At 36.2% G+C, this 57,671-nt stretch carries 55 protein-coding genes, 1 tRNA gene, 1 other RNA gene and 1 pseudogene (1 of these 58 running past the window's edge); 37 read left to right on the forward strand and 21 right to left on the reverse strand.

Going from position 1 to position 57,671, the window contains the following annotated elements:
- Positions 1-173: 173 nt before the first annotated feature.
- Both E2R67_RS01935 and E2R67_RS01940 read right to left on the reverse strand, forming a co-directional pair.
- A pseudogene (locus E2R67_RS01935) lies at positions 174-383 on the reverse strand (GNAT family protein); the annotation flags it as partial.
- A 119-nt stretch (positions 384-502) separates the two neighbouring features.
- Complete coding sequence (locus E2R67_RS01940; RefSeq protein WP_134289261.1) at positions 503-1,408, reverse strand: DMT family transporter; 906 nt, start codon at positions 1,406-1,408, stop codon at positions 503-505.
- A 484-nt stretch (positions 1,409-1,892) separates the two neighbouring features.
- Here E2R67_RS01940 and E2R67_RS01945 point away from each other — a divergent pair, with 484 nt between their 5' ends.
- From E2R67_RS01945 to msrQ, 9 genes are all read left to right on the forward strand, one after another.
- Complete coding sequence (locus tag E2R67_RS01945; protein ID WP_208379436.1) at positions 1,893-2,720, forward strand: transporter substrate-binding domain-containing protein; 828 nt, start codon at positions 1,893-1,895, stop codon at positions 2,718-2,720.
- A 434-nt stretch (positions 2,721-3,154) separates the two neighbouring features.
- A complete protein-coding gene (locus tag E2R67_RS01950; RefSeq protein WP_134289262.1) occupies positions 3,155-3,826 on the forward strand; it encodes an amino acid ABC transporter permease in 672 nt (223 codons plus the stop codon).
- Positions 3,826-4,476: an amino acid ABC transporter permease gene (locus E2R67_RS01955; protein WP_243836926.1), complete on the forward strand. Its 651-nt coding sequence runs from the start codon at positions 3,826-3,828 to the stop codon at positions 4,474-4,476. Before E2R67_RS01950 ends, E2R67_RS01955 begins: the two co-directional genes overlap by 1 nt.
- Positions 4,473-5,195: an amino acid ABC transporter ATP-binding protein gene (locus E2R67_RS01960; RefSeq protein WP_134289264.1), complete on the forward strand. Its 723-nt coding sequence runs from the start codon at positions 4,473-4,475 to the stop codon at positions 5,193-5,195. Before E2R67_RS01955 ends, E2R67_RS01960 begins: the two co-directional genes overlap by 4 nt.
- Positions 5,196-5,404: 209 nt before the next feature.
- Complete coding sequence (locus E2R67_RS01965; protein WP_134289265.1) at positions 5,405-6,328, forward strand: ABC transporter ATP-binding protein; 924 nt, start codon at positions 5,405-5,407, stop codon at positions 6,326-6,328.
- The gene (locus tag E2R67_RS01970; protein WP_208379437.1) at positions 6,318-7,091 is read left to right on the forward strand and encodes an ABC transporter permease; all 774 of its coding nucleotides are present in this window, start codon (positions 6,318-6,320) and stop codon (positions 7,089-7,091) included. Before E2R67_RS01965 ends, E2R67_RS01970 begins: the two co-directional genes overlap by 11 nt.
- Positions 7,088-7,777, forward strand: a complete 690-nt coding sequence (gene trmB / locus E2R67_RS01975; RefSeq protein ID WP_134289266.1) for a tRNA (guanine(46)-N(7))-methyltransferase TrmB — start codon at positions 7,088-7,090, stop codon at positions 7,775-7,777. The genes E2R67_RS01970 and trmB overlap by 4 nt, the downstream gene beginning before the upstream one ends.
- Positions 7,778-7,874: 97 nt before the next feature.
- Entirely contained in the window at positions 7,875-8,891 is a 1,017-nt protein-coding gene (gene msrP, locus E2R67_RS01980) for a protein-methionine-sulfoxide reductase catalytic subunit MsrP (protein ID WP_134289267.1), read from the forward strand.
- Positions 8,892-8,948: 57 nt separating this feature from the next.
- Positions 8,949-9,596 (forward strand): protein-methionine-sulfoxide reductase heme-binding subunit MsrQ, encoded by a 648-nt coding sequence (msrQ, locus tag E2R67_RS01985; protein WP_134289268.1) that lies wholly within the window; start codon positions 8,949-8,951, stop codon positions 9,594-9,596.
- A 290-nt stretch (positions 9,597-9,886) separates the two neighbouring features.
- On the opposite strand, the gene E2R67_RS01990 is transcribed toward msrQ, so the two are convergent.
- From E2R67_RS01990 to dksA, 8 genes are all read right to left on the reverse strand, one after another.
- Complete coding sequence (locus E2R67_RS01990) at positions 9,887-11,026, reverse strand: glycerate kinase (RefSeq protein ID WP_134289269.1); 1,140 nt, start codon at positions 11,024-11,026, stop codon at positions 9,887-9,889.
- A gap of 148 nt (positions 11,027-11,174) precedes the next feature.
- A complete protein-coding gene (gene panD / locus E2R67_RS01995) occupies positions 11,175-11,555 on the reverse strand; it encodes an aspartate 1-decarboxylase (RefSeq protein ID WP_134289270.1) in 381 nt (126 codons plus the stop codon).
- 71 nt (positions 11,556-11,626) lie between these two features.
- Positions 11,627-12,481 carry a pantoate--beta-alanine ligase gene (gene panC, locus E2R67_RS02000; RefSeq protein WP_134289271.1) on the reverse strand — a complete coding sequence of 285 codons (855 nt, stop codon included), beginning with the start codon at positions 12,479-12,481 and terminating at the stop codon, positions 11,627-11,629.
- Positions 12,482-12,574: 93 nt separating this feature from the next.
- The gene (gene panB, locus E2R67_RS02005; protein ID WP_134289272.1) at positions 12,575-13,369 is read right to left on the reverse strand and encodes a 3-methyl-2-oxobutanoate hydroxymethyltransferase; all 795 of its coding nucleotides are present in this window, start codon (positions 13,367-13,369) and stop codon (positions 12,575-12,577) included.
- Positions 13,370-13,435: 66 nt separating this feature from the next.
- Complete coding sequence (folK, locus tag E2R67_RS02010) at positions 13,436-13,918, reverse strand: 2-amino-4-hydroxy-6-hydroxymethyldihydropteridine diphosphokinase (protein ID WP_208379438.1); 483 nt, start codon at positions 13,916-13,918, stop codon at positions 13,436-13,438.
- Positions 13,911-15,245, reverse strand: a complete 1,335-nt coding sequence (pcnB, locus tag E2R67_RS02015; protein ID WP_134289273.1) for a polynucleotide adenylyltransferase PcnB — start codon at positions 15,243-15,245, stop codon at positions 13,911-13,913. Before pcnB ends, folK begins: the two co-directional genes overlap by 8 nt.
- A 168-nt stretch (positions 15,246-15,413) precedes the next feature.
- Positions 15,414-16,304, reverse strand: coding sequence for a tRNA glutamyl-Q(34) synthetase GluQRS (gene gluQRS, locus E2R67_RS02020; protein ID WP_134289274.1), 891 nt, complete (start codon positions 16,302-16,304; stop codon positions 15,414-15,416).
- Positions 16,305-16,382: 78 nt separating this feature from the next.
- Complete coding sequence (gene dksA / locus E2R67_RS02025; protein WP_134289275.1) at positions 16,383-16,829, reverse strand: RNA polymerase-binding protein DksA; 447 nt, start codon at positions 16,827-16,829, stop codon at positions 16,383-16,385.
- Positions 16,830-17,091: 262 nt separating this feature from the next.
- Here dksA and hrpB point away from each other — a divergent pair, with 262 nt between their 5' ends.
- From hrpB to E2R67_RS02065, 7 genes are all read left to right on the forward strand, one after another.
- Complete coding sequence (hrpB, locus tag E2R67_RS02030) at positions 17,092-19,578, forward strand: ATP-dependent helicase HrpB (protein WP_243836927.1); 2,487 nt, start codon at positions 17,092-17,094, stop codon at positions 19,576-19,578.
- 121 nt (positions 19,579-19,699) lie between these two features.
- The gene (mrcB, locus tag E2R67_RS02035) at positions 19,700-21,763 is read left to right on the forward strand and encodes a penicillin-binding protein 1B (RefSeq protein WP_134289277.1); all 2,064 of its coding nucleotides are present in this window, start codon (positions 19,700-19,702) and stop codon (positions 21,761-21,763) included.
- A 4-nt stretch (positions 21,764-21,767) separates the two neighbouring features.
- The gene (locus E2R67_RS02040) at positions 21,768-22,181 is read left to right on the forward strand and encodes a SufE family protein (protein ID WP_134289278.1); all 414 of its coding nucleotides are present in this window, start codon (positions 21,768-21,770) and stop codon (positions 22,179-22,181) included.
- 76 nt (positions 22,182-22,257) lie between these two features.
- Positions 22,258-23,238 carry a 23S rRNA (adenine(1618)-N(6))-methyltransferase RlmF gene (gene rlmF, locus E2R67_RS02045; RefSeq protein WP_134289279.1) on the forward strand — a complete coding sequence of 327 codons (981 nt, stop codon included), beginning with the start codon at positions 22,258-22,260 and terminating at the stop codon, positions 23,236-23,238.
- Between the two features lie 148 nt (positions 23,239-23,386).
- Positions 23,387-23,743, forward strand: a complete 357-nt coding sequence (locus E2R67_RS02050; RefSeq protein WP_134289280.1) for a hypothetical protein — start codon at positions 23,387-23,389, stop codon at positions 23,741-23,743.
- A gap of 41 nt (positions 23,744-23,784) precedes the next feature.
- Complete coding sequence (locus tag E2R67_RS02055) at positions 23,785-24,144, forward strand: hypothetical protein (protein ID WP_134289281.1); 360 nt, start codon at positions 23,785-23,787, stop codon at positions 24,142-24,144.
- A 752-nt stretch (positions 24,145-24,896) separates the two neighbouring features.
- Entirely contained in the window at positions 24,897-27,014 is a 2,118-nt protein-coding gene (locus tag E2R67_RS02065; protein ID WP_134289282.1) for a methyl-accepting chemotaxis protein, read from the forward strand.
- 88 nt (positions 27,015-27,102) lie between these two features.
- Here the strand turns inward: E2R67_RS02065 and E2R67_RS02070 are convergent, their stop codons facing one another.
- Entirely contained in the window at positions 27,103-28,050 is a 948-nt protein-coding gene (locus tag E2R67_RS02070; protein WP_134289283.1) for a LysR family transcriptional regulator, read from the reverse strand.
- Positions 28,051-28,174: 124 nt separating this feature from the next.
- On the opposite strand from E2R67_RS02070, the gene E2R67_RS02075 reads away from it, so the two are divergent.
- A complete protein-coding gene (locus E2R67_RS02075) occupies positions 28,175-29,350 on the forward strand; it encodes an efflux RND transporter periplasmic adaptor subunit (RefSeq protein WP_134289284.1) in 1,176 nt (391 codons plus the stop codon).
- Entirely contained in the window at positions 29,350-32,496 is a 3,147-nt protein-coding gene (locus E2R67_RS02080) for an efflux RND transporter permease subunit (protein WP_134289285.1), read from the forward strand. The genes E2R67_RS02075 and E2R67_RS02080 overlap by 1 nt, the downstream gene beginning before the upstream one ends.
- A 254-nt stretch (positions 32,497-32,750) precedes the next feature.
- On the opposite strand, the gene E2R67_RS02085 is transcribed toward E2R67_RS02080, so the two are convergent.
- Positions 32,751-33,191 (reverse strand): MarR family winged helix-turn-helix transcriptional regulator, encoded by a 441-nt coding sequence (locus E2R67_RS02085; RefSeq protein ID WP_134289286.1) that lies wholly within the window; start codon positions 33,189-33,191, stop codon positions 32,751-32,753.
- Positions 33,192-33,314: 123 nt separating this feature from the next.
- Here E2R67_RS02085 and E2R67_RS02090 point away from each other — a divergent pair, with 123 nt between their 5' ends.
- Positions 33,315-33,743: an organic hydroperoxide resistance protein gene (locus E2R67_RS02090; RefSeq protein ID WP_134289287.1), complete on the forward strand. Its 429-nt coding sequence runs from the start codon at positions 33,315-33,317 to the stop codon at positions 33,741-33,743.
- Positions 33,744-33,877: 134 nt separating this feature from the next.
- Here E2R67_RS02090 and E2R67_RS02095 read toward each other — a convergent pair whose 3' ends face one another.
- The gene (locus E2R67_RS02095; RefSeq protein ID WP_134289288.1) at positions 33,878-35,080 is read right to left on the reverse strand and encodes an MFS transporter; all 1,203 of its coding nucleotides are present in this window, start codon (positions 35,078-35,080) and stop codon (positions 33,878-33,880) included.
- A gap of 131 nt (positions 35,081-35,211) precedes the next feature.
- On the opposite strand from E2R67_RS02095, the gene E2R67_RS02100 reads away from it, so the two are divergent.
- The 3 genes from E2R67_RS02100 (at position 35,212) to E2R67_RS02110 (ending at position 37,775) form a co-directional block, all read left to right on the forward strand.
- Positions 35,212-36,090 carry a LysR family transcriptional regulator gene (locus E2R67_RS02100; protein WP_134289289.1) on the forward strand — a complete coding sequence of 293 codons (879 nt, stop codon included), beginning with the start codon at positions 35,212-35,214 and terminating at the stop codon, positions 36,088-36,090.
- Positions 36,091-36,130: 40 nt separating this feature from the next.
- Positions 36,131-36,481: a hypothetical protein gene (locus E2R67_RS02105; protein WP_134289290.1), complete on the forward strand. Its 351-nt coding sequence runs from the start codon at positions 36,131-36,133 to the stop codon at positions 36,479-36,481.
- Positions 36,482-36,590: 109 nt separating this feature from the next.
- Positions 36,591-37,775, forward strand: a complete 1,185-nt coding sequence (locus E2R67_RS02110; protein ID WP_134289291.1) for an amino acid aminotransferase — start codon at positions 36,591-36,593, stop codon at positions 37,773-37,775.
- 73 nt (positions 37,776-37,848) lie between these two features.
- Here E2R67_RS02110 and serA read toward each other — a convergent pair whose 3' ends face one another.
- The 5 genes from serA to E2R67_RS02135 all read right to left on the reverse strand — a co-directional run bounded on the left by serA (position 37,849) and on the right by E2R67_RS02135 (position 41,423).
- Entirely contained in the window at positions 37,849-39,078 is a 1,230-nt protein-coding gene (gene serA, locus E2R67_RS02115) for a phosphoglycerate dehydrogenase (RefSeq protein ID WP_134289292.1), read from the reverse strand.
- A 208-nt stretch (positions 39,079-39,286) separates the two neighbouring features.
- Positions 39,287-39,943 carry a ribose-5-phosphate isomerase RpiA gene (gene rpiA / locus E2R67_RS02120; protein ID WP_134289293.1) on the reverse strand — a complete coding sequence of 219 codons (657 nt, stop codon included), beginning with the start codon at positions 39,941-39,943 and terminating at the stop codon, positions 39,287-39,289.
- 115 nt (positions 39,944-40,058) lie between these two features.
- The gene (locus E2R67_RS02125) at positions 40,059-40,670 is read right to left on the reverse strand and encodes a 5-formyltetrahydrofolate cyclo-ligase (protein WP_134289294.1); all 612 of its coding nucleotides are present in this window, start codon (positions 40,668-40,670) and stop codon (positions 40,059-40,061) included.
- 82 nt (positions 40,671-40,752) lie between these two features.
- Positions 40,753-40,935: non-coding RNA, 6S RNA (ssrS, locus tag E2R67_RS02130), on the reverse strand.
- 152 nt (positions 40,936-41,087) lie between these two features.
- Positions 41,088-41,423: a cell division protein ZapA gene (locus tag E2R67_RS02135; RefSeq protein ID WP_134289295.1), complete on the reverse strand. Its 336-nt coding sequence runs from the start codon at positions 41,421-41,423 to the stop codon at positions 41,088-41,090.
- Between the two features lie 171 nt (positions 41,424-41,594).
- On the opposite strand from E2R67_RS02135, the gene E2R67_RS02140 reads away from it, so the two are divergent.
- The 7 genes from E2R67_RS02140 to E2R67_RS02170 all read left to right on the forward strand — a co-directional run bounded on the left by E2R67_RS02140 (position 41,595) and on the right by E2R67_RS02170 (position 48,530).
- Positions 41,595-42,164 (forward strand): UPF0149 family protein, encoded by a 570-nt coding sequence (locus E2R67_RS02140; RefSeq protein WP_134289296.1) that lies wholly within the window; start codon positions 41,595-41,597, stop codon positions 42,162-42,164.
- Positions 42,165-42,176: 12 nt separating this feature from the next.
- Positions 42,177-43,478 carry a Xaa-Pro aminopeptidase gene (pepP, locus tag E2R67_RS02145; RefSeq protein WP_134289297.1) on the forward strand — a complete coding sequence of 434 codons (1,302 nt, stop codon included), beginning with the start codon at positions 42,177-42,179 and terminating at the stop codon, positions 43,476-43,478.
- Between the two features lie 22 nt (positions 43,479-43,500).
- Complete coding sequence (ubiH, locus tag E2R67_RS02150) at positions 43,501-44,748, forward strand: 2-octaprenyl-6-methoxyphenyl hydroxylase (RefSeq protein WP_134289298.1); 1,248 nt, start codon at positions 43,501-43,503, stop codon at positions 44,746-44,748.
- Complete coding sequence (locus tag E2R67_RS02155) at positions 44,745-45,965, forward strand: FAD-dependent monooxygenase (protein ID WP_134289299.1); 1,221 nt, start codon at positions 44,745-44,747, stop codon at positions 45,963-45,965. The genes ubiH and E2R67_RS02155 overlap by 4 nt, the downstream gene beginning before the upstream one ends.
- A 161-nt stretch (positions 45,966-46,126) precedes the next feature.
- Positions 46,127-47,323: an enoyl-ACP reductase FabV gene (fabV, locus tag E2R67_RS02160; RefSeq protein WP_134289300.1), complete on the forward strand. Its 1,197-nt coding sequence runs from the start codon at positions 46,127-46,129 to the stop codon at positions 47,321-47,323.
- Between the two features lie 135 nt (positions 47,324-47,458).
- Positions 47,459-47,535 (forward strand) — tRNA-Pro (locus E2R67_RS02165).
- A 35-nt stretch (positions 47,536-47,570) separates the two neighbouring features.
- Positions 47,571-48,530, forward strand: a complete 960-nt coding sequence (locus E2R67_RS02170) for a KpsF/GutQ family sugar-phosphate isomerase (RefSeq protein WP_134289301.1) — start codon at positions 47,571-47,573, stop codon at positions 48,528-48,530.
- Positions 48,531-48,626: 96 nt separating this feature from the next.
- Here E2R67_RS02170 and E2R67_RS02175 read toward each other — a convergent pair whose 3' ends face one another.
- On the reverse strand, positions 48,627-48,890 hold the full coding sequence (locus E2R67_RS02175; protein ID WP_134289302.1) for a DUF1145 domain-containing protein: 264 nt from the start codon (positions 48,888-48,890) through the stop codon (positions 48,627-48,629).
- 3 nt (positions 48,891-48,893) lie between these two features.
- A complete protein-coding gene (rsmD, locus tag E2R67_RS02180) occupies positions 48,894-49,499 on the reverse strand; it encodes a 16S rRNA (guanine(966)-N(2))-methyltransferase RsmD (RefSeq protein WP_134289303.1) in 606 nt (201 codons plus the stop codon).
- A 96-nt stretch (positions 49,500-49,595) separates the two neighbouring features.
- On the opposite strand from rsmD, the gene ftsY reads away from it, so the two are divergent.
- The 7 genes from ftsY (at position 49,596) to E2R67_RS02215 (ending at position 56,051) form a co-directional block, all read left to right on the forward strand.
- Positions 49,596-50,879 (forward strand): signal recognition particle-docking protein FtsY, encoded by a 1,284-nt coding sequence (gene ftsY / locus E2R67_RS02185; RefSeq protein WP_134289304.1) that lies wholly within the window; start codon positions 49,596-49,598, stop codon positions 50,877-50,879.
- Positions 50,876-51,559 (forward strand): cell division ATP-binding protein FtsE, encoded by a 684-nt coding sequence (gene ftsE / locus E2R67_RS02190; RefSeq protein WP_134289305.1) that lies wholly within the window; start codon positions 50,876-50,878, stop codon positions 51,557-51,559. The genes ftsY and ftsE overlap by 4 nt, the downstream gene beginning before the upstream one ends.
- A complete protein-coding gene (ftsX, locus tag E2R67_RS02195; protein WP_134289306.1) occupies positions 51,549-52,541 on the forward strand; it encodes a permease-like cell division protein FtsX in 993 nt (330 codons plus the stop codon). Before ftsE ends, ftsX begins: the two co-directional genes overlap by 11 nt.
- Positions 52,542-52,674: 133 nt before the next feature.
- Entirely contained in the window at positions 52,675-52,995 is a 321-nt protein-coding gene (locus E2R67_RS02200; RefSeq protein ID WP_134289307.1) for a hypothetical protein, read from the forward strand.
- 109 nt (positions 52,996-53,104) lie between these two features.
- A complete protein-coding gene (gene rpoH, locus E2R67_RS02205) occupies positions 53,105-53,953 on the forward strand; it encodes an RNA polymerase sigma factor RpoH (protein ID WP_134289308.1) in 849 nt (282 codons plus the stop codon).
- 72 nt (positions 53,954-54,025) lie between these two features.
- Positions 54,026-54,868 carry a prephenate dehydratase gene (locus E2R67_RS02210; RefSeq protein WP_134289309.1) on the forward strand — a complete coding sequence of 281 codons (843 nt, stop codon included), beginning with the start codon at positions 54,026-54,028 and terminating at the stop codon, positions 54,866-54,868.
- 259 nt (positions 54,869-55,127) lie between these two features.
- Positions 55,128-56,051: a dienelactone hydrolase family protein gene (locus E2R67_RS02215; protein WP_243836929.1), complete on the forward strand. Its 924-nt coding sequence runs from the start codon at positions 55,128-55,130 to the stop codon at positions 56,049-56,051.
- A 76-nt stretch (positions 56,052-56,127) separates the two neighbouring features.
- On the opposite strand, the gene trmA is transcribed toward E2R67_RS02215, so the two are convergent.
- Positions 56,128-57,231 carry a tRNA (uridine(54)-C5)-methyltransferase TrmA gene (trmA, locus tag E2R67_RS02220; RefSeq protein ID WP_134289310.1) on the reverse strand — a complete coding sequence of 368 codons (1,104 nt, stop codon included), beginning with the start codon at positions 57,229-57,231 and terminating at the stop codon, positions 56,128-56,130.
- A gap of 177 nt (positions 57,232-57,408) precedes the next feature.
- Between trmA and murI the strand changes: the two genes are divergently transcribed.
- A protein-coding gene (murI, locus tag E2R67_RS02225) for a glutamate racemase (protein ID WP_243836930.1) crosses the window boundary here: on the forward strand, positions 57,409-57,671 show its beginning. It continues 571 nt past the right edge of the window; the window shows 263 of its 834 coding nt (coding positions 1-263); its start codon is at positions 57,409-57,411; the stop codon falls past the right edge of the window.

The following is a 57,671-nucleotide window of genomic DNA, read 5'->3' on the forward strand; positions in this document are numbered from 1 at the left end:
ACGTGAATGTCCATCTTGAAAATGGGCTAAAGCCAGTAAACGCATTTTCATTTGTAATGAAGTTTGCTTACGGGCAAGTACTTTAAAATCTGTCTTTTTTATATGCTCCATCTTTGAGTCACTTTAATCGCAATAGATAACTCAATTAGATCATATTTTTACTTAGATTGGTATAATTCAAAACCTAAGTTACCTACTATTTCATTATTTATAATTGCAACATAATTATAAACATTGTCTGGGATATTACTAAGACGCTTTTCCCAAAGTGTTAGCGATGGGTGAGGAAGTTGAAGTGTGCCACTATGAGCATTTTTGCATTCATATATTTCCTTAATCGCTTTAGCATCTGTTAGTTCTGCTTTTCTTATGATTATGCTCATTCCGCTACATTACCTCAAATTTAATGAAACTTAGCTTAGACAATTAATATCCGTTATTTGCTATCTTATTGTTACTGTTATTCAAAATTAAAATAGCTAATTGATGTTAAAAACTTATTTCACTTATAAGTTTTTACTTCTACATTTGAAGGGTTCATTAACTGTTGAAACATTAATCCAGCCACTATCATTGCTAAACCAATTAACGTAGATGGATGTATGGTTTCGCCAATGATTGTGGCGAGTAACATCAGTGATATAAATGGAGATATAAAAATTAGATTGCTAATGCGTGCTGTATTATTAGTGGCTTTTAATGCAGATAGCCAGAGTACAAAAGTAATGCCCATCTCAAATAAACCGACATAACTCGCAGCAAACCATCCTTGAGTTGTTTTATCCCATGCTGCACCTTCATACAGGCTTAGTATGATTGAAAAAGGTAATGCAATTAAAAATCCTAGCAATACTCCAACAACTGGGTCGGCTTTATTTCTAGTATTCAAAATCCAATATCCAGCCCATAAAATAGTGGAAAGCAATGCTAAAGCAACACCTAACGGGCTATCAAACTCTAAAGAAAGTAGATCGCCTTTGGTAGCGATCACTAAAACACCTAAGTACCCAAGAATACATGCAATCCAATCCTGTTTACGTATTTTTTGCCCTAAAAATACTGAAGCCATTAAGGTCAGTGTAATTGCCCAACTATAATTTAAAGGTTGAGCTTGTGAAGCTGGTAGTAAATCATAAGATTTAAATAAGATAAGGTAGTAGGCTAATGGATTCAACAATCCTAAAGCAAAATAATAAAAAGGTTGAGATAGAAAGGTCGTCTTCACTTGATTAAGTTTGCCTTGACTGTAACAGATAACAATTAAAACAAGTGAAGACACAAAGATCGCGACAGTTAGCATTTGAATTGGAGTGAATTCTTCAAGTGTAAGTTTAAATGCAGTTGCAACAGTTGACCAAAGTAGTACTGCCGAACATCCAAATATTAATGCGTGTTTTTCATTTTTCATTATCGATGAACATTCCTAGAGGATAGTAATGGAGAGTACCTTATAGAGATCAAAAGAATATAGGAAATATAAAGCTTCAGTCAAGATTGATTTTTATTACCTTTCACTGAGGTGATTTTTTTAAGAGGTAAAGCGAAACGCAATACGCAAAGTAATGTAACAAAAACCCTATAGAATAGTGGCTTCTTATTAATTCAAATATACCTGCAATATAAAAAAGGAAATAAAACTAAACAAATTAACTTTCTTTGATCTTTAATAAACTCTTAAATACTCAAACAAGTTACTCTAAAATTTGATACAGTATTGATAATGTTAAAATAATTAACATTAAGTTATGATAATTAACATTTACGACTATTATTTTTCATTACTCATAGAAGGAGGGTTTTTAAAGTGCTATCTGCTGAGATGTTTTGTGCCGCTTGTTATCTGCTAACCCCCTTCAAATAAAATAATTCCAAAATAAAATTCAGGAGAAAGTATGAAGTTAGTAAATAAAATTTCATTAGTCATTGCTTCAATGACAATAATGGGCGCATTCAATGTAGCCAACGCAGACAAGCTTGATGATGTGATAAACCGTGGCACTTTAAATTGTGGTGTTGTACTTGATTTTCCACCAATGGGTTACACTGATAAAGATAATAAGCCTGCAGGCTTTGACGTTGATTATTGTCACGACCTAGCAAAAGTTTTAGGTGTTAAATCAAACGTGATCAACTTAACTTGGGGTGATCGTATTCCATCATTGATTTCAGCTAAAACAGATGTTGTTATCGGCTCAACTTCAGATTCCCTACCTCGTGCAAAATCAGTTGGTTTTTCTTACCCTTACTTCGTTTTTAAATTCCAAGTCGTTTCTAAGAAAGGCGTGAAAATGGCATCATTTGATGACCTTAAAAATGTAAAAGTAGGTGCAGCACTGGGGACTACTTATGAAAGCGAATACTTTAAGTATGCAGATTCAAAAGGTTGGGGAAGAGATAATTACACTGCTTTTAAATCTGAAAATGATGCATTCTTAGGGTTATACCAAGGTAAAGTAGATGCGTTGATTTCTACTAATACGAATATCGCAACAAAATTAGCTTCTGGCCAATTTGATAGCTTTGTAGCAGGTCCTTTTGTACCAAACTACGATGATGTTGTAGGTATTATTGCAGAAAGAAATGAATTAGCTTGGATCAATTATTTAAACCTATTCTTAGTTCACCAAGTGCGAGATGGCCGTTTAAATGAATTACATGTTAAACACTTCGGTACGCCAGTTTCTGCTGCAATGGTTCAATCTTTAAGAGACAATAAATAATTTTTGTCTTAGCTTAATCAAATAAATCAACCTCCAGTGTCGCTGGAGGTTATCAACATTTTAAATAAATGGATTTATCTGTTATCTCTTTTGTTATCTCAACATGATGCTTAAAAATGATTGATGAGAAACGCCAACAAAATACGGCAATATATAAACGCTTTTAACTATTCTGTTATGTATCGTTTTATATGAATTGTCTGTGATCTATTTTTAATATATTAAATGATATTCTGTTTCAACCTATGACAAGCAGAATGATCTCAGTAATAAAATAGTCTGTGAGATACTCAAGGAAATAGAGCATTCGCTAATAAGAGTCGTATTAGGGTAATGTAACTCGCATTTAACGAGTATAAAATTAATTTTCTAACTTTTTAAAAACAAAAAGTAGTTTATTTAAAACTCAGCTAGGATTTTTATAAAGAGGACATATGGACAATTATGAATTTCATTGGAATGTGGTTTTTGATGCATTCCCGCAACTTTTAACAGGCGCGTATACAACTGTGCACGTTTCTGTTTTATCTATGTTGATAGGCATAGTGATTGCGGTATTACTCGCTTTGGGGAAAATGTCGAAAACAAAGGCATTTTATCATATTTCAAACGTTTGGATTGAAATTGCAAGGAATACGCCTGCACTTTTTCTTATTTACATGGCATATTTTGGATTAGGTGCTTATGGCATCCATCTTAGCCCTTACTTTTCTGTTTTATCTGCATTAATTTTTATTAACTCAGGTTATTTAGCGGAAACATTTCGAGGTGGCTTTCAATCAATTCCTCAAACTCAATATAGCGCAGCAAAATCATTAGGGATGAATAACCTAAAGGTCTATAGATACATTATTTTGCCGCAAATGTTTAGACGCATTTACCATCCAATGACCAATCAATTTGTATGGTCAATTCTAATGAGTTCTCTTGGTATTCTTGTTGGGATGGAAGAGTTATCGGGTGAAACACAAAGATTGCAATCAACTTCATTTAGAACGCTAGAGTTCTTTATCGTTGCTGCTGCTATGTACTTTGTGATCACTAAATTGGTGTTGTTTGCTTCTAGTTTAATTGCTAAGAAAGTATTTAAAGGGGAGTTATCATAATGAATTTATTTACTCCTTTATCTTGGAATGACACTGGTTTTATTTTAACGGGTATCTTAAATACTGTTTATATCTCTGTGGTGGCGATAGTGATTGGTAGTTTGTTAGGTTTATTGGTTGGCTTTTTAAGAGCTGAATCTAATAAAACGGTTAATGTAATACTAGGTACATTCTTAGATGTTTTAAGATCGGTACCACTTATTATTCAGCTAATCTTGTTTAGTACCTTTATTGGTGTAATGGGCTTTCCACTACCACCGTTTTTTGCTGGGGCGATTGTACTCTCGCTTTATACTATGGCATTCATGAGTGAAGTCTTTAGAAGTGGTTTTAATAGTGTGCCAGTATCTATGATTAAAGCGGCTAGATCGCTGGGAATGAATTATTTACAAACGGTTAGGTACATTAGGATCCCAATAGGTATGCGCTCTGTTTTTCCATCTTGGCTGGGGGTGGCTCAGAGTGTAATAAAAGATTCCGCATTGGTTTCTGTTATTGGCTATATGGAATTATTAAGAACTGCAGAACAATTAATATCAAGAACGCAACAACCTCTTATGATCTTACTAGGAGTCGGGCTGTTTTATTTTATGATCTCTTACCCGTTGTCGCGTTATGGTAAATATGTAGAAAGGAAAATGGAAATATGATTGAAATAAAAGGTGTTCATAAATCATTTGGTGATTTAGAAGTATTAAAAGGTATCGATTTAACAGTAAACCGCGGTGAAGTGGTTAGCATTATTGGCGCAAGTGGTAGTGGCAAATCGACGCTTTTATATTGTATCAATGCTATCGAAAAAATTAACGGCGGTAATATCATCGTTGACGGTATTGATGTTCATGATAAAAAAACAGATAAAAATAAATTAAGAGAAAATCTAGGCATGGTATTCCAACAATGGAATTCTTTTCCGCATTTAACTGTTTTAGAAAATGCGGCCCTTGCTCCGCAAATTGTAAAAGGTTTTTCTAAAGAAAAAGCAGAAGAAATTGCCAGAAAAGAACTTATCCATGTAGGACTTGGCGATAAACTCGATGAATATCCAACAAGAATGTCTGGTGGTCAACAACAGCGTTTAGCCATTGCAAGGGCATTAGCAATGGAACCACCTTATATGTTATTTGATGAAGTTACCTCGGCGTTAGATCCTGAGCTAGTAGGCGAAGTGTTGGATACATTAAGATTACTTCGTGATGATGGTATGACTATGATTTGTGTGACACATGAAATTGCGTTTGCAAAAGAAGTGTCAGATAAAGTTGCCTTTTTCCACGAAGGGGTAATTGAAGAAATGGGGACGCCTGAAGAAGTTTTAGATAACCCTCAAAAAGAAAGAACTCAGCAGTTTTTAAGTAAAGTACTCTAACTTTTATTTCTTTACCTTTCGCAATACTATTAATAAAAAGCCATTCTTTTGAATGGTTTTTTTTATTCTTCAATTTTAGTACTTGTTAATTTTCGCTTTGACCATATATCACTATGGTTTAGTGGTACAATCTCGACCCTTATTTTAGCAACTACCTTATCGTTCTTCTTGGTTGCTATAAGTCATAAATTATTAAGGCTAGTCTAATTATGAATGCAATTGAACTTCAAAATATAACCAAAACCTATAAAGGCGGTGTTGTTGCGCTAAAAGGTGTGTCTTTAAATGTTGCTGAAGGTGATTTTTATGCGTTACTCGGTCCAAATGGGGCAGGTAAATCGACAACGATTGGTATCATTTCATCATTAGTTAATAAAACTTCGGGTAAAGTTAATGTATTTGGTTACGATATAGATTCACAGCTTGAATTGGCGAAAAGCCAAATTGGATTAGTTCCCCAAGAGTTTAATTTCAATCCTTTTGAGCCACCATTACAAATTTTAGTTAATCAAGCCGGTTATTATGGAACTCCGAGAAAGGAAGCTTTTGTTAGAGCTGAAAAGTATTTAAAGCAGTTAGATTTATGGGGAAAGCGCAATGAACCTGCAAGAGAATTATCGGGTGGGATGAAGCGTCGTTTAATGATTGCTAGAGCCTTGATGCATGAACCAAGGTTATTAATTTTAGATGAACCAACTGCTGGTGTAGATATTGAATTACGTCGCTCAATGTGGGAGTTCTTAACTGATCTCAATAAACAAGGCGTGACCATTATATTAACCACTCACTATTTAGAAGAAGCTGAAAATTTATGTCGTAATATAGGCATTATTGATAAAGGCGAATTAGTGATTAATACAAGTATGAAAAAACTACTGAGTCGTTTAGACAGTGAAACTTTTATTCTTGATGTTGATTCGTCATCAAACTTGCCAAGTAGTGAACATTTTAAATTGACTGCTATTGATGAAAATACCATCGAATTAGAGTCAGCTAAAGAAGATTCACTGAATCATGTTTTCGAAGCATTAAGTAAACAAAACATCCGAGTTAACAGCTTAAGAAACAAGTCAAATCGTTTAGAAGAGTTATTTTTAGAACTAGTAGAAAAAGGAGTTATCGATGCTGAATAAACAGTACGTAACCGCACTTAAAAGTATTTGGGTAAAAGAAATTAATCGCTTTTTACGTATTTGGGTGCAAACTATCGTTCCCCCTGCGATTACTATGTCTTTGTATTTTGTTATTTTCGGCAACCTTATTGGTGAGCGAATTGGTCAAATGAATGGCTTTAGTTACATGGCCTTTATTGTGCCTGGTTTAATAATGATGTCGGTGATCACTAACTCGTACTCTAATGTCGCTTCTTCGTTTTTTAGCGCTAAATTTCAACGTAATATTGAAGAGTTATTAGTTGCTCCTGTTCCTAATTATCTGATTATTTGGGGATATGTGGGTGGCGGTGTGGCGCGAGGTTTAATGGTTGGGCTAATTGTTACTTTAGTGTCACTTTTCTTTGTAGATTTGCATATTTACAATATTGCTGTACTTATTGCTAGCGTATTATGTACTTCAATTTTGTTTTCTATTGGCGGTTTATTAAATGCCATTTTTGCTAAAACCTTTGATGATATCAGCATTATTCCTACCTTTGTATTAACACCGTTAACTTATTTAGGTGGCGTGTTTTATTCAATCTCTTTATTACCAGATTTCTGGCAAGGTGTGTCCCATTTTAATCCTGTATTTTATATGATTAATGCTTTCCGTTATGGCTTTCTTGGTGTGTCAGATGTACCTATCCTATGGTCATTCTGTGTGATTGGAGTATTTATTGTGATTGGTTATGCCTTAGTTTCAATCTTACTTAAAAAAGGAGCTGGTATCCGTTCATGAGTGAAATTATTGGAGACTCAAGGGTTATTACATCAAACCAAATTGGCTTAAATGAGAAGTTAGATGAAGTTGTGTTGAAGCATTTAAAACATGACTTTAAGAAACCTTATCAAACACATACATTAGAAGCCTTTAAAAAAATTGAAAAATGGGTAGAGCAACAAGGCAAACCCATTATTTTCGATTCCTGTTGTGGCGTAGGTGAAAGTACTTATCACATTGCCAAAGCACATCCTGAAGCAATTGTGCTTGGAATGGATAAATCGGCAGATAGATTATCTAAACATCCTGTTGATGGAGAGCTCTCTATTGATGATCTTGATAGTAATATTAACAACTATCAATTATTACAGGTCAATCTAAATGATTTTTGGCGTTTAGCTGTAGAAGCTAACTGGACATTATCACATCATTATCTGCTATATCCGAATCCATGGCCTAAAGCGAAGCATCTTCAACGTCGTTGGCATGGTAGTGCTGTTTTTCCTTCTATTATCGAATTAGGTGGAAAGCTTGATTTAAGAAGTAATTGGTTTACTTATGTTGAAGAATTTCAACGGGCATTGCAGCTAGCTGGCAAAGAAAGCCAAACAGATGTTTATAGTGCGGAGCAAGCGATGACTCCTTTTGAACGTAAATATTGGGCAAGCGGTCAAAACTCATTACGCTTAATCTGTGACTTATAGCGATTAATTAGGATTTTATTTGCTGTTTTATGAATAAATGAAATATTAATTCTAGTTTATAGGTCTATCTTTTATATCACTGGGTGAGGGGAAGAGCATGCTTATAAAACACACTAAAAAGTCACAATTAAAAGAGTCACAATTAACAAGTGAATCTATCTATAAAGATCGCCGTAATATCATTAAAGGTTTTGGGCTTGCTGCATTAGCACTGCCTTTTGCAAAACCTGCTAGTGCAGGTTTGTTTGATTCTTTTACTGGTAAAGATGATGCGAGTGGTGATTTTCAACGTACCCCTTTGAATTTCACTAAAAATCCTGATTACCAATCTCTTACTGATTTAACACCCGAAAACAAAGTACTTCAATATAATAACTTTTATGAGTTTGGTACGGGGAAAGGTGACCCTTATGAGCATAGCCAACAATTTAAAGTGGATCCTTGGTCATTAACTATCGATGGTTTAGTCGATAAGCCAATGACCTTAAACTATGAAGATCTACTTAAGAAATTTGAAATTGAAGAGCGCCTATATCGTATGCGTTGTGTTGAAGCATGGTCGATGAATATTCCTTGGTTGGGCTTTACGCTTGCAACCTTGCTGCAACAAGCAGGCGTTAAATCAGATGCTAAATATGTCCGCTTTGAAACGGTTTACGATCCAGAACAAATGCGAGGTCAAAGATCGCGCTTCGTTGGTGGTAGCATTAATTTTCCTTATGTTGAAGGATTAACCATTGAAGAGGCAATGAATCCACTTGCCTTACTTTCTGTTGGCTTATACGGTAAAACATTAGCACCACAAAATGGTGCCCCAATTCGCTTAGTTGTACCTTGGAAATATGGTTTTAAGAGCATTAAATCTATTGTTAAAATTACATTAACCGATAAGGCACCACGTAATACTTGGCAAGCGATTGGCCCTCATGAGTATGGCTTTTATGCCAATGTAAATCCATTGGCTGATCATCCTCGTTGGAGTCAACGAAATGAGCGTGTGATTGGTGAAGGTAATGTATTTCAACAAGAGCGAAAACCAACTTTAATGTTTAATGGGTATGAAGAAGAAGTGGCGCATTTATATAAAGGCTTAGATCTTTTAAAGAATTTTTAAGCGTTAAAAATACTCAATAAATCAATAATATTAAACAAAGTGATGGCAGGTTAATAAATGATTAAAATCCCCCCAGTTGCAATCACTTTATTAAAGGTGATTATTCACTTAACGTCACTTTGCGTCTTATTGTATTTTTATCTTTTAATTGATAGCGGACGCCTTGGTGCAGATCCTGTTAAAGAAATGATTCACTTCTTAGGGAAAACCGCTTTAAACTATTTATTAATCACATTAGCAATGACTCCTATTGCTAAGCGCTTTAAACAACCTCTATTGCTACGTCTAAAACGCTTATTAGGCTTATATGCCTTTGTGTGGACTTGTTTGCATCTCGCTGTTTTTCTATGGTTAGAGTTAGATTGGGAGTTCATTTTATTATTAGAAGAAGTGATAAAACGCCCTTATTTAACATTAGGGATGAGCGCATGGTTCATATTGTTGTTATTAAGTATTACTTCAATTACTCCTATTAAACGTAAAATGAAGCAGGCTTGGTTTACCCTGCATCGATGGGTTTATGTTGCGGCTATTTTAGGTGTGATACATTATTATTGGTCTGTTAAATCAGGTGTTATAGAACCACTTATTTATATTGTTATTTGTCTTGTTTTACTTAGAGAGCGTAGTCAATACTTCCAATCATTTTTTAAAAAATTATTTTCAGCTTTAACCAATAAAAATAACATAATAAAAGGTAAATGAATTCAGTGATAAATAGTCAACTTATTAAAGCTGGCTATCTAAAGTACTCTGTTTATACCAATCACGATAAATAGCTTATCTATTTTACTGGCTAAAACAGCCCACTTCTTGGTTATACTTTTATTTTGTAGATGTCGTAAAGGGAACAACCATTAAAGTATTAAAGTGCTTTACTTAGTACAACCGATAGAGGGTTAACGAAGTTAACCTCTCGAAAGGTGTCAATTTATGCCTTGAATTGAACTGTTTTTTCTTCGAAAATTTAGATAACATATTTAACGCAATTGGTATTATTTAAGTTTTAGTGACCAGATTTGGGCAATGTTTTCTGCTAGATTTTCAAGATTATGATTGGCATCAGCAAATGCCTGTTGTAATGACATTGCACCAGGTATAGCAGCAAACACTGCATCGATACCACAGTCATAGACTGCTTGATGATTTTTACCTAAACTTCCTGCGACACCAATAACTGGAATATTAAATTGTTTCGCTATCTTGGCAACGCCCATAGGGGTTTTTCCATAAATGGTTTGGTCGTCTATCCTGCCTTCGCCCGTTAAGACCAAATTAGTATCTTGCATATACTGTTTAAGTTGTACGGCTTCTAGCACTAATTCAATACCAGGTTTTAGTTGTGCGCCTGTGAAAGCTAATAACGCAGCACCCATGCCTCCAGCAGCACCTGCACCCGCTTGCTTTAAAACGTCTATATTAAATTGTTGTTTAATACATTCTCCGTAATGTTTTAAGCTTTTATCTAAGTATTCTATGTCTTCCTTTGTTGCCCCTTTTTGTGGACCAAAAACATGGCTCGCACCTAATTCTCCACATAATGGATTATCAACATCACAGGCAACCATGATTTCACATTCTTTTAGGCGAGGATCTAGTGCATCAATATTAATGCTTTTAATATGTTGTAAACCTGCACCATTAGTTTCAATTTTATTATTATTAGCATCAGTAAACATAATACCTAACGCGCTTAACATTCCGATACCACCATCATTGGTTGCGCTACCGCCTAAACCAATAATGATTTTTTTAACCCCTTGGTCCAATGCAGCCTTAATTAATTCACCGGTACCATAGCTTGATGTTTTTTTAGGATCTCGTAATTCCACTGGCACATGGTGCAAACCACTGGCCGCTGCCATCTCAATAGCTGCGGTTTGGCTGTTATCACCTAATAGTCCATAAAAAGCTTGTACAGGAGTTCCTAATGGCCCTGTGACAGTAATTTCTACAATTTCACCTTGTGTGGCATCAACGAGAGATTGCACCGTGCCTTCACCACCATCAGCAACAGGTAATGAGCAATACATTGCATCAGGAAAAACACGTTTAAATCCAGTTTCAATGGCAGTGCAAACTTGTTTTGCCGTTAAGCTTTCTTTAAATGAATCAGGAGCTATTACTATTTTCATATCAACCTCTAATTAATCTGCGCAGTGATTTTAATCATTACATATAGAGATAAATATTAATAGAGCCAGTAAAGGGGAGGGAAATTTAGATAAAAAAATCCACTAACAAAAATTATTAGTGGATTATCTACAATTTTATTATTTGTATTTAAGCGACTTGAACGGGTACGTCTTTACTTGTGCGAACAATGTTATTGTCTTTGTCTAAGTAAACTAAGCTTGGTTTGTGAGTTTTAATTTCTTCTGCTTCCATACTTGCGTAAGTACAGATGATCACTCGATCACCAACAGCAGCTTGACGTGCAGCAGCACCGTTAAGAGAAATTATTTTTGAACCGCGCTCACCTACAATTGCGTAAGTAGAGAAACGAGCACCATTTTCAATATTATAAATCTCGATTTTCTCGTATTCTAGAATACCAGCTTGCTCAAGAAGGTCTTGATCAATTGCACATGAACCTTCGTAGTTTAATTCAGCGTGAGTAACGCGAGCTTGATGCAATTTACCTGTTAGTAGTGTCTTTTTCATACAAAACCTTTGATTTTAAAATTTAAAATTTGTTGTCTTTTTCGCAATGGGGCGACTATAAAGTAAAAGCTTTATGGGTGCAAATCAACAACGACGTTATCAATTAAACGCGTCTCACCTAAGAAAGCGGCCATTAACACTACAGCTTGTTTACTGTCTTTATTTAAAGGCGCTAGGGTAAGTGGGTCAACTACATGAATTTCATCAGTTTTAAATCCTGAATCATCTAATGTGTGGCTTGCATCTTTAATCAATTGTTTACATTCTTGTGGAGCCGATTGAACTTTTGAAGCCAGTTCATTCATGACTTCTGAAAGTTTAGGTGCAATTTCTTTTTCACTCGACGATAATTTATTATTTCGAGAGCTCATTGCTAAACCTGATGTTTCACGAACCGTCGCCACAGGAATAATTTCAATAGGCATCGCTAAATCGATGACCATTTTTTTGATAATGGTTAATTGTTGGAAATCTTTTTCGCCAAAGCAAGCAAGATCGGGCTGTACTAAATTAAATAGTTTCGCCACAATCGTACTCACACCACGAAAATGTCCAGGACGTAATTCACCTTCTAATGAATCAGATATGCCAGGGACTTCCACGAAAGTTTGTTCTGCTAATCCGTTTGGATAGATAACTTCTGCGGTAGGGGTGAATACAATATCTACACCCGCTTGTTCAAGTTTGGCGCAATCTTCAGCTAAGGTTTTAGGATAATTGTCGAGATCATTTTTGTTATTAAATTGCATCGGATTAACAAAGATACTGACAACTGAAATGCTAGTGTGTTGCTGTGCTTCTTTAACTAATGTTAAATGACCTTGATGTAGATTGCCCATGGTTGGAACAAAGCCAATATTAGCGCCTTGCTGCTTTAATTTTTTTATTTCATTACGCAGCTGTTTAGGATCTTCAATTACTTTCATTGTTAACTCTTAATGAAGCCCGTTTCCTTAATAAAGGAAACGGTTAATTTTAATAAATCTTACTTTGGTTGAATTTACTTATTCTGCAATGACTTAGTAAAAACTATGTTCTGCACCTGGGAAGATTTTGTTTTCTACTTGTTCTTTATATAGTTCGATAGCACGACGAATATCGCCAGTTTCTACTAAAAAGTTTTTAGAGAATTTAGGGCAGAAACCTGCTGAAATACCAAATGCATCATGCATTACTAATATTTGCCCATCAGTTTCAGCTCCAGCTCCAATGCCGATCACTGGAATATGTAAAGCATTAGTCACACGTTCTGCTAAGGCAACAGGAACACATTCAAGTACTAATAATTGGACGCCAGCTTCCTGTAGAGCTAATGCATCTTCAACTAATTTATCTGCATGTTCATCACTACGACCTTGAACTTTGTAACCGCCAAAGACGTTAACTGATTGCGGTGTCAAACCTAGGTGACCACATACTGGAATGCCTCGTTCAACGAGTCCTCGTACTGAATCCATTAACCAAGTGCCACCTTCTAATTTAACCATATTCGCACCAGCACGCATTAACGTTGCTGCATTGGTATAGGTTTGCTCTGGCGTAGAGTAAGTCATAAAAGGTAAGTCTGAAATAATTAAAGATTTTTCAGTTGTGCTTGCAACAGACTTAGTATGGTAAGCAATATCTTCTATGGTGACAGGTAACGTTGAGTCGTGACCTTGTAGTACCATGCCTAACGAATCACCCACTAATAAAACTTGAATGCCAGCCTGATCAAAAATAGCCGCAAAACTAGCATCATAAGCTGTTATACAGGTGATTTTTTCTTGCTCTTGTTTCATTTTAGCTAAACGAGAAACGCTTATTTTAGCCATTATTGCTCCTAACTAACGGTGGGGTGGTTGAAATGTGCGATTATTCTACTAAGGAACTGAATTAATTCAACTAGTAATAACAGTCAAACCCTTTTTATCGCAGTCTTTAAGGATTTCAGTCAATAAAGTGCCATCAGGCAGTTGTAATTGAGGGGATATTTCATGTAATGGGTAAAGTACAAATTCACGCTCTTTCATTCCATAATGCGGAATAGTTAAACGTTCATTATTAATCACTTTATCTGAATAAAGAATAATATCTAAATCTAAAGTTCTTGGGCCCCAACGATTTTCTTTGCGAACTCTACCTTGAGCTTGCTCTATGTTTTGAAGTTCATTTAATAACTCAATGGCAGATAAAGAGGTCTTTAGTTTAGCGACGGCATTAACGTAATCAGGTTGATCCTGTGGACCCATTGGCTTGCTGCAATATAAAGATGAGCATGCAAGAACAGTGGTGTTTTTAATGTTATTAAGCGCCGCTATGGCTTGCTTAGCTTGTTCTATTGGTTGTGCTTGATTGCTACCAATACCAATATAGCTAAGCATTATCAGCACTCGCTGCTGGTTTACGTTTGGGTTTTGCTTTGCTGTAACGGCGTTTTTTTACTTCAGGTTTAAATTCTTTCGCTTTATTGACACTGTTACGAGTATAAGTGTGTACAGGAAGTTTATTATGTTTCTGATACTCTTCCCACCATGCTGTTAATTCAGCAAGTTCACGACTTTGTTCAACTCGTGCTCTTAAAGATAGGAAATCAAATGCCGCTCTGAATTTTTCATGGGCATAAACTCGCTGTGCACGTTTGCCACCAAAACGAGGTAAACGATGTTGTAATACCCAAATGTCACGAATCGCTGCAGTGAAACGTTTAGGTATTGCAATAGTTTTCACTTGAATCGTTAACACTTCATTCATTGCTAACATAAAGGCATCATGCAATTCGATACCACTTTCAAAACTCATTTCTTGAGCGCGTTGTTCAAGTGGATACCATAACATAACCGCGTAGATATAAGCTGGTGTAACACGTTTACCCTGTGCGATACGTTTGTCAGTATCCATCAAGGCTTGTTCAATCATCTTAGTTGCTTTGTCATCTTCACCATCTTTAAATAGGATAGGGAATAGCATCGCTAACAATTTATATTCTTTTAATAATCGGTAAGTGGCTAAACCTTGTCCCGATAACAATAATTTGATCACTTCATCAAAATGACGCGCAGCTGGAATATCCTGTAATAACGATGCAAGGCGACGAATTGGCTCTGCGCATTCATCACTGATAGATAAATCTAATTTAGCAGCAAAACGAATCGCTCGTAACATACGAACAGGATCTTCGCGGTAACGTACTTCAGGTTCGCCAATTAAGGTTAAGCGACGCTGTGCAAGGTCATCCATACCACCACAGAAATCATAAAGTGAGAAATCGGCAATATCGTAATATAAAGCATTAACTGTAAAATCACGGCGTTCAGCATCTTCTTCTAAAGACCCATAAACATTATCGCGGAGTAACATGCCTTCTTGTGATTGTTTTACTTTTTGATTGTCTTTTTCTGCTTCATCATGATGACCACGGAAAGTCGCAACCTCAATGATTTCTCGGCCAAATAAAATATGAGCAAGGCGGAAACGGCGTCCGATAAGACGGCAATTTCTAAAAAGTGCTTTGACTTCTTCAGGTGTTGCGTCTGTTGTAATATCAAAATCTTTAGGTTTTAAACCTAATAATAAATCACGTACACCGCCGCCCACTAATAAAGCGCGGTAACCTGCGTTATGTAAACGATATAAAACCTTCAGCGCATTATCGTCAATATCTGAACGAGAAATTGAATGTTCTGAACGAGGGATCTTATATTGATCCAGTGATACCGCGGTCTGTGGCGTTTTTTTCTTTGTGAATACTTTTTTTACGAGTTTGCTTAAGCGTTTAATAGCTCTATCCTCTGCATCTGTTCGATGGAATTAGTCTTGAAATTATGCGCTTATTTTATGTGCGCTGATCATTAAAAACAAATTATATTTTTTTAGTATTTATAATTGAATTTCAAGCTGTTTGGGAACGTCATTTAATGACCAATTCTGTACAGCCCATTGTAAAATATCTGTACAGCTTTTTTGCTCTACATGATCTGGAACTGGGTGCCCTAAAAATGCTAATACCTGCTTTAAAGTAGGAATAGGGTTTTCTTTATTAACTGCGATGGCATGGTTTTGTTTGGAAAGTTTCAAACCCGGCGCGGTAACAGCTAAAGGTAAATGAACATAATGAGGTATTTTTGCACCTAATAATTGATACAAGCTAATTTGTTTGCCTGTGGTTTCAATTAAGTCTGCACCTCTCACTACTTCAGTGACACCTTGTTTAATATCGTCAATAACCACAGCCAAATTATACGCGTATAATCCATCTTTGCGTTTAATAATAAAATCATCTTCAATTTGTGTTGGGTCTAGTTTAACTAACCCTTGTAACTTATCTTCAAATTGCGTTGTTTTATGTGTTATTGAATGTAAATTAATTCGTAATGCATTATTTGTTATAGGATTGTTCGCATTGCGACATTGTCCTAAATAATAACCGCCTTGTTCCTTTATCATTTTTCGTGTGCAACTACATGCATAGCATAGTTGGCGTGATGTTAATTCTGATAAAACGGCTTCATAAGCTTGGCTTTGTTGATGTTGGTAAATAACATCACCATCCCAATAAAGGCCATAGGCTTTTAACGTGTCTAAGATATCCTGACTTGCCCCTTTTACTTCTCTGGGTGGGTCGATATCTTCAATACGAACTTGCCAACTACCTTGTTGTGATTTGGCTTGTAAATAACTCCCAACCGCCGCCACTAAAGAGCCAAAATGAAGAGGGCCTGAAGGGGATGGTGCAAAGCGACCAATATAAGGTGGCTGTGTTTGGTGCAAAGGCTTATCCTTAATATTCTGCTTAAACAAAAACGGTTAGCAAAGGCTAACCGTTTTCAGCTTGTTTAATTGTTAAGATTAACCAATGCTTTGCTTTTCTTTTATTTCAGCTAACGTTTTACAGTCGATACATAGATCTGCTGTAGGGCGTGCTTCTAAACGACGAATACCAATTTCAACACCACAAGATTCACAGAATCCAAAGTCATCTTCTTCAATTTTCTTTAATGTTTTAGAAATTTTCTTAATTAAACGACGTTCGCGGTCACGAGCACGTAATTCTAAGCTAAATTCTTCTTCTTGTGTCGCACGGTCAACAGGATCAGGGAAATTAGATGCTTCATCTTTCATATGATCAACAGTACGGTCAACTTCTTCACGTAATTGTGTTGTCCATGCTGTTAGAATGCTAGTAAAGTGATCACGTTGAGGTTTACCCATGTATTCTTCACCAGCTTTTTCTTGGTATGGTTCTACTCCAGCGATAGCTAAAATACCTAGTGTTTTTTTATTTTGAGCGGGCATAAATTTTCCTTCTTTCGATATCTTTATAAATAATTTTATGTATCGAAACGGTGATAAATATAAATAATAGGTTAACAAACTTTGCTAACATAGGTGTATCAGTTTTTTTCGGCGGCTATCTATAGCAAGGATCAAAGGCAGAGTCAAACAGTAGATTGCTAATTGTGAACCTTTTATATAGTTATTGCGCTTTTTTTTGAACTTGTTTTCTTTTCTGTGCACTCGGTGCTTATTTTAAATCTCCTAAGGAATGACGCTTTTAATGCTACCTATTGAAGTTATTATACCCGAGCTTAAACAACAACTTACTTTAAAACAACAAGTAATTCTCCAAGCTCCTCCTGGTGCTGGTAAGTCTACTTTTCTACCTTTATTACTACTCAAAGAGAGTTGGTTTGCTGGAAAAATAATCATGTTGGAGCCGAGAAGGTTAGCTGCTCGCAATATCGCTCACTATTTAGCCAGTCAGCTAGGTCAAGAAGTAGGGCAACAGGTGGGTTATCGATTACGCGGTGAGACAAAAATTAGCTCTGAAACGCAATTAGAAATTGTGACTGAAGGAATATTAGTTCGATTATTACAACAGGATCCTGAATTGAATGGAGTTGATCTTGTTATTTTTGACGAATTTCATGAACGTAATTTACAGGCTGACTTAGGACTTGCTCTGTGTTTAGATATGCAAGCAACTTTACGTGATAATCTCACGCTATTAATCATGTCTGCAACCTTAGATAATAATGCATTACAACAGCACTTACCTGAAGCTGGTTACGTAAGTTGTGAAGGCCGAGGCTTTCCTATTGATACAATTTATCATCCCGTTGTCACTCGTACAGCTAATTCAAATGATCGCTATCTTCAACAAACTGCATTAGTGTCATTAATACAAAAAGCCTTTATGGAGCAAGAAGGTAATATTTTAGTCTTTGTTGCTGGCGTTAAAGAGATACTTGGTTGCTGTCAAGCATTACAAACTTGGATTAATAACAATAATTTAGCTGTTTTGTTAGCTCCGTTATACGGCCAATTAAGTTTAGATGCCCAACAAGTTGCTATTAGAGCGCCATCAAACAACCAACGTAAAATTGTGGTTGCCACTAATATTGCTGAAACTAGTTTAACTATTGATGGTATTACAGTGGTAGTAGATTCTGGGGTTGAGCGTAGTTTTAAGTTTCAAGCCCAAACTGGTATTGGGAAATTAACCAGTCAATTCATTAGCGAAGCGAGTGCAACTCAAAGAGCAGGGCGAGCAGGACGTTTAAGTGCTGGGACTTGTTATCGTTTATGGGCAAAGGAAAAACGTCTTAATGCTCAGAATGATGCCCCAATTCTGCAAAGTGAACTCACTGCTTTGATGCTTGAAATTAGTGCTTGGGGAGTGAATCACCCTAAACAACTTCCATTCTTAACTCAACCACCAGAAAAACATATACAAGTTGCTCAGCAGCTTTTACAAGCCATTAATGCAATTGATATTAATGGTCGATGTACAAAACATGGAGAGCAAATTATTGAATTCGCTTTGTCACCGCGTTTAGGTCATATGTTGCTCACAGCTAAAACATTAGAAAAAAAATTAAATGTACAAGGATTGTTGGCATTAGCTTGTTTGTTAGCTGCTTTTTTAGAAAGCAATGAAAAGAGTAGTGATGATATCGTTGCTGAATTAGCATCTGTTTCTTATCAAGTAAAAACACAATATAAAAAATTATTAAAAAAATGTGCCATATCCGCGCCTACTATTCTGCCATTGCAATATTGCGGAGTGTTATTAGCCATTGCTTTTCCTGATCGTATTGCGATGAGTCGCAATAATGCGAATCACGATTATCTACTAAGTAATGGGGCGGGGGCATGTTTGAATCAAAGTTCTATTTTATTAAATGAAAAAATGCTCGTGGTTGCCGACCTTGCGTTATCAGAGCAACAAACTAACAGTTTGATTTATAAAGCTTGTGCGATTTCATTGGATGAAATAAAAGCGCTACTGCCTGATTATTTAACCTCTACAGATTATCTTTTTTGGTCATTAAAAGAAAATAAACTCATTGCTGAAAAGCGTTTGATGTTGGGCAAAATATGTATATCGCGTGTACCTCTCAATAAAGTAACTAAAGAGCAAAAATGTGAAGCTTTATTAAATGGTGTCCGACAAGTCGGTTTATCCATGTTGTTCTGGAGTGACTCCAATAAAGCACTGTTAACACGATTACGTTATGCTTCATTACAATATGAATTAGCTAATAAAGATAAGGTGATTGATTATAGCGAAGAAGCGCTACTTAATGAGTTAGATATATGGTTAGCGCCTTTTTGTATTGGTATTACTCAGCCTGAGCAATTTAAAAAAGTAGACTTAAAAGCGGCTTTATTATCGCGTTTGAGCTGGGAGCAACAACAGAAATTAGACCGAGACTTTCCACAAGCTATTGTAGTGCCAACTGGCTCTACGATAAAATTAACTTACAGAGAGCAGCAAGTGCCCTTATTATCAGTTAAAATGCAGGAATTATATGGACAAGCTCAAACACCAAGTATTTTTGATGGTAAAATAGATATTCAATTAGCGTTACTTTCTCCAGCAATGAAACCATTACAATTAACACAGAACCTAGACTCCTTTTGGTCTGGGGCATATAAAGAAGTACAAAAGGAAATGAAAGGGCGTTATCCAAAGCATTTTTGGCCTGACGATCCTGCGACTGCAGTTGCAACGCGTAAAACCAAAAAACATTTATCTTAATGGTGTTGGCCTGTTTACTGTTTGTAATAAAGCTGTGTTAGCGTAAAAGCTTCCTAGCGTGAAATAAAAATATAAATAAGCAAAGGATAATCGTATTCAAAATCTATCTTTAAAACGGCGAATGATTAAAGGTTTGTGGTCGCTGACTTGGAAATTGGGCTGTTGCTTTATTGCTGTCATGTTAATTGCTGGTATCTATTTCGACAAAAAAATAGAACGTCGTTTAAATGGTGCAACTTGGACGCTACCTGCTGCATTATATGCTCGCCCGTTAAATTTAGAAGTAGGGATGAAATTAGCACAAAGCGCTTTAATTACAGAGCTTAAACTTTTAAATTATAGACCCGTTATCTCTGTTGAAGATGCAGGACAGTTTTCTGTTGTTGATAACCATGTGTTAATTTATCGTCGTGCCTTTGAGTTTCCGGACAGAGCAGAATCACCCGCCTTAGTGATGGTTAATTTTGATGAGCAAGGGATCTCAAATATCCAAACTGAAGATAAAATGGATATTCAACAATTCCGTTTAGATCCTTTGCTGCTAGACAGGCTCAATAGTGCAAATATCGAAGATCGTGTTTTTGTTCCCTTTGAAAAAGTACCTGATCTACTTATTAACACATTAATGTTGATGGAAGATCGTAACTTTTATCATCATCACGGGGTTTCTCCACTAGCTATTTTACGTGCCGTTATTGTTAATTTTAAAGCTGGACGCACAGTGCAGGGGGGAAGTACATTAACTCAGCAATTAGCGAAGAACTTATTCTTAACTCAGCAGCGTAGCTTGTGGCGTAAATTTCAAGAAGCCTATATCGCGATATTAATCGACTACAAATATAGTAAAGATAAAATACTCGAAGCTTATTTAAATGAAGTATATCTTGCACAAAATGGCGCTTCGGGGGTCTATGGCATTGGTTTAGCGAGTGATTTTTATTTTGCTCGTCCTATTGATGAATTACGCATTGAACAAATTGCATTGTTAGTTGCTATCATCAAAGGGCCTTCCTATTACAATCCAAGACGTAATCCAGAACGTGCGTTAGCAAGGCGCAATTTAGTTTTACGTATGATGTTAGAAAATAATTATATCAGTCCCGCGCAATACAAATATTCAATTAAAAATGATCTTAGTTTAAGTAGTGCAAAAGCCTTAAATTATCGAGCTAATCCTGCTTTTGTGAGTTTATTAACGCGAGAATTACAAAGTAATGTGCCAGAAAATATCCGCAATTTAAGTGGGTTATCTATTTTTACTTCAATTTCGCCATTGGCACAAAAGAATGCAGAAATAGCGATTCAGCAGGGAATTGCCAAAGTGCAAAAACCTGATCAACATGATTTACAAGGTGCGATGGTTGTCACCGATAGAAAATATGCAGAAGTGCTTGCCGTTGTGTCTGGCAAGGATGTTAAATTCAATGGGTTTAATCGTGCGTTAGATGCAAGTCGACCTATAGGATCTTTAGTTAAACCTGCTGTGTATTTAACTGCATTAAACAATGGTTACCAACTAACCGATTTACTTAACGATAAAAAAATAGCACTAACCAATGAAAACGGACAACGTTGGATCCCTGATAATTATGATAGGAAGTTTCGCGGCACCGTGACTTTGGAGGAAGCTTTAGTAAGTTCCTTGAATGTACCAACTGTTAATTTAGGCATGCAAGTTGGCTTAAATAAAGTGATCAACAATTTGCATAGAATGGGCATCCATGAAGATATTCCTGCCTATCCTTCATTGGTGCTAGGTAGTGTCTCATTATCACCTTATCAAGTGGCACAAATGTATCAGTCAATTGGTATGAATGGCGTTTATAAACCATTAACTATTATTCGTTCCATCGTTTCTAATGAAGGCCGTCCTCTCTATCAACGTAGCCAAATTGCGAGACAAATATTTTCACCTGAATCAATTGCCCAGCTATCACAAGCATTACATAAAGTGACAACGGAAGGATCTGCTCGTAGTTTAGTATGGCGTAATAAGGGGCAGTTTTTTGCAGGTAAGACGGGGACGACTAACGACTTAAATGATAGTTGGTTTGTTGGGTTTGATGGTGATGAAATTGTGACAACTTGGGTTGGAAAAGATAATAATGAAAGCGCTGAATTAACAGGTAGTCGTGGTGCGTTAGTTTTATTTTCTGGCTATATGAAAGCAAAAATAGGCAAATAAAAAGATGGTGAAATTAACCGCAACAACAATTAATGATCAACAACAGCTTTTAACTGCATTTGCAGAAAATAAAAGTTGGGATGCTCAATATAGATTGATTATTCAATTGGGAAAAACCTTAGCGCCTCTTCAAGATGAGTTTAAAATAGAAACTAATCAAGTTAAAGGTTGTGAAAGCCTTGCATGGTTAGTAATAACTGAACAGTCTGGGATTTATCACTTTAATATGGATAGTGATACTCGCGTAGTAAAAGGTTTGATGAAAATTATTACATTAATTTTTGAAGGTAAAACCAAACAACAAATAGATGAAACGAACTGCGAAATGTTATTTGAACAACTGGGGTTATTAAATCACTTAAGCCCATCTCGTGCGAATGGTTTGTTTGCCATCATCAACCGTATCCAATCTCTTTAAATAATCAGCTTGTTTATTCCTTTGAATGTAATGAATAGATTCAAGTTGAAGTAATACCATATTAAAAGGCAATAAAGTGAAAAAAAGTAGCTCAAAAGTAACGTCTGTAAAGGGCAAATTACACCCACGTAATCTTCACTTAGGTCAATATGATTTTGTTGCTTTAATTAAAGTTTGCCCTGATTTAGCGGCTAGTGTTATTCATAATCCAAAGGGGGAATTAACCATTGATTTTAGCGATGCACAGTCGGTTTTATTATTAAACAGAGCTTTGTTAATTTACTTTTATGATATTAAATTCTGGCAAATACCAGCAGGTTATTTGTGCCCACCAATTCCAGGCCGTGTTGATTACATTCATTATATTGCGGATTTATTAAGTGAAAGCTTTGCATTGGATATAACCAAAACAACTGGAAGCCAAATTAAAGGCTTGGATATTGGTTGTGGCGCAAACTGTATTTATCCCATCTTAGGTAGTCGTAGTTACGACTGGTCTTTTGTTGGTATAGATATTGATGCCTTAGCGATAAAAACAGCTAAATTGCTGGTGGATGTAAATAAAAATTTAAGTAAAAAAGTGACTATTCGTCAACAAAAAGAAAGCAAACAGATCCTAACTGGTATTGTGAAAAAAACTGATCGCTTTGCTTTTACAATGTGCAACCCTCCTTTTCATGCATCAATGGAAAAAGCTACTGAAGGTAGTTTATTAAAACAGAAAAATCTGGGGAAAAAATCGCTCAATAAGCAATCCAATACAACAAATTCCACTTTAAATTTTGCAGGTCAAGCTCATGAGTTAAGCTGCGAAGGGGGTGAAATTGCTTTTGTTAAGCAAATGGTAATTGAAAGCGCATTAATTAAAGAGCAAGTCTGTTGGTTTACTTGCTTAGTGTCTAAAAGTGAGAATGTGAACCCCATTAAAAAGTGTCTACAACAGCAAGTAGCCAAACAGGTGAGAGTGATTGAAATGTCACAAGGCCATAAAATAAGCCGTTTTATCGCATGGAGTTACTTGGATGCAGAGCAACAAAAAGACTTTTTAGTCGTTTAATTAAACTTCCTTTCAATAACTTACTTTATTTTATGATGAATGTTTTATTTTTAATTTAAGCGTATTGATTAGAGTCTTTACAAGAGTATTGTCGGATTACTTCACAGAAGAAGTCATTTTATATTTATTAAAGTTTAAAGGGAATTAAATGAAAAACAAACTCAGTCTTTTATGCGTAGCCGTTATTTTATCTGGCTGTGCTTCGACATCAGAGAAAGATCCTGAAGCATATGCCAAATCATTAGCGCAAGCAAAAACAGTATTGAAGAGTAATCGTGCTATTGAGTTGTATCAAAAATATTATGATCTTCCAGACAATAAAGCATTTGCGCAATCTAAAATTTCAGGTGCTGTATCTTATGTTACTTTTAGTGGCAGTAAAGAATTGGCTGCTTCACAAGCTCTAGAGCGTTGTAATGATCTTTTATTAAAAAGACACAGCGAAATCACAGATAAAGTATCTTGTAAAATTGTTAATGTTAATAATGAATGGATATCTGAGTAGATATATTAATAACTAATTTAATGAAAAATAAAAGGATTTATATGAAAATTAAACTATGTATTTTGCTTACGGCAATCGCATTATCTGGTTGTGCAACGACATTATCAGAAGAAAACCCTAGTGCTTATGCCGAATCCTTAGCACAAGCCAAAGTTATATTTAAAAGTAAGACTGGCGCTCCTAGATATGAAAAATATTATAATTTCCCTAATCATAAAGCTTGGGCTCAATCGAAAGTGTCTAGTGCTAATTCATATGTGACAAATAAAACAAGTAAAGAGTTTGCTATAGAAATAGCGATAGAAAATTGTAATCAACTTTTATTGAAAAAATATAGTAAAATTACAGACAGAGTTTCTTGTGAAATCATCAATGTAGATAATGAATGGGTTTCTAAATAAAACTTATCGAACTAATAAAGTAACTGGAAATAATTTATATTCTAATTTAAATCCAGTTACATTTCTTATTACTGATTTTTATGTCTAGCATCATTCTCATAAAGAACTTTAAAAATACACTTTCTAGATTCGCATATTATCTTTAATTAAATAGTGAATATAAAAGATAATGAGCGAAAAAATAGAATTATGTTTTTGTAAAGTTTGCGCTAAAGAAACCAACATGTTTTAGTGCTAGTTAGAAAAGAGAATGTTTTTAACGATGCAAAAAATAGTAAAAAAATAATTTTATTGCTGGTTTGATTAAGAGCTTTTTTCTTGGTCCCTTCGTTGCCTCAATGGATAAATTCTCTCGTCATCTTATTTGCAAATGGCATGGAGAAAGCACAATTGAAGAGTCATTTATATGAGAGTCTCTCCGGATATTGTTACTCAGTACTATTGCTGCTATTAGCAAATTCAATTGCTATTACTTTATTTTATATGATCTCTAGAGCTCTCCTTAAATCCTTCTTTGTGATTGAAAAATAAGCATAAAATGCACCTGAATAGTGATTTTTATTGCTGTCTATGGTGCATTTTGCGAAGTGAATTCTTTCATTGCTAAAGTGATTGTCTATATATGCTGGTCTAGCAAGTTAAATACTATTTTGGCGTAAATTTTGCAGGTATAATGCATTCGATTTAGCGTTATTCGTTAAAGTAAACTGGTAAGGAAACCATTTTATCACTTTGATATTAAAGGCACTCTTATGCGTTCACTTTCTGTTCAATGGAAAATAACTCTGCTTTCTGGGTTATGTTTAATTATTATTTCAACCCTGTTGATAGGTTTTTCTATCTACAATGCACATAGCAATCAATTAACGATTAGCTCCCTTAGTTCTGAATCTGTTATTAATAAATCCCAGCAGTTACTTAAAAGTCAAGCTGATTTAAACGCTAGTGAAACGAGTAAGTATATCGAGAATACTTATCAAAAAAGTTTAATGATGGTTGATAGAATGCAATTTATTCAACGCACTGCCGAAGAAAACTTTTCTTCTAGTGAAGATTTGAGAACCTCTTTAAATGGTGCAACGAAAGATTTCCTAGGGCGCTTTGATATCGTTCAAGGGGCTTATCTTGTTTATGCTAACAATAAGTTAGATGGCAGCGACGAGTATTACCTTAATGCTGATTATGTCAGTTCAAATGACGCTGGCCGTTTTGCCTCTTATTGGAGAAAACCTAACAATGATGGTGAGATTTATCATACCGTATTGAGCGAAGCGATACTTAATGACTCAAGCTATGCTGAGCAGTTCACTTGTGCAATGAAAACAAACTCTACATGTATTTCAACTCCTCGTTTTATTGACGCAAACAAAAAAGACAAATTACTTACTTCTATTTCTTTGCCCATCATGATGAACGATGAAGTTATCGGTGTGTTTGGTGTTGATCTTAAATTAGATAAATTATCCTCTATTGTTGATAATTCTGACAGCCAACTTTTTGATAAGAAGGGCGCTGTTTCTATTTTAAATGATAAAGGCGTTTTGATCGCCGCGGATAATAAGCAAGCAAGTTTAGGTCAAATAATGAAGAGTGATAATGTCTCTGCTGAAGAGCTTGCTAGTATTATTCGCAATAAAAAGAATGTGACTCAATGGAGCGAAAGTAAAGAGTGGCTCCTTGTTTATACTCCTATGCCTTTATTTGGAACTTCGTGGGGTGTTTTTTTAGAAATGCCATACGATGAAGTGATGAAAGATGCTGAATCATTAGACGATGTAATTAGAGTTCAGGCAAATAAAAGTATTAATCTAGAAATTATAACCGGTAGTGTATTGATATTGACTGGTTTACTCATTATTTGGATCTCTTCTTTAAAATTGGTTAAGCCTATCCAAGATGTTGTAAGTCGATTAAATAATATCGCTTCAGGCGAAGGGGATTTAACTCAGAAATTAGACGTAAAAAGCAATGATGAAATCGGTCAGCTTGCACAAGGTTTTAATTTATTTCTTGAGAAACTTCAGGGGACGATTGGAAAGATTATAGTCACCACCTCAAATATAGCAGATACAACGACAGCGGCTGAAAATGCGATTTCTGTAACGCGCCATAGTAGTGAATCACAATTTAAAGAAGTGGATTTGGTTGTGAATGCATCGGAAAAAATGACTGCAACCTCTGAGCAAGTTTTTGATAACGCAGGTCTTGCTGTTAGCTCTGCTAGCAAAGCAAACACAGCGGCTCATGAAGGCCAAAAAGTGATTGAATCTTCCTCACAACAAATGTTATTACTTGTGAAGGAAATGGAAAGTGCAGTACCAATTGTGAATGAATTAGCTTCCAATAATGAATCAATTATAGAAATTCTTGGTATTATTGAAGGCATTTCTGAACAAACTAATTTATTAGCTTTGAATGCGGCAATTGAAGCTGCAAGAGCTGGGGAGCATGGACGAGGCTTTGCTGTTGTTGCCGATGAAGTGCGCAATTTAGCCAGTCGAACACAAAACTCCGTATCACAAATCCGAGAAGTAATTAGTGGCGTACAATCAGGAACGATTAATGTTGTTGCTGCTATTAAACAAGGTAATGAGCTCGCTAATGAGACAGCTTCATTAATACAAATAGCGGTTCAACAATTAGACGATATTTCTAACTCTGTCACTGAGATTGGCGAAATGAATAGTCAAATAGTATTGACTGCTCAAGAACAGAAATCAGCTTCCGATGGTGTCAATCAAAGTGTTTTAAATATTAGAGACTTGAGTGTGGAGATATTAAAACAAGCAGAGTCTTCTGAAAAAATTAGTAAAGAAATTGCTAGCCAATCTTCTGAGCAACAATTACTTGTTAGTCAGTTTAAAGTATAGCCTTAGTTATTAAGCTAAATAAAAAGCACTTGGCTTTTATGATAACGCCATAAAAATTAAGTGCTTCAGTTTATTCACTGACATTAAATTATTTACCTTGATAAAGTTTATCAAAGTCAGGGATCGCCAATTCCCATAAAGGTTTATCTTTACCTATATATTCACATACCGCATCTAAAAATAACTGAGTTCGTGCAGGTAAATCTCTATGTGGATAAACGGCATACATTGGGTTGTGTTCGACTAATTGAAGATCAGTTAACAAAGGGACTAATTGTCCTTCTTTGATTTCATTATTAATTAAAAATGCAGGTAATAAACCATAAGCTGTTCCTGAAAGTATTTTCATTTTTAAGACTTCACCATCATTGGCTTTAAAAATACTCTTCATTTTTTGTTCGTAGAACTCGGACTGTTGGTCTAAATATTTTATTGTATTAATCTTGATGTGAGAGCTTGAATAGGTTGCGGCAGGTAAGTCCGAGAGCTCTTCAACTTTTTTAGGCTCACCGTAATTATCAATGAAAGCCGGTGCCGCTAAAATTAACCAGCGATTTCTGGCGATAGAGCGTGCAATTAATGAAGAGTCCTTAGGTTTACCAATACGAAAGGCTAAATCGAATCCTTCAGAAACAATATCAATTAAACGATCATCTAGTCTCAATTCCACTTCAACCTGCGGAAAACGCTTTTGAAATTCTATTATCACAGGTTGTAAATAGCGTTGTCCTATAATGCCTGAAGCCGTTATTTTTAATAAACCACGAGGCTCTTTATTATAATTTTCAGCCACTCTTAATGTGTCAGATAATAACTCGCGTAATTCAACTGCTTTTTTCACCATTTCAGCACCTGCTGCGGTTAATGAAAATGAACGAGTTGAACGATTCAGTAACCTTACGCCTAAATCTTCTTCTAAGCGGTTTATTTGTTTGGATATCACTGAGCGGTCTATATTACGAGCGCCAGCGGCCTTTGCAAAAGAACCTTGTTCAATGACTTCAAGTAACATTAATAAACGACTCGTTGTATCCATTTTTATTCCTGCTATTTAGATTGTTTTATTGGTGCCATTTTGGCATTAATGAAGTTGAAAAACTATGCTTTTTTATCATGTTGTAGTTACGTATCATTTACAGCTATTTTACTGGAGCATCGACATGAAAAAATATTCAATTGCAGCGCTGATCGCTGCGATAAGTTTTACGCTAATAAGCTGTTCAGAAGAACCAAAACAAGCAGCACAACAACGACCTTTACAGTCAATTGATGTTGCAGAAGTTCTACTAAAACCGGCTCAAAATTGGCACACTTATACAACGCGTTTAGAGTCACCTGAAGAAGTGGCATTAATGCCTCGTATTTCAGGGTTAATAGAAAAAATTACTTTTAATGAAGGAGACCAAGTTAAACAAGGTGATCTTTTATTTAAGCTGGATAGTCGTCCGTTTGCCGCGGTTGTTTCTAGTTTAGAAGCACAAGTAATGAGCGCTCAAGCAGCATTAGATCAAGCTAAGAATGAAGCAAAGCGAGCTGTGCGATTAACTGAACGTAAAGCAATTTCAACGGAACAAGCAGAAGAGCGAACTTCAATCTTGCAACAACGTGAAGCTCAACTTGCTGCATATCAAGCGCAACTTGTTTCTGCACAATTGGATTTAGAATTTACCAATATTCGCTCTCCTATTGATGGCATTATCTCACGTGCAAATATTACCAAAGGTAATACAGTGTTAGCGGGTCAAACAGTATTAACGTCAATTGTTTCAAATAAGGCAATGTATGCTTACTTTGATATTGACGAACGTACATGGAACCACTCTTTCAGTAATGTAACTGCTTCAAGTAAACAACAAGTGGTTATGCAAAAAGTGGGTCAAGAAGGTTTCCCTTATTCTGGGCATATTAATTTTATTGATAATAGAATTAATTCTGCAACAGGCACATTACGCGTACGTGCTATTTTTGAAGAAACCAATAATGAATTACGTTCTGGCTCGTTTGCACGTATTCGCTTAGCGGCAAATAAAGTGACTGAGCAAATTATCATTCCAGATCGTGCTATTGGCACTGATTTAAAAAATCGCTTTGTGCTGACCGTGGGTGAAAATAACGTATTAGAATATAAATTAGTGGTTTTAGGTGAGCGTTACGGTAGTTTACGCGCGATTGAATCAGGCTTAGCTAAAGGTGATGTGATTGCAGTAAATGGCCCCGCACGTGTTGGACCGGGTATGCCAATTGCACCTAATATGGTGAATATCGATAGTAGTAAATCTACCTTTGTTTTGTCTGCATTAGATAAGCAATTAGCAGATAACCGTAAGGAACTATAATGAAATTTTCACACTTCTTTATTCAGCGTCCTATTTTTGCGGCGATGCTGTCTTTGGTGATTTTAATTGCGGGTAGTATCTCGTTGTTCCAATTACCAATCAGTGAGTACCCTGAAGTAGTACCTCCAACTGTTGTCGTAACAGCAACTTATCCTGGAGCGAATCCAACGGTTATTGCTGAAACGGTTGCGACACCGTTAGAGCAAGCCATCAATGGCACTGAAAACATGCTTTATATGTTTTCACAGGCAACCAGTGATGGTCGTATGACATTAACGGTGACCTTTGCTTTAGGGACTGATCTCGATCGTGCCCAAACTCAAGTTCAGAACAGTGTTAATAGCGCGTTACCGCGCTTGCCACAGGAAGTACAACGACTTGGTGTAGTTGCAGAAAAATCATCACCAGATTTAACCATGGTTGTGCATTTATTCTCGCCAGAAAAAACACACGATACTGCTTATTTATCTAACTATGCTGATCTGTATGTTAAAGATGAACTTGCACGTTTAGATGGTGTGGGAGATGTTCGATTATTTGGTGGTGGTCAATATGCTATGCGTGTTTGGTTAAACCCAGATGCATTAGCCGCTAGAAGCTTAACCGCTACTGATGTGGTGTTGTCGTTACGTGAACAAAATCAACAAGTTGCTGCAGGTAGCTTAGGAGCGCAACCTACTTCAATCGATAGCCAATTTCAAATTCTATTAAATGTGAAAGGGCGTCTTGGTAGTCTTGAAGAGTTTGAACAAGTTATTATTAAAGTCGGTGAAAACGGTGAAATCACGCGTTTAAACGATGTTGCTCGTATTGAGTTAGGTCAAAATACCTATTCTTTAAGAGCTTTATTAGATAGTCAACCTGCCTTAGCAATGCCTGTTTTTCAGCGCCCTGATGCTAATGCCATTGAATTGTCTGACCAAGTTCGTGCCACCATGGAGCGTTTATCTCAAGCTTTCCCTGCAGGTGTTGAATACGATATTGTTTACGATCCAACTATTTTTGTACGTGACTCTATTGATGCTGTTATCACGACCTTGCTTGAAGCAATCGTATTGGTTGTGATTGTGGTTGTTGTGTTTTTACAAACATGGCGCGCGTCAATTATTCCGCTAATCGCAGTACCTGTTTCTTTAATTGGTACTTTTGCCGTGATGCAATGGTTAGGTATTTCAATTAATACGCTGTCATTATTTGGTTTAGTATTAGCAATTGGTATCGTTGTGGATGATGCCATCGTGGTGGTAGAAAATGTTGAACGTAATATTGAGCAAGGTTTATCTCCGATGGAAGCAACGCGTGTTGCCATGAGTGAAGTAACTGGGCCAATTATTGCGATTGCATTAGTATTATGTGCGGTATTTATTCCAACTGCATTTATTAGTGGTTTGTCAGGACAGTTCTACAAACAGTTTGCATTAACTATTACCATTTCTACTGTTATTTCAGCCTTTAACTCGCTGACATTATCACCTGCGTTATCTGCGTTATTACTTAAATCTCATGATAGTAAACCAGATAGATTAACGCGTCTTTTAGATGCAATGTTTGGCCGTTGGTTATTTAAACCTTTTAATCGTTTCTTCGACAACGTAGCAGAAGGTTACCAAAATCTAGTAAAAAGACTAATACGATTCAGTGTTGTGGTAATGGTGGGTTATGTCGTTTTATTAGGTGGCACTTTCAGTTTATTTAACTTGGTACCTGGTGGGTTTATTCCAGCTCAAGATAAGCAATATTTAATTGCCATTGCACAATTACCTGATGCTGCAAGTTTAGATCGTACTGAAGCCGTTGTTAAACAAATGGAAGAAATTGCACTGCAAGTTCCAGGTGTTGCGCATACAGTCGCTTTTCCTGGTTTGTCTGTTAGTGGTTTTGCGAATAGCCCTAACAGTGCCATTATATTTACACCTTTGGATGCTTTCTCTGAACGCCAAGATCCGAGTAAATCTGCTGGTGCAATAGCGGCACAATTAAATCAACGCTTTACTGCGATCGATGCTGCATTTGTTGCGGTTTTTCCACCACCACCGATTCTAGGTTTAGGTTCAACGGGTGGATTTAAATTACAAATTGAAGATCGTACCAATAAAGGTTTTGAAGCTTTATTTGCAAGCTTACAGGCTGTACTTGGTAAAGCTCGCCAAGATCCTGCATTAATTGGATTGTTCTCAACTTTCCGTATTCAAGTACCACAAATGGATATAGATATTGACCGTGAGCAAGCCTTGATTCAAGGGATTCCATTAGATGAAGTATTTAACGCACTACAGATTTATTTAGGATCAACTTACGTTAATGATTTCAATTTATTTGGCCGAACTTATCAAGTAACAGCACAAGCTGATGCAGAGTATCGCCAAGACCCTTCGCAAATTCTTAATTTAAAAGTAAGAAATAGCCGAGGTAATATGGTGCCACTAGGCTCTGTATTAACGGTAACGCCTTCAATTGGTCCTGATCGTGTGACGCATTATAACGGTTACCCAAGTGCTGAATTAAATGGTAGCGCAGCTCCTGGATACAGTTCAGATCAAGCGCAAAAAGCGATTGAGTTAATTTTATCTGACACGTTACCTAATGGTATTGAATACGAATGGACTGATGTGACTTTCCAACAAATATTGGCAGGTAATACTATGGTGTATGTTTTCCCATTAGTAGTGCTACTTGTGTTTATGGTGCTGGCTGCTCAGTACGAAAGTTTACGCTTACCTTTTGCTATCATTTTAATTGTACCAATGACCATCTTCTCTGCATTAGTTGGTGTTTGGTTCGTAGGTTCTGATAACAATATCTTTACTCAAATTGCACTCATTGTATTGGTGGCGCTCGCCTCCAAGAATGCGATATTAATGGTTGAGTTTGCTAAAGATAAAAGTGACCAAGGACTTTCTCATATTGATGCCATTATAGAAGCGTGTCGCATGCGTTTACGTCCTATCTTAATGACATCTATTGCCTTCACGGCTGGTGTTGTGCCTTTAGTACTTGCGTCCGGAGCTGGAGCTGAAATGCGAAAAGCGATGGGACATGCAGTACTATCTGGAATGATTGGCGTGACTGTTTTTGGACTGTTGTTTACACCTGTTTTTTATATGCTAATGAGTAAAAGTAAGCGAGATAAAGCAGAACAAGAATAAGTTTAAAATAGTAATCTTATTGATAGCCTGATACTTTAAGTGTCAGGCTTTTTTATTGCCTTTTTAATCATGCAACACGAGTTCAATGTTACCTTTGAAGTTTATAAAAATTACAACAAATAGCTTAAAACCTTCCATAACACCTCTATAACACAGAAGTAAATTAAAAGGTTATGATGGTTTATTACGTTTAATTAATCGAGTAAGAAGCTCTATACTCATTGCTGAAGGGGTTATGTGCATTATACGAAGCATTACTCTGGTTTGTTTAAATCTTTAACCACTAAATCTAAAATACTCATTAATTGCTGTGCTTGTTCGGCATCAATACTATTAAATTTACAACGAATTTTACTTGGAATATCAATTGCTTTTAGTTTTAAGGCTTGGCCGTTCTCAGTTAATTTAATTAAACGTTTTCGTTTGTCGTGCTTATCTTTAATGACTTCAAGCAAGTTTTTATCTGTCATTTTTTTCAATATCTGTGTTAACGCGCCTCCATCAATGGCAGTTTTATCAATGAGTTCTGCAATGGTTATTTTATCTTTCTCCCATAGAGCCATCATTACAACATATTGCGGATAAGTTAAATTTATTGCAGTTAACGGTTCTCGATATGCTCGAGCAATACTATTTGATGCCATGTATAAGCGATGGCATAACTGATTTTTTAATTGTAATTGTTCGAATGGCATAAGCTCTCCTCAAATAAATATTTTAATTTGCATGCAAAATATTTGCAATTGTTATTTTTCTTGATTATTATTTTGCACGAAAAATAAATTTATTGATCAATCAATGTAACTTTGGAGTTAATTATGAATGTATTACAAGAAATCGCTTATACAGCTAAAGCAACAGCAACGGGTGGACGAGAAGGTGTTGCTAAATCTGATGACAATCGTTTAGATGTGAACTTATCAACACCTAAAGGTTTAGGTGGTGATGACGGCCAAGGTACAAATCCTGAGCAATTATTTGCGGCTGGTTACGCTGCTTGTTTCATCGGTGCCATTAAATTTGTTGCTGGCGCTGAAAAAATTAAACTACCAGCAGATGTTTTTATTAATTCTGAAGTGTCTGTTGGTCCAATCGAAGGCGGTTTTGGTATTGCTGTTAAATTGGCTGTATCACTAGGTGATATGGATAAAACTGCTGCTGAAGCATTAGTAGAAAAAGCACATCAAGTTTGCCCATATTCAAATGCAACACGTGGCAATATCTCTGTAGAACTTTCAGTGATCTAACTGTTTAGCTTTGTAGACATAATTCTAAAAGCATTATTCTAGAGTTTAGTTTTAGAATATTATTTTAAAATATTGCTAAAAATACTTATTGAAAGCACCTAATGTTAATCGCATTAGGTGCTTTTTTTGTAGCCTTAAATAGAAGGGGTTACATGTTTATGATGAAGAGTAAATTTAACTTGGTAGATAGCCAATAATCCTAAACAAACAATCAGTGCAATACTTGTGCTTGCTATGACACCTTGCCAGCCCCAGTTTTCATAAAAAGGTGCAACAAAAAATACGCCTAAACTTGCTCCCGTATAATAAAATAAGCTATATAGTGCTTGTGCACTGCCTCTTCCTTTTTTTACTGTTCGCCCAACTAAAGTACTTGCTTGAGCATGGCAAAAGAAGAATCCAAAAGCCATCATGATCATACCTATGATCATCATAGAAAGGTGTTGATTACTTAAGAGTATATTTGCCGCCAACATAATAAATACTCCCGTTGCCACACCGGCTAATTGGCCATGTTTTTTAGAAAATTTACCGGCTAGAGAAGCGCTGGTGGTTCCACCCAAAAAGGTAATAAAAATCAAACTACGAATGCCACTAGGTAATTGATAAGGTGCACCTTCTAATACCGTCATTAAGTAACTAAATAGATTAACAAAACAACCAAAGGCTAAGCCGATGACCATATAAATAATGACTAATTGTGGGCGTTGTAAATGCTTAATAAACATATTTAAACTTGGCATTATCTTAAACTTTTGTGCAGTAAAATGACGCTGCTTTGGCACAATCAAGTAAACAACAAGAAATAACACTGAGGTAATAACTGCAATTAAGAGCCCAGTTGCTTGCCAACTTCCTAATAATTCAACAAAAGTACCACCGATTAAACGACTGCTTATCCCTCCAATAGAATTAGATGCAATGTAAAACCCTACGGCGGCTGGTAACCAACTTTTTCTTAACTCTTCTCCAAGTAGTGGGATTGCAATCGCTGGACAAGCAGATAATAACGCGCCTTGTATAAATCTTAATGATAAGAATAAAGTGTAATTTTCAACCAGTGGTAGCAACAAAGATACGCATAATCCCGCTATCATACCTTTTACTAAAATTGAACGTCGACCTATTGAATCAGAAACGCTGGCAAAAATTAGTAACCCTAACCCCATACCAAGTAATGGTGCGGACATCGCTAAATTTGCGGCGAGTAAAGAAATTTTAAACTCTTGCTGTAATGTTGGTAACAAGGGGTGTAACCAATAAATATTAGAAAAGGTTACAATTGAAGAAAGACAGACTGCGAGAACTAAGCGATTGTAATGCGTTAATTTTTTCATTTTTTATATAAGTGATGTGAAAGATGGTGCGATGATAGCCCTCTATTATCAATAAATATATTCTGTTGTTTTTATGCTATCCATAGATATAATTTATGGGTAAGATTCAAGGCATTAAATTGGAGAAATAAATGGAATTTAGACAACTACAACACTTTGTCGCAATTGTTGAAACAGGTAGTATTTCTGCTGCTGCTCGTCATTTATACCTAGCTCAGCCTGCAATTAGCGCAAGTATTAAAAAACTTGAAAATGAGCTTAATATGCCTTTGTTACATCGACGAGATAGAGGCGTTAGCCTAACCGAAGCAGGGGAAAAGTTTTTACAGCATGCCAAGCAAATATTAAAGCAAACAAAAGATGCTAAGTTAGCAATGCAAGCGATTGAAGGGTTAGATCAAGGTGAAGTCGAAATCGGTGTGCCGCCTATGTTGGGGTCTTACTTTTTTCCTCCACTCGTGATGGCTTTTAAACATCAATATCCTGCTTTAAAACTTAATATCGTTGATTCTGGTACACGTAGTATTCGTAAAAAACTACTTGATGGAGATTTAGAGTTAGGTGTCGTTGCCGACCATGATTTGCCACCAGAATTTGAAAGTGGCAAATTAATACGAGAAGAAATGGTGGTGGCTATGGCGGCAGATCACCCATTGGCTGAGTTTGAGCGAATTGAATATAAAGATTTTCTTAAGCATGAATTAATCCTATTTGGTAAAGGTTTTTATCATCACTCTTTGATTGATAAAATTTGCCAAAAAGAAAAAGAAAGTCCCAAAATCGCCTTTACAAGTAACCTTTTACCATTAGTAAAGTCAGTGATACGTAAAGGCTATGCTATTTCTCCTATGTGGAAAGTTGCGATTCAAGATGATGATGAACTCACTACACGTCCTTTCGTTGAACCTTTTTGTATTGACCTTAGTTTAGCTTGGCGTCGAGATAGTTATCTCTCCCGAGCAAATCAGGTTTTTCGGGATTTTATTCTTGAAGAAGTTAAAAAGAATTAACTAATTTGGTGCATTTTTTATTAAAAACAAGGAATTACATGTGAAACGTTTTACCTATCAATGTCTAATGGTGAGCTTGTTACTCCTCTTAGTCGCCTGCAGCCAAACAAGTCAACAGCAACAGGTTGAACAAATGATGCAGGCTATTACATCAAGTCAAGATGCGTTATATGAAGAGAAAAATGTACAGATCTTAAGGAATTATATTGCCAACAAGGGAATTGTATTAGCAATAACTTCACAGGATAGTGAAAATGAGCGGGTAAATACTTTAACGGATTTAGCGTCAGCAAAGTCTTTACGTATTGTCTTTAACCATGGTGAAGCAAGTAAAGAATTTTTATGGCAACCCATCAAAATTAATAATGTATTTATTTTATTTAGAGAGTAAATATAAACGCGAATTAAAGATAAATTCGAGCATGTTTTCCGCTTAAATTGGCGTAATATGCATTAATCCTATTATGATGTATTCATTTTAAAATTAAGGTAAATCGATCATGTTTAAACAGCTTCAACCCGCAGTTAAAGATCCTATTTTGTCTTTATCTTTTGCCTACCAGCAAGATAGTCATGCGCAAAAATTAAATCTTGGTATCGGTGTATATCGTGATGAGCAAGGTTTGACGCCAGTATTGCCTTCAGTGAAAGTTGCTGAAAAATATTTGTTAGAAAGCCAGCAAAGCAAAGCTTATGTGGGGTTAGCTGGATGCGAGCAGTTTAATGCTGAGATGATCAATTTAGTGTTAGGTGATAATGCCAGTCGTTCTCGTGCGGTAGGGGTACAAACTCCCGGTGCAAGTGGTGCATTAAGGTTATTAGCTGATGTAATTAAACTCGCTAATCCCACTGCTAAAATTTGGATGAGTGATTTAAGTTATGCTAACCATGCACCTATTATGAAAACAGCGGGTCTTGAAGTTGCTTATTATCCTTATTTTGATCCGTTAACAAAAACAGTTAATGAAGTTGCAATGTTGGAGACATTATCTCAGTTAGGAAAAAATGATGTGGTGTTATTACACGGATGTTGCCATAACCCGACGGGTGCAGATATTAGTTTTGCTGCTTGGCAAGCAATTACAGAGATGGCAATCAAATCAGGATTCTTACCTTTTATCGATATGGCTTATCAAGGCTTTGCTGTTGGAATTGAAGAAGATGCGGCTGGATTTCGTTATCTTGCTGAACGTGTTCCTTCGTATTTTGTGGCAAGTTCATGCTCTAAAAACTTTGGTTTATATCGAGAAAGAACGGGAGTTGCGATTGTTGCTTCTAATAACTTAGCAGAAAGTGAGTGTATTAAAGGGCGCATTATTGAATGTGCACGAAGTACTTACACTATGCCACCAGATCATGGTGCCGCTATTGTGCGTCATATATTGCAAGATGAAACGTTAAAAACACAATGGCTATCTGAAGTCACAGAAATGAGAATGCGTATTTTAAATGTTCGTTCTTTATTAGTTGATGCATTAAAAGAGCAAACTGGCACGCAGCAATTTGACTTTATTAATCAACACAAAGGTATGTTCTCAGTAATAGGAACCAACAAAGAGCAATTAATACGTTTAAGAGAAGAGTTTGGTATTTATATCGTCGGTGGTGGGCGAATTAATATCGCTGGATTAAGAGAAACTGAAGTTCCGTATCTAGCTGAAAGTTTATCAACAGTATTTAAATGATTTTACGTATTGGGTTTTTATAAAAGCAAAAAAGGGACTCGAAAGTCCCTTTTTTATGGCCAGTAAGCGATGCTTAATTTAATAAACGTGCGCGAATTGTACCTTCAATTTCTTTTAATTTAAGTAGCGCTGTATCAGCATCTTCACTGTTTACGTCAATCACTACATAACCAATATTTGCATTTGTTTGTAGGTATTGAGATGCAATGTTGATGTCGTTATCAGCAAAAGCTAAGTTAATTTTAGTTAAGATACCTGGTTGGTTTTTGTGAATATGTAATAAACGGCTCGTTCCTTTATGTATCGGTAAAGATACTTCAGGGAAGTTTTTAGATGATAATGTTGAACCGTTATCAGAGTATTTAACTAATTTACCTGCTACTTCGTAACCAATGTTTTCTTGTGCTTCTTGCGTGCTACCGCCAACATGTGGCGTTAGGATCACGTTATCGAATTCACGTAATGGAGAATCAAACTGTTCTTTGTTTGATTTTGGTTCAGTAGGGAATACATCAACCGCTGCGCCCGCTAGTTTTTTGCTACGTAGTGCATCGCACAGTGCTGGAATATCAACAACAGTACCACGAGCGGCATTCATGAAAATGGCGCCATCTTTCATTTGTGCAAATTGCTCTGCACCCATCATATCTTTTGTAGAAGCCACTTCAGGAACGTGTAAGCTTACAACATCAGACATTGATAATAGTTTTTCCATGGTGTTAACTTGTGTCGCATTACCTAGTGGTAATTTGCTTTCAACATCATAGAAATAAACATTAAAGCCCAAACCTTCAGCTAAAATACCAAATTGCATACCGATATGACCGTAACCGATAATACCTAAGTTTTTACCACGAGCTTCATAAGATTGTGTTGCTGATTTATCCCATTCTCCACGGTGTGCTTTTGCGTTTCGTTCTGGCACGCCGCGTAATAGTAATAATGCTTGGCCTAGTACTAACTCCGCAACGCTTCGTGTATTTGAAAAAGGTGCGTTAAATACCGCAATACCTTTGGCTTGAGCTGCCTCTAAATCAACTTGGTTTGTACCAATACAAAAACAGCCAATAGCAACTAATTTGTCAGCTGCTTCTAAAACTTTAGCCGTTAAGTTAGTACGAGAACGAATACCAATAAAATGAACGTCTTTAATTTTTTCGATTAATTCTTCATCGCTTAACGAAGTTTTAATGCTTTCGATATTGGTGTAACCCGAGTCAGTGAATGTATCAAGTGAACTCTGGTGTAAACCTTCTAGAAGAAGAACTTTGATTTTATCTTTATTGAGTGAAAACTTCGTCATTTTATTTCCTTAGGGCCTTACGTTTGCAAGGTAGTGGACAAGTAATTTTATACGAACAATTTTAGTGTGGGTAAAGTACCAAAATTTAACGCTATTGTGAATCTGAGACTGTTATTTTGTATATGAAAAAATGAAACAACTTATTACAATTTGCGTATCTATTGATCCAATCCCTTGTTTTTGTATGGAATTGGATCATTTAATTAATTTATTTTAAAACTTTTACGCCATTTTCTGTGCCGACTAATACAACATCAGCTGCGCGATTTGCGAATAATCCATTGGTTACTACACCAACAATTGAGTTGATTTGGTTTTCTAATGTTAATGGTTCAGCAATTTGCATGTTATGAACATCAAGAATGACATTACCATTATCAGTAATCACGCCTTCACGGTAAACAGGATCACCGCCTAGCTTAACGAGTTCTCGAGCAACATAACTACGCGCCATTGGGATCACTTCAACAGGTAATGGAAATTCACCTAATACATCAACATTTTTTGTATCATCAACGATACAGATAAATTTATCTGCAACAGCTGAAACAATCTTTTCACGCGTTAATGCAGCACCGCCACCTTTGATCATATGATTGTATTTATTGATTTCATCTGCACCATCGACATATACACTTAATTCAGACACTTCATTTAAATCAAATACATCAATGCCGTATTCTTTTAATTTTGCTGTTGATGCTTCTGAGCTGGATACTGCACCTATGATACTGTTTTTGATTGTTGCTAATGCATCAATGAAATGATTAACCGTTGAGCCTGTGCCTACACCTACAATAGTGTCTTTTTCAACGTATTCTAAGGCTGCATAAGCGGCTGCTTTTTTCTTATCATCTTGAGTCATCGGTTGGTATCCTGTTGAGTTGAGGGTTATGCTTTTCAATGGGCGCGATTATACCCTCAATTGCGCTTTAAATTTAAGCTATATTTTTTAAAACAGTGTAAATAATTTGCTTAAATTAAAAGCAAAAATGATGAGTTGGGGTAATGATTTCAGGCAAGGGGACGTCCCAGTTTTGAATAGGTAGTGCATCTAGGTACTGACAATCATGTGCAAGCCCGATAGGGTAAGGTCCAGTTTGCTTTTCAAACCAAGGGCTTAGTAAACGGTCGTAATAACCGCCACCCATTCCAATTCGGTTCCCCTGTTGGTCAAAAGCAACCAATGGGGTGAATACAATATCTAATTCAGTAACGGGACAAGTATTGGCAAAGCATGAATTTTCAATAATTAATTTTGGCTCTTTAATACCGTAACGGTTTATATCCATTTCAGTATTTAGCGTATATTCAACAAAGATTAATTGTCCTGGTTCATCAGGATGCACCACAGGTAAGTAAACCTGTTTATTTTGTTGCCAGCACCATTCAATAAAACAGGTTAAATCGATTTCACCATCATAAGCTAAAGTAACAGATACGCGTTTTGCTTTAAGTATTTTAGGATGAGTGATTAAAGTGCTGAGTAATTTTTCAGATGCATTTTGCTGAGCTTCATTAGTTAATGCTCTACGTGATGCTCTGATAGTTTTACGTATTGCATCTCGTTGTTCAGAAATCGTATCGTTCATTGTTGTTTAAAAACTTAATTAAAATTCAGGTACACAGAAGATAACAAAGAAAACGTTTAAATGGTAATTTATATAGTGGATAGGTAATCCAGGGGCACCGCTATTGACTTTGACCTTGAACCCGAAGGTCAAGGTGGCGTATTCGTGTATACCGTAGGTTTCTCGATACTAGCCGAGTTTACACAATAGTATCCAACCGAATTCACCAAGGTAAAGCTTATCGGCTCAGGGACTTAGTCAAGATTAACGGGTGCCCGAGGATTAAATAAACTGTACCTGTATTTAATCGGTTTTAAAAGGGGTTTATGGACAAAATTCTTTAAATTTGATCAAAGCTTTTGTTTTTTAAAAAAAGTGTATTTCAATTGTATAAAAGGTGATCGAAGTGTTGAAAATTACATCAGTCATTGCTGCTTTTTATGAAGCCACTTCATCCTGATTGACTGATGCCGTTGTTTCTGTGGATGGCTTTTTATCTAATACACCTGAAATTGCATTTTGTAGCTTTTCGATGCGGCGATTAAGTTCTTCGGTTTTTGCTTGGTTTTCTGCTTGTAATGTATTGAGTTGGTGTCGGTAATTTAGCGTTGCCATCACAATTAATTGTTCATTACGTAAGTTTCTACCGGACATTCTTAATTCTTTTAAGTGTTCATCTACCTGAGCGACGGTTTGTAATAAACTATCTTGCTCGCCATCGGGGCAGCCTATTTTGTATTGTTGGCCTAAAATATTGATATCAAGCTGTGCCATAAACGACCTCGTTAGTATGATAGATTGGGCTAGGTAAACTTCCCTTTCAAAAATATGAGATTACGCGCGAACTATATCGAGCTAGCTATCAAGTTTCAAGTAGTTACTAGCGACGAGATCCTGTGGATGATAGAATGCTTGGATTATTCCTTGTTGATTAAGAGTGTCGCTATGAGTTCTTCTGTTTTACCCAATTTCGAAAAAATATCACAAGCACTTGAAGATGCTGATTTATTTACCAATGCGTCGGAAACACATGGCGTGTTGGCCGGATTTGTTTGTGGTGGTATTGCCCTTGATGATAACAGTTGGCAGCCATTATTTAATGATGTCGTTAATGAAGGAATGGCCTTACCAAAAGTGATTAAATCCTTAATCTCTGATCTTTATGCCGATGTTGTCAAACAATGTAGTGACGATGGTTTAGGTTTCAACTTGCTATTACCCGATGATGAAAAACCCTTGGATGAACGCGCAGAAGCGATGGCGCAATGGTCTCAAGGTTTTCTAGTGGGATTTGGTATGGTACAACAAAACTTAAATCAAGCCCCAGAAGATGTTCAAGAAGTGATCCGTGATATTCGCGATATTTCGCAATTGTCTTTGGATTTTGAACAAGAAGACGAAGATTCTGAGATTGCATTTACTGAAATTGTTGAGTATCTTCGAATAAGTGCAATGGTCTGCTTTAATACGTTTTCTCGTAAAACTAGCTCTCCCGTTTCTAATACTCTTCATTAATCTCGAGGCTACATGACTGAATTTACAACTCGCCGTCAACTATTTGCTGACACATTGCTAAATAACAGTATTGCTATTTTTCCTTCAAACCAAGAATTAACGCGCAGTAATGATACTGAATTTCGTTTTCGTCAAAATAGTGATTTTTATTATTTATGTGGTTTTAATGAGCCTGATGCTTGTTTAGTGCTTATTAAAAAAGAAGAGTGTGTTAAAACTATTTTATTTAACCGTAAGAAAGATAAAACGGCTGAAATTTGGCATGGCTATCGTTTAGGTCAAGAAGCCGCTATTACTGAATTGCAAATTGATGATGCTTTTCCAATTGATGATTTTGAAGTGCAATTAAGTCAATTATTAACGGATATTGAAAATATTTATTACCCTGTTTTAAGTGGATTGAGTTTAGATCAACGTTTACAAAACGTATTAACCTCTTTACGTAATAAATCACGAAGTGGTTTGATTACTGCAAATCAATTCTTAAATTGGCAACCGCAATTACATGAAATGCGTTTATTCAAAAGCTCTGCTGAACAAGATTTAATGCGTAAAGCTGGCGAAATATCTGCACTTGGACATGTACGAGCAATGCAACGTTGTAAGCCGGGAATGTTAGAGTTTCAATTAGAACTAGAAATCGAATATGAATTTGCTAAACAAGGCACTCGTGATGTTGCCTACAGTAGTATTGTCGCTGGTGGTAATAACGCTTGTATTTTACATTACACTGAAAACGATAAACCTTTGCAAAATGGGGACTTAGTCTTAATTGATGCAGGTGCAGAATATCAAGGTTATGCTGGCGATATTACGCGTACTTTCCCAGTGAATGGACGTTTCTCTGAAGAGCAGGCTATCATTTACCAACTTGTTTTAGATTGTCAGTTATTAGCGATTGAAAATGTAAAACCAGGAATAAGTGTTTTAGGCATTAATAAATTAGTGGTACGTAAAATGTGCGAAGGTTTATTAAACTTAGGTATCATGAAAGGCGACCTTGAAACCTTGATTTCAGAAGAAAAATATAAATCGTTTTATATGCATGGTTTAGGACATTTTATTGGATTAGATGTGCACGATGTGGGTGAGGCTGGCACAATCGATAATCCGCGTTTATTAGAAGCTGGCATGGCAATTACCATTGAACCAGGTATTTATATTAGTCACGATGCAGATGTTGAAGATCGCTGGAAAGGAATTGGTGTCCGTATTGAAGATGATATTCTGATCACAACGACAGGTCATGAAGTTTTAACGTCTGCCGTACCGAAAACGATTAAAGATATTGAAACGCTAATGCAACATGGCTAAAACAAATAACGAGGCACTTTCAATGAGCACTATTTCAACATCTGAGCAAACGTTAGATTATGATGTAGTGATCGTAGGAGCTGGTATGTCTGGCTCATTATTGGCGCTTTCATTATTAACAAAAAAACCTTCGCTTAAGGTATTGTTGCTAGATGAAAATCCTAAGCGAATAAAGACTGATCGTGCATCAAATCCAAGTTTTGATGCACGTTGCATTGCTTTAAATGCAGGCTCTGTTGATGTGTTGCATGAACTTGGTTTATGGAAAGATATTCAAAGCAAAGCGCAATCTATTCAACAAATTCAAGTTTCGGATCGTGGTTATTTGGGTGCTCCTGAGTTAACACCACAATCATCCTCTGAAATAAATGATGAAGCTTTTGGGTATGTGGTTGAGTTACAACATGTGGGCCAAGTGTTGGCGCACACTCTCGCCGATTTTCAATCATTAACCACCTTGTATAACGTTAAATTAGAGCATATTGAACAGCAAATTTCATCTGTCACCTGCCAGTTAAGCAATACACAAAAAGTCACTGCTAAATTGTGCGTGGGAGCAGATGGAGGCAATAGCCAAGTAAGAAAGCTTGCTAATATACAAAGCAGTCGCAGCGACTATCATCGTAGTGCGATTATTTGTAATATTCGTAGTAACCAACCTCATCAAAGTATTGCCTACGAACGATTTACGGAAAGTGGTCCCATTGCCTTGTTACCGTTAACAGATAATCGATTTTCAGTGGTTTACTGTGTTGAAAATAAAAATCTTGATTGCATTAAAAATTTATCCGACAGTGCCTTTTTAAGCCACTTGCAATTAGAGTTTGGATTTCGTGCAGGCGTCTTTGAAGAAACCGGAAAACGGGATGTGTATCCATTAATGCTGTTAACTTCAAACCATCCTATTTCACATCGTGTTGTTTGTATTGGCAACGCGGCACACAGTTTACACCCTGTTGCCGGCCAAGGTTTTAATTTAGGCTTACGTGATCTTTATGTCTTAGCTGAAGTGATCTCGCAAACCGACATTGACAAAGTTGGCTCATTCCCAATGCTAAATCATTATTGGCAATGCCGAAAAGCTGATCACAATAAAACCATATTAATGACAGATAGTTTGGTACGTATTTTTAGTAATCAGTACCATTTATTTAGTATTCCTCGTACTTTCGGGCTACAAGCAATGAGCCTGTTTCCGTCTTTATCTCAGCCTATTATCGAACAAGCAAAAGGCCAGTTTGATTTGTTTAACAGAGAAAATTTATCATGATGCAATCTTTTGATGTCACCATTGTTGGTGGTGGAATGGTTGGTTTAACGTTAGCCAAAGGCCTTGCGAATAGTGAATTATCAATCGCTATTATTGAAGCTAGTGAAACAAGTGAGCTAGCAAAGAGCCCTGAAAGCAGAGTCAGTGCAATTAGTTTTGCAAGTAAAACGCTATTCGATAATTTAGGTGTTTGGCCATTATTAGCCAGTGAACGCATAACCCCTTATCAAACCATGCAAGTATGGGAAAAAGATAGTTTTGGTAAAATTGAATTCAATGCTAAGCAGGTGAACCAACAAGAACTAGGTTACATTGTTGAAAACAAAAACTTACAACTTGCTTTATTAACTGCGGTTCAACAACAGAAAAATGTCACTTTTTTTTGCCCAGATGCCTTACAAAATATGGCGATTGGAGAAGGCGAAGCTTGGTTAACATTAAACAGCGGCAAACAATTAACTTCAAAATTAGTGGTTGCAGCAGACGGCGCAAACTCTTGGGTGAGACAACAACTAGATATCCCGTTAACTAAATGGGACTACCAGCATCATGCGATTGTGGCGACTGTAAAAACTCAAGAAATTCATCAAGCCTGTGCAAGGCAAATATTCACGTCACAAGGGCCGTTGGCTTTTCTTCCTTTATATGAACAACATACAAGTTCCATTGTTTGGTCGGTTCCGCCACTACAAGCTGAACTTTTACTGGCATTAGATGATGCAGCGTTTAACCAAGAATTAAATCGTCATTTTGATAATCGTTTAGGCTTGTGTGAAGTGCAAGGCTACAGACAAAGTATCCCATTAACCATGCGCTATGCTCGTGATTTTGCTAAGCACCGTGTCGCTTTAATTGGCGATGCGGCACATACCATTCATCCTTTAGCGGGGCAGGGCGTCAACCTAGGTTTAATGGATGCAGCAAGTTTAGGGCAAGAGATTCTAAAATGTAGCGCTGCTGGCAATGATATTGGACTTTATCAACATCTACGCCATTTTGAGCGTTGGCGTAAAGCGGAAGCAATACAAATGATTGCATCGATGGAATCTCTGAAACAATTATTTAACGGTGATAATCCCATTCAGAAATTATTAAGAGATGTTGCATTAACCATGGCGAATAATGTTTCTCCATTAAAAACACAATTTATAAAACAAGCAATGGGCTTGCAAGGTGAGCGCCCTAATTTATGCTTACCGCAATCAAACGTTAAATAAATGTTACTAACTCGATAAATGTCGTGCCAGATTTTGGCATTTTGTTTGAGAACAGGTATATTAGCGATAATTTTTTACTTACGCCTTTGATTTATTAATAGCCTTACGTTTAATTGTTAGGTTTATATTAAAGGTTTCAAATACCATAAGAGCGAAAAAATATGATCATTAAACCAAAGATCCGTGGCTTTATTTGTACTACTACGCACCCAACTGGCTGTGAAAAAAACATTCAAGCACAAATTGCATACACAAAAAAACAAGGCAAAATTGAAAAAGGTCCTAAACGTGTATTAGTAATTGGTTCTTCTGCTGGTTACGGTATGTCTTCTCGTATTGCTGCTGCATACGGAAGCGACGCATCTACAATCGGTGTGTTCTTTGAGAAACCAGCAACAGATAAAAAACCTGGTTCAGCTGGTTGGTACAACAGTGCTGCATTTGAAAAACAAGCTAAAGCAGATGGCCTATACGCTAAAAGTATTAATGGCGATGCATTCTCAAATGAAACTAAGCAATTGGTTATCGACACAATTAAAGCAGACTTAGGTCAAATTGACGCGATTATCTATTCAGTTGCGGCGCCAGTGCGTAAATTACCTGATACAGGTGAAGTGATCCGTTCAAGCCTTAAACCAATTGGTGAAACTTACACATCTACTGCAATCGATACTAATAAAGATTGTATTATCGATGCCTCTGTAGAGCCTGCAACAGAAGAAGAAATTGCAAACACTGTTACCGTGATGGGTGGACAAGATTGGGAACTTTGGATAAATGCATTGGCAGACGCTGGCGTATTAGCTGAAGGTGTTAAAACGGTTGCTTACTCATACATTGGTACTAAATTAACATGGCCTATCTACTGGGATGGCGCATTAGGCAAAGCAAAATTAGATTTAGATCGTGCTTCTGCTGCAATCCAAGCTCAATTAGCCTCTTTAGGTGGTGAAGCTTATGTTTCAGTTCAAAAGAGTGTAGTAACGCAAGCGAGTTCTGCAATTCCAGTGATGCCTTTATACCTTTCTATGGTATTTAGAATCATGAAAGAAAAAGGCTTGCATGAAGGTTGTATGGAACAGATTCACCGTTTGTTCACTACACAATTATTTAAACAAGATGGTAGTGCGCCAACCACTGACGAAGCTCGTCGTCTACGTCTTGATGATTGGGAACTTCGTGATGAAGTTCAACAAGCATGTACAGAACTATGGCCAAAAATCACAACAGAAAACTTATTTGAATTAACAGATTACCAAGATTACAAAGATGAGTTTTTACAACTATTTGGGTTTGGTGTTGATGGCGTTGATTATGATGCTGAAGTTGATCCATTAGTTGAATTTGATTGTTTATAATCAATAGATTACTAATGTTTTAAATATAAAATACCTGCTCTATGCAGGTATTTTTTTATCTCATCGTAACGCACCGTATTATAAATATTAGTTTTTTGTTGCAACTTAATACTAAATAACTAAAATTGCTGTCATCGGTATGTAGCGCAGCTTGGTAGCGCACTGTCATGGGGTGTCAGGGGTCAGAGGTTCAAATCCTCTCATACCGACCAATGCTTTTTATTTTCCTCCATATAAAGGAAGTTTCATGTCTCGTTTCTCATTGCCAGAATCACAACTATTAAAAGAAGTTAAAAATGTTTTTGAAGTGCAAAGTGCTGCTATTACTGCACATAGCAAGCAAATAGGAGAAGACTACCTACAAGCTTTAGCATTGATGAAAAATTGTAAAGGACGTGTGATTGTTTGTGGAATGGGTAAATCAGGGCATATTGGTAAAAAAATAGCGGCAACATTAGCTTCTGTAGGAACGCCATCATTTTTTATGCATCCTGGTGAAGCGTTTCATGGTGACTTAGGCATGGTAACTGCGGGTGATGTTTTACTACTCATTTCATATAGTGGTGAAACCGATGAGCTATTAAAAATCATTCCTTCTATCCAACACTTTGGTAATAAAATCATATCGATCACTGGAGGTAAAACGTCTACCCTAGCGAAGCATTCTGATGTGGTATTAGACGCAAGTATTGAAAAAGAAACGTGCCCTAATAATCTTGCTCCAAGTACTTCAACGACGTTAACCTTAGTGATTGGTGATGCATTAGCCAACACGCTAACATTAGAAAAAGACTTTAGCCCGATGGACTTTGCTCGTTTCCATCCAGGTGGTAGTTTAGGTAAGCGCCTACTTACTTTTGTGCGTGATGAAATGCGTAGTGAAAACCTACCCATTGTTGCTGCAGAAACGTCATTAACCGATGTATTAATGGTGATGACTGAAACAAGAACTGGTTTGGCAATTGTACTAGAAAATGATGAATTAAAAGGGGTGATCACCGATGGTGATGTGCGTCGTTTCTTGATTTCTGGACAAAGTATTGTTGACAGCCAAGCTAAACAATTGATGAATACGACACCTTGTTTGATTTCTGCTGATGCTCGCTTAACAGAAGCGGAAGAGCTAATGCGTGAAAAGCACATCAAATGGTTAGTAGTCAGTAATGATAATAAAAAAGTGGATGGCATTATTGAATGGGTTAAATAACCCTGTATTTTTATTGTTAGACTTAAAAAACCAAAAAGTCACCAGAGAGGTGACTTTTTAATTTTATGGTTATTTATCGTTCTTAACTCATTTTTATCAGGCTAAACGGCCTTTTAATTCCCACATTTTAAACACACCAAAGAAAAAAATAGAAATCGCCTCTTTTTTGGAGAGTTCTAACTTTTCTCCAAAAGCACCATAAACCACTAGTAGTTGGATAAGGTGCATAACAGCAACAAAAGCGAGTAAAAAATAAAATGCCATTGCCGCTTTACCAGGGAAAGGCATAAATAAATTAGCGATTAATAACCCCCAAATAATTAACATTAATCCTTTAGCAAAAGTAATGAAATAAGACATATTTTATCCTTTACTGAATAATTGGTAACGAACTTGGCCTGAAGTTTTTTCTTTTAATAAAGACCAACCCTCTGGAAATTCAATCGTATTGAGCGTATTTTCGACTTCTACATAAATAAGGCATTGATCTGCTAAGTGATCTTGAGATGCTAATTGATCAATACAAGGTTGCGCTAATCCTTGATTAAAAGGAGGATCAATAAAAACAACATCATATTTTATTGTCGCTGTTTGCATTAAATACTGTAATGAATCTGTTTGAATGATTTGTGCATTGTCTATTTTTAATGTGTTTAGGTTTGTTTGTAGCTGATTAGCAACCTGTTTATCTAATTCCAAAAAAGTACAATATTTTGCATAACGAGATAAAGCTTCAAAACCTAAGCTACCACTTCCACTAAAACAATCTAAACAATTCGCATCTCGAATATCGTGCATCAACCAGTTAAAAAGGGTTTCTTTGGTACGATCAGTTGTAGGTCGTAGACCTTGTTTATCCTTAACAGGCAACTTTTTTCCTTTCCATTGGCCTGATATAAGTCGAATAAATCCATCTGTCATTGGTTTTCTGCTTTTTTCTTGAGTTGAAGCTCGATGATTTTTACGCATATAATTTTTTAGTCCGGCAAGATAGTGTTAATATAGCAGTTCAATACCCTCGCTATTTTAGCAGGCTAATCAGGTTGTTAGTAAGGTTTTTAATTAATGTCGAATAAGAAAGGAATGTTTTCGTGGTTTTCTAAGAAACCAGAGCAGGAAACAGAAGAGCAAATAGAAGCTAGAGCACAGGAATCATCAGATGTTGAAGAGGTTTCAGCTGTAGTTAATGAAGATCTTGAAAAAGCAAAACAACTTGCTGCATATAGAGAAGCTGAAAAATTAGCTGCACAGGCTGCTGCTGATTTAGCCGCTGAAGAGCAAGCAACTTCAATTAAAGCAGAGGAAATTGCTGTTGCAGAAGAAGCTGTCGAACAACAAACGGCTCAAGAAACTAACAATAATCAAGCAGTTTTAAGCTCAGAGCAAAAAGAAGCTGAGCAATTAGGTTTTTTTGCGCGTTTTGTGCAAAAGCTAAAAAGAACGCGTCTTAACTTTGGTAATGGATTATTTTCATTATTTAAAGGCAAAAAAATAGATGATGATTTATTCGAAGAATTAGAAGAACAGTTGATTATTGCTGATATTGGTGTTGAAACCACCACTCGTATTATCGAAAACCTAGTGGAGCACGCCGATAGAGCGCAACTAAAAGACGCTGAAGTCCTATATGATTTATTGAAAAAAGACTTATCAAATATCTTACTTGAAGTTGAACAGCCTTTAGTAATTGATGAAACTAAAAAACCTTACGTTATTTTAATGGTAGGGGTGAACGGTGTGGGTAAAACGACCACTATCGGTAAGTTGGCTAAAAAATTCCAGAATGAAGGTAAATCAGTCATGTTAGCGGCGGGTGATACTTTCCGTGCAGCCGCTGTTGAGCAATTACAAGTTTGGGGAGAGCGCAATAATATTCCTGTTATTGCACAACAAACCGGAGCGGATAGTGCTTCTGTATTATTTGATGCAATGGATGCCGCAACGGCTCGTGGTATTGATGTATTAATCGCCGATACAGCAGGGCGTTTGCAAAATAAAGATCATCTAATGGGCGAACTTGCAAAAGTTGTGCGTATTATGCGTAAAAAAGATGAAACCGCCCCTCATGAAATTATGTTAACTATTGATGCTGGTACAGGTCAAAATGCAATTAGCCAAGTTAAATTATTCCACGAAGCGGTTGGTTTGACTGGTGTTACCTTTACTAAATTAGACGGTACTGCAAAAGGTGGGATTATTTTCTCAATTGCAGATCAGTTTAAATTACCTATTCGTTATATTGGTGTCGGTGAAGGTATTGATGATTTACGTGAATTCAATGCTAACGAATTTACCGAAGCGCTGTTTTCTAAAGACAATGATGCTGACCAAGATGAGAGTAATCAATGATATTGTTTGAAGGAGTAAGTAAGGTCTATGCGGATAGTCAAACTGCTCTGAGTCAGGTTGATTTCCATTTAAAACAAAAAGAAATGGCCTTTTTAACTGGGCATTCAGGCTCAGGTAAAAGTACCTTATTAAAGCTTGTTAGTTTGATGGAGCGACCAACAACTGGCCGCATCATTTTAAATGGTAATGATATTAGCCATCTTAAAGGTAATGATATTCCTTATTTACGCCGTCATATCGGAATGATCTTCCAAGATCACCGACTATTAATGAATCGTACCGTTTTAGAAAATGTGGGGTTACCTTTATTAATAGAAGGTTATAACCGTCATGAGATAAAAAAACGTAGTTTAGCTGCGCTTGATAAAGTAGGGCTAACAGGTAAAGGTAATAGTTTTCCGATTAACTTGTCTGGTGGTGAGCAGCAACGCGTTGGTATTGCCCGCGCTATTATTAATAAACCGCCTTTATTATTAGCCGATGAGCCAACGGGTAATTTGGATCCTAAACTCTCTGTTGAGATTTTAAATTTGTTTGAGTCATTAAATCAATCGGGTATGTCTGTGTTAATTGCAACCCATGATCTAGGTTTGATTGCTAAAATGCGTTATCGCACTCTCACTTTACGTGAAGGTGAAATGATTGATGATGGTTTGTTAGGAGGACGTAATGAGTACTAGTCCAAGAAAGCATAAAAAATCATCTGCAGTTTCACCACGTATTAGCAAAGTCTCTTACTTTGGACGTATTAAAGCGTCTATTGTGCAACATGTTCAACAGCTTTCATCAAGTTTCTTTGAATTATGGAGGACGCCTGTTGCCACGTTGATGACCATTTTAGTATTAGGGATTGCTTTATCTTTGCCTACCGTTTTCCATGTAATGTATAAAAATATGGAACGCGTAACAGGACAATGGGATAGTGCTTCAGAAGTCAGCCTTTTTCTAAAAAAAGGAATTTCAGAAGAACGTATACAGGTATTAATCAATAAACTAGGTTTATACGAAAATATTGAGACAGTGACTTATATTTCAAATCATCAAGCGCTACAGGAGTTTAAAGATATTTCTGGCTTCTCAAAAGCGTTAGATCATTTAGATGAAAATCCATTACCGGCAGTTTTAGTTGTTGCACCAGTTAAATCTGCGAGGAATGCTGCTGGTAGTAAGTTGCTCGTTGCAAAATTAGAGCGAGAACAAGATATTGACTTAGTAAGAGTCGATATTGAATGGATCGAAAAGTTACAAGCTATCTTTTATCTTGTCGTTGATATGGTAATAGGTATTGCTGCGTTGTTATTACTTTCAGTATTATTAATTGTAAGTAATACCATCCGCCTTAATATATTGAACCAGCGGGCTGAAATAGAAGTATTGAAATTAGTGGGAGCAACCAATCGCTTTATTCAATTACCTTATATTTATATTGGTGCGTGGTATGGATTTTTAGGCGGTGTGATTGCTTGGTTTTTTTCTTTAATTTTAGTTTTCTGGTTACACGCAAGTGTACTCAGCTTAACAAGCATTTACCAAGTTGAATTTGAAATAATGTCACTTACTTTTAATGAATCTATTGTTTTAGTTATTACCGGCGCAGTACTAGGTTTTGTGGCTTCATTTATTTCAGTAAAACAGTATCTTGTACAGATTGAACCAAAGTGATGAAAATATCTATTAAGAGGTAGTAAATAAAAGTGAAATGCAAGATTAGTTGCTTGATTTCTTACTCTTAGCATGTAATATGTGACTTGCCTCACGAATTATCCTGTGGCAAGTTTGATATTAGGTGTCTTATATGAAAAATGTTGATATTAAGTTGCTACCCATTTCTTCTCCTATTTGCCAAGTATTAATTCAAGAACAAATTGCCCTTCAAGAAGACGCTTCACTCGATAATTCAATTAAAGATTGTAAAGAAATGTTGGTGATCCGTATTGATGGTAACCTCGTATGTTATGGAACTTTTGATCTATTCGATGGTCAGATTATGCGTATCAACAATTTACATTTTAGAGATATATTAAAAAATCATACGGTAGCGCAGTACTGGTTATCTCGTTGTATTAAACGAAAGCTTGAAAAGAAATGTTATTTTAATTTTTTGATAGCCAGTTAACCTTATTTTTTAGGTTAATTATTTTATTTCTTATTTGCTGTTGTATAATAAGCCAGTTTTCTTATAGAAAATTATCATTCTCAAACTTCAAAGTATTTAAAGGTGAAACATGAGTGAAACAATAAATTCAATGAGTCTAGTGCCTCAAGGAAGTATTGGTGCCTATGTTCAATCTGTAAACTCTTTTTCTAAGCTAACCGCTGAAGAAGAACAAGAGTTAGCAGAACGTCTATTTTATAATGGTGACTTAGAAGCTGCTAAAAAGCTGGTTATGTCACATCTGCGTTTTGTTGCTTATATTGCTAAGAGTTATGCAGGTTATGGATTAGCGCAAGCTGATTTAATTCAGGAAGGTAACGTCGGTTTAATGAAAGCAGTTAAACGCTTTGATCCAACCGTTGGCGTCCGTCTTGTTTCTTTTGCTGTACATTGGATTAAAGCTGAGATTCATGAATATGTAATTCGTAATTGGCGTGTTGTTAAAATAGCAACAACCAAAGCACAACGTAAACTATTCTTTAACCTACGCAAATCTAAAAAGCGTTTAGGTTGGTTTAAAAAAGAAGAAGTTGAAGCGGTTGCGCAAGAATTAAATGTAAGTACTAAAGATGTACTTGAGATGGAGTCTCGCTTAAACGCGCAGGATCATTCATTTGATTTGAGTGTGAATGATGACGATGATAATAACTTTGCTCCAATGCATTTTCTTGAAGATAAAACGGCGAGTGTTGAAGCTCAAGTTGAACAAGAAAATACGGAATCTCACACTAAGAATAAATTGTACTCTGCTTTATCTACATTGGATGAGCGTAGCCAAGATATTCTAAGTTCGCGTTGGTTAAGTGAGCCCAAAGCAACGTTACACGACTTAGCTGCTCGTTATGGTATTTCTGCTGAACGAGTTCGCCAACTAGAAGCTAACGCGCTTAAAAAATTAAAAACCAATATGGATTTTTAATTTCTAATTAAATAATGACAGGCTTCGGCCTGTCTTTTTGATCTACTCCCTCTTTGAACAACTCGGTATTTTATGCTTACTATTGCGACACTTGGCCCTAAAGATACATTCTCAGATCTCGCTACTAAGCAGTACATCAAAGTAATACAAGCTCAAAGTACTGAACAAACTACACAAATCCAGTATTATGCGACCTTGTCGCAGACTTTTGAAGCAATTGGCAAAGATTGTCAACTTGGTGTTTTGCCAATTGAAAATCTTTCTGAAGGTTATGTGCAAGTTGTCTTAGATAAGTTATTAGATACTCAGTTATCGGTTATCTCCGAATTACTTTTACCTATTCAATTTTCATTTGTAGGCTTTTGCGAAGAGTTATCTGAGCTGACCGATTTATATGTGCAGTTTGTTGCACATGGTCAATGTTCTGAGTTTATTAACAGCCTAGAAGGAGTGAAGATACATACTACACAAAGTAATATTGAGTCCTTAGTACTTGCTAAACAACAAGGTCATTCAGCAGGCGCTATTATTCCTCAACATGCACTTACACAAGCGAGTGATGCAAAGCTCGTGGATAATGATGTTACTAATTACGCAAATAACCAAACGCGTTTTTTAGTACTATCTGAAAAGTCTCAAGATCGCATTCAAGATAAACAATATAAAACAACGTTGGTGGTGAATAATAAACAAGATTGCCCTGGAGTGTTAGGTCATATCGTTAATGCTTTTGCTTTGCAAAAAGTAAATTTAACGTCGATTATGTCTCGTCCAACACGTTCTCAGATTGGTAACTATCATTTTTTTATCGATGTTGATGGACATCAAGAAGATACGCACATTGCAGCTGCGTTAGAGCAAATACAGCAACAATACGCGGTGACTGTGATTGGCTCTTATATTAAAGCGAATTAATTATTGTTAATCGCTAAATTAGCTAAAATCATCAAAGTGGATTTTGGTTCACTCTATTTCATTTAAATTATCAACTTGCAACTCCTCTCTCATTATTCGTCTAAATAGTAATCAATCGCGATTAATTATTTTACAATTATTCAAAAAGCCTATATGGTTTGAACGAGTGTTATTTTTAACAGGAAAGCGTTTTTTGTGTAACTATTATTTAACAAAATGCTTTTTTAAACATCAATCTTTTAATAGTGAGAGCATGACTATGAGTAATGTAATGAAACCATCGCAACTACAAACTGAATCACAAAACACAGTTCAAATACCTCAAGAAGCATTTGATTGGTATGATGAATATGCACATGGTGATATTGACCGTCGTACTTTCTTAGCAAAATTAGCGGGAATGACAGGTGCAACAGTAACATTAGCAATGCTTTCATCTGCTTTGCTACCTAACTATGCACTTGCAGAGCAAGTTTCTTTTAATGATGACTCCATTACTGCATCTTACTTAAATTTCCCATCACCTAAGGGACATGGAGAAGGGCGCGGTTACTTTGTAACACCTAAAAAAGTGAATGGTAAATTGCCTGTTGTTTTAGTTATTCATGAAAACCGTGGTTTAAACCCATACATTAAAGATGTTGCTCGTCGTTTGGCTAAGGCTGGATTTATTGCTTTTGCTCCTGATGTGTTGCACCCATTAGGTGGTTACCCTGGTAACGATGATGAAGGTAAGAAAATGCAAAGCTCATTAGATAAAGCAAAAGTAGAGCAAGACTTTATTGCGGCAGCAACTTTCTTAAAAGCACACCCACAAAGCTCTGGTAAATTAGGCGCTGTCGGTTTCTGTTTCGGTGGTTATATTGTTAATATGTTAGCTGCAACGGTTCCTGATGTTATTGATGCTGGGGTACCTTATTACGGGACACCAGCAAAAGCTGAATTAAGAAAAAATGTGAAAGCACCATTATTAATTCAATTAGCTGAGCTTGATAAGCGTGTAAATGGTTACTGGCCTGAACATGAAGCAGATTTGAAAAAATACGGTGTGGACTATGAAATGCATATGTATAAAGGTGCAAATCATGGCTTCCATAATGATTCTACTGGCCGTTATGTACCTGAAATGGCAGATCTTTCTTGGGATAGAACATTGAAATTCTTCTCAAAAAATTTAGCTTAATCAACTACAAGCAAATAATTTTAAAAACAAAAAGGGCTGAATGCAGAAAGTATTCAGCCCTTTTTATTTAATTTTTTTATTTTCTAACTAAAAATACGCCAGCTTCAGTGTGGTGTGTGTAAGGAAACTGATCAAACAGAGAAAATTTCTTGATATCATGAGTTTGAGTAAAGACATCAAGGTTATCTTTTAAGGTTTCAGGATTACAACTGATGTAGAGAATGTTGTCATAATTTTGCACCATTTTTACCGTTTCATCATCCAATCCTGCGCGTGGGGGATCCACAAAAATGGTATTACATTGGTAGCTTGATAAATCGACATTTTTTTCTTTTAAACGATTAAATTCACGTACACCATTCACTGCCTGTGTAAATTCCTGTGCAGACATGCGAATAATTTTTACATTATCAATGTTATTAGCCGCAATATTAAATTGTGCAGAATTTACCGATGGCGTTGAAACTTCTGTTGCTAATACGCGATTAAAGTTTTTCGCCAATGCCAAAGAGAAGTTACCGTTACCACAATAAAGCTCCAATAAATCGCCTTCACTATTTCGAGTGCATTCAATGGCCCATTCCAACATATTGATTGAGACTTTCGCATTAGGTTGGGTAAAGCTATTTTCAACTTGTTGATAAATTAATTGTTGTCCATCAACATTGAGTTTTTCAATAACAAAGTCATTATCAACGATAAACTTCTGTCTTCTTGCTCGACCAATAATGTTAATTTTAAACTGTTTTGATAAGCGTTGTTTCAGCGCGTTGATGGCAGTTAACCATTCATCATCCAATGGCTTGTGATAAAGCAAACTCACCATTATTTCACCGCTTAAGCTTGATAGGAAGTTAGCTTGGAAGAGTTTATAGCGTAAAATAGGCGAAACTTTAAGTTCTTCTACTAAACGTGGCATTAATTCATTAATTAAGGTGCTAGCAGGTAAAAATTGTTCAACGCGAATACGGGCTTTAGTCTCTTGATCTGTCATATAAAAATAAAGATCTTCATCTTCATGCCAAACACGGAATTGGCTGCGCATACGGTAATGTATTTTTTCAGATGAAAAACACTCTAATTCAGGTAATTCAAAGGTTGAAAAGAGTTGAGTGAATTGCTCTTTTTTAGCATCTAATTGTGATTCATAATTATCCGGATCAACAAATTCTAAGCTCATTTTTACCTCTGTATTCTAACGCTAACATTTACTATTTTATTAATAGCACTCAAATGGAGGGGCATTCTAAAACAGCAAGTGGCGCTTGGCTAGATAAGTCCTGACATTTATTTATTTCTTTCTACTTCAGTTACAGGCTAAAATACTTTTTTTGCCAAAGAAGCCATTAAGGAATACATGAAAATGCCTGCAAAACGCGTGCTTATATTTGATTCTGGTGTAGGTGGGTTATCCGTTTATGAGCAAATTATTAACATAAACTCGAATATTGAATGTCGTTATTTGTTCGATAATGCCTATTTTCCTTATGGTGAACTACCCAGAGAAAAGCTCGTCACTCGTATCACTCAATTGCTGACAGATTTCACCAAGCAATATCCTGCCGATTTAATTGTGATTGCCTGTAATTCTGCCAGTACTATTGCGCTGGATGATTTACG

It is taken from the genome of Psychromonas algicola, assembly GCF_004378355.1.
Classification (GTDB): Bacteria; Pseudomonadota; Gammaproteobacteria; order Enterobacterales; family Psychromonadaceae; genus Psychromonas.

What these genes read in the sequence shown, in the direction of transcription:
- E2R67_RS01940 (WP_134289261.1), bottom strand. Translation starts at nt 1,408, where the DNA reads ATGAAAAATGAAAAACACGCATTAATATTTGGATGTTCGGCAGTACTA.
- E2R67_RS01945 (WP_208379436.1), top strand. Translation starts at nt 1,893, where the DNA reads ATGAAGTTAGTAAATAAAATTTCATTAGTCATTGCTTCAATGACAATA.
- E2R67_RS01950 (WP_134289262.1), top strand. Translation starts at nt 3,155, where the DNA reads ATGGACAATTATGAATTTCATTGGAATGTGGTTTTTGATGCATTCCCG.
- E2R67_RS01955 (WP_243836926.1), top strand. Translation starts at nt 3,826, where the DNA reads ATGAATTTATTTACTCCTTTATCTTGGAATGACACTGGTTTTATTTTA.
- E2R67_RS01960 (WP_134289264.1), top strand. Translation starts at nt 4,473, where the DNA reads ATGATTGAAATAAAAGGTGTTCATAAATCATTTGGTGATTTAGAAGTA.
- E2R67_RS01965 (WP_134289265.1), top strand. Translation starts at nt 5,405, where the DNA reads ATGAATGCAATTGAACTTCAAAATATAACCAAAACCTATAAAGGCGGT.
- E2R67_RS01970 (WP_208379437.1), top strand. Translation starts at nt 6,318, where the DNA reads ATGCTGAATAAACAGTACGTAACCGCACTTAAAAGTATTTGGGTAAAA.
- trmB (WP_134289266.1), top strand. Translation starts at nt 7,088, where the DNA reads ATGAGTGAAATTATTGGAGACTCAAGGGTTATTACATCAAACCAAATT.
- msrP (WP_134289267.1), top strand. Translation starts at nt 7,875, where the DNA reads ATGCTTATAAAACACACTAAAAAGTCACAATTAAAAGAGTCACAATTA.
- msrQ (WP_134289268.1), top strand. Translation starts at nt 8,949, where the DNA reads ATGATTAAAATCCCCCCAGTTGCAATCACTTTATTAAAGGTGATTATT.
- E2R67_RS01990 (WP_134289269.1), bottom strand. Translation starts at nt 11,026, where the DNA reads ATGAAAATAGTAATAGCTCCTGATTCATTTAAAGAAAGCTTAACGGCA.
- panD (WP_134289270.1), bottom strand. Translation starts at nt 11,555, where the DNA reads ATGAAAAAGACACTACTAACAGGTAAATTGCATCAAGCTCGCGTTACT.
- panC (WP_134289271.1), bottom strand. Translation starts at nt 12,481, where the DNA reads ATGAAAGTAATTGAAGATCCTAAACAGCTGCGTAATGAAATAAAAAAA.
- panB (WP_134289272.1), bottom strand. Translation starts at nt 13,369, where the DNA reads ATGGCTAAAATAAGCGTTTCTCGTTTAGCTAAAATGAAACAAGAGCAA.
- folK (WP_208379438.1), bottom strand. Translation starts at nt 13,918, where the DNA reads ATGCTTAGCTATATTGGTATTGGTAGCAATCAAGCACAACCAATAGAA.
- dksA (WP_134289275.1), bottom strand. Translation starts at nt 16,829, where the DNA reads ATGCCCGCTCAAAATAAAAAAACACTAGGTATTTTAGCTATCGCTGGA.
- hrpB (WP_243836927.1), top strand. Translation starts at nt 17,092, where the DNA reads ATGCTACCTATTGAAGTTATTATACCCGAGCTTAAACAACAACTTACT.
- mrcB (WP_134289277.1), top strand. Translation starts at nt 19,700, where the DNA reads ATGATTAAAGGTTTGTGGTCGCTGACTTGGAAATTGGGCTGTTGCTTT.
- E2R67_RS02040 (WP_134289278.1), top strand. Translation starts at nt 21,768, where the DNA reads ATGGTGAAATTAACCGCAACAACAATTAATGATCAACAACAGCTTTTA.
- E2R67_RS02050 (WP_134289280.1), top strand. Translation starts at nt 23,387, where the DNA reads ATGAAAAACAAACTCAGTCTTTTATGCGTAGCCGTTATTTTATCTGGC.
- E2R67_RS02055 (WP_134289281.1), top strand. Translation starts at nt 23,785, where the DNA reads ATGAAAATTAAACTATGTATTTTGCTTACGGCAATCGCATTATCTGGT.
- E2R67_RS02065 (WP_134289282.1), top strand. Translation starts at nt 24,897, where the DNA reads ATGCGTTCACTTTCTGTTCAATGGAAAATAACTCTGCTTTCTGGGTTA.
- E2R67_RS02070 (WP_134289283.1), bottom strand. Translation starts at nt 28,050, where the DNA reads ATGGATACAACGAGTCGTTTATTAATGTTACTTGAAGTCATTGAACAA.
- E2R67_RS02075 (WP_134289284.1), top strand. Translation starts at nt 28,175, where the DNA reads ATGAAAAAATATTCAATTGCAGCGCTGATCGCTGCGATAAGTTTTACG.
- E2R67_RS02080 (WP_134289285.1), top strand. Translation starts at nt 29,350, where the DNA reads ATGAAATTTTCACACTTCTTTATTCAGCGTCCTATTTTTGCGGCGATG.
- E2R67_RS02085 (WP_134289286.1), bottom strand. Translation starts at nt 33,191, where the DNA reads ATGCCATTCGAACAATTACAATTAAAAAATCAGTTATGCCATCGCTTA.
- E2R67_RS02090 (WP_134289287.1), top strand. Translation starts at nt 33,315, where the DNA reads ATGAATGTATTACAAGAAATCGCTTATACAGCTAAAGCAACAGCAACG.
- E2R67_RS02095 (WP_134289288.1), bottom strand. Translation starts at nt 35,080, where the DNA reads ATGAAAAAATTAACGCATTACAATCGCTTAGTTCTCGCAGTCTGTCTT.
- E2R67_RS02100 (WP_134289289.1), top strand. Translation starts at nt 35,212, where the DNA reads ATGGAATTTAGACAACTACAACACTTTGTCGCAATTGTTGAAACAGGT.
- E2R67_RS02110 (WP_134289291.1), top strand. Translation starts at nt 36,591, where the DNA reads ATGTTTAAACAGCTTCAACCCGCAGTTAAAGATCCTATTTTGTCTTTA.
- serA (WP_134289292.1), bottom strand. Translation starts at nt 39,078, where the DNA reads ATGACGAAGTTTTCACTCAATAAAGATAAAATCAAAGTTCTTCTTCTA.
- rpiA (WP_134289293.1), bottom strand. Translation starts at nt 39,943, where the DNA reads ATGACTCAAGATGATAAGAAAAAAGCAGCCGCTTATGCAGCCTTAGAA.
- E2R67_RS02125 (WP_134289294.1), bottom strand. Translation starts at nt 40,670, where the DNA reads ATGAACGATACGATTTCTGAACAACGAGATGCAATACGTAAAACTATC.
- E2R67_RS02135 (WP_134289295.1), bottom strand. Translation starts at nt 41,423, where the DNA reads ATGGCACAGCTTGATATCAATATTTTAGGCCAACAATACAAAATAGGC.
- E2R67_RS02140 (WP_134289296.1), top strand. Translation starts at nt 41,595, where the DNA reads ATGAGTTCTTCTGTTTTACCCAATTTCGAAAAAATATCACAAGCACTT.
- pepP (WP_134289297.1), top strand. Translation starts at nt 42,177, where the DNA reads ATGACTGAATTTACAACTCGCCGTCAACTATTTGCTGACACATTGCTA.
- ubiH (WP_134289298.1), top strand. Translation starts at nt 43,501, where the DNA reads ATGAGCACTATTTCAACATCTGAGCAAACGTTAGATTATGATGTAGTG.
- E2R67_RS02155 (WP_134289299.1), top strand. Translation starts at nt 44,745, where the DNA reads ATGATGCAATCTTTTGATGTCACCATTGTTGGTGGTGGAATGGTTGGT.
- fabV (WP_134289300.1), top strand. Translation starts at nt 46,127, where the DNA reads ATGATCATTAAACCAAAGATCCGTGGCTTTATTTGTACTACTACGCAC.
- E2R67_RS02170 (WP_134289301.1), top strand. Translation starts at nt 47,571, where the DNA reads ATGTCTCGTTTCTCATTGCCAGAATCACAACTATTAAAAGAAGTTAAA.
- E2R67_RS02175 (WP_134289302.1), bottom strand. Translation starts at nt 48,890, where the DNA reads ATGTCTTATTTCATTACTTTTGCTAAAGGATTAATGTTAATTATTTGG.
- rsmD (WP_134289303.1), bottom strand. Translation starts at nt 49,499, where the DNA reads ATGCGTAAAAATCATCGAGCTTCAACTCAAGAAAAAAGCAGAAAACCA.
- ftsY (WP_134289304.1), top strand. Translation starts at nt 49,596, where the DNA reads ATGTCGAATAAGAAAGGAATGTTTTCGTGGTTTTCTAAGAAACCAGAG.
- ftsE (WP_134289305.1), top strand. Translation starts at nt 50,876, where the DNA reads ATGATATTGTTTGAAGGAGTAAGTAAGGTCTATGCGGATAGTCAAACT.
- ftsX (WP_134289306.1), top strand. Translation starts at nt 51,549, where the DNA reads ATGAGTACTAGTCCAAGAAAGCATAAAAAATCATCTGCAGTTTCACCA.
- E2R67_RS02200 (WP_134289307.1), top strand. Translation starts at nt 52,675, where the DNA reads ATGAAAAATGTTGATATTAAGTTGCTACCCATTTCTTCTCCTATTTGC.
- rpoH (WP_134289308.1), top strand. Translation starts at nt 53,105, where the DNA reads ATGAGTGAAACAATAAATTCAATGAGTCTAGTGCCTCAAGGAAGTATT.
- E2R67_RS02210 (WP_134289309.1), top strand. Translation starts at nt 54,026, where the DNA reads ATGCTTACTATTGCGACACTTGGCCCTAAAGATACATTCTCAGATCTC.
- E2R67_RS02215 (WP_243836929.1), top strand. Translation starts at nt 55,128, where the DNA reads ATGAGTAATGTAATGAAACCATCGCAACTACAAACTGAATCACAAAAC.
- trmA (WP_134289310.1), bottom strand. Translation starts at nt 57,231, where the DNA reads ATGAGCTTAGAATTTGTTGATCCGGATAATTATGAATCACAATTAGAT.